This is a genomic window from Desulfosarcina cetonica JCM 12296 (assembly GCF_001311845.1).
Classification (GTDB): domain Bacteria; phylum Desulfobacterota; class Desulfobacteria; order Desulfobacterales; family Desulfosarcinaceae; genus Desulfosarcina; species Desulfosarcina cetonica.
Genome location: NZ_BBCC01000025.1, coordinates 1 through 52,367 on the forward strand (window position 1 = coordinate 1; position 52,367 = coordinate 52,367).

The 52,367-nt window shown below is 51.2% G+C and carries 61 protein-coding genes, 3 tRNA genes and 3 pseudogenes; 39 read left to right on the forward strand and 28 right to left on the reverse strand.

Going from position 1 to position 52,367, the window contains the following annotated elements:
* The 22 genes and pseudogenes from JCM12296_RS08010 to JCM12296_RS08100 form a co-directional block, all read right to left on the reverse strand.
* Positions 1-1,595 (reverse strand): lipase family alpha/beta hydrolase (locus JCM12296_RS08010; protein ID WP_054691427.1); only part of this gene is annotated, 1,595 nt, incomplete at its 3' end.
* Between the two features lie 183 nt (positions 1,596-1,778).
* Positions 1,779-2,099, reverse strand: coding sequence for a methyltransferase (locus tag JCM12296_RS08015; RefSeq protein WP_054691428.1), 321 nt, complete (start codon positions 2,097-2,099; stop codon positions 1,779-1,781).
* Between the two features lie 241 nt (positions 2,100-2,340).
* Positions 2,341-3,024, reverse strand: coding sequence for a methyltransferase family protein (locus tag JCM12296_RS08020; protein ID WP_054691429.1), 684 nt, complete (start codon positions 3,022-3,024; stop codon positions 2,341-2,343).
* A 239-nt stretch (positions 3,025-3,263) separates the two neighbouring features.
* Complete coding sequence (locus JCM12296_RS43805; RefSeq protein WP_246804066.1) at positions 3,264-3,479, reverse strand: hypothetical protein; 216 nt, start codon at positions 3,477-3,479, stop codon at positions 3,264-3,266.
* Positions 3,460-3,756, reverse strand: coding sequence for a toxin-antitoxin system TumE family protein (locus JCM12296_RS36110; protein WP_083455954.1), 297 nt, complete (start codon positions 3,754-3,756; stop codon positions 3,460-3,462). The genes JCM12296_RS43805 and JCM12296_RS36110 overlap by 20 nt, the downstream gene beginning before the upstream one ends.
* Before the next feature lie 632 nt (positions 3,757-4,388).
* A complete protein-coding gene (locus tag JCM12296_RS08030) occupies positions 4,389-4,793 on the reverse strand; it encodes a hypothetical protein (RefSeq protein WP_157067459.1) in 405 nt (134 codons plus the stop codon).
* Complete coding sequence (locus JCM12296_RS39710) at positions 4,765-5,028, reverse strand: hypothetical protein (RefSeq protein ID WP_054691432.1); 264 nt, start codon at positions 5,026-5,028, stop codon at positions 4,765-4,767. The genes JCM12296_RS08030 and JCM12296_RS39710 overlap by 29 nt, the downstream gene beginning before the upstream one ends.
* 17 nt (positions 5,029-5,045) lie before the next feature.
* Positions 5,046-5,531, reverse strand: coding sequence for a hypothetical protein (locus tag JCM12296_RS37975; protein WP_157067460.1), 486 nt, complete (start codon positions 5,529-5,531; stop codon positions 5,046-5,048).
* An 85-nt stretch (positions 5,532-5,616) separates the two neighbouring features.
* Positions 5,617-6,264 carry a hypothetical protein gene (locus tag JCM12296_RS37980; protein WP_157067461.1) on the reverse strand — a complete coding sequence of 216 codons (648 nt, stop codon included), beginning with the start codon at positions 6,262-6,264 and terminating at the stop codon, positions 5,617-5,619.
* Between the two features lie 661 nt (positions 6,265-6,925).
* A complete protein-coding gene (locus JCM12296_RS08040; protein WP_172683813.1) occupies positions 6,926-7,174 on the reverse strand; it encodes a Txe/YoeB family addiction module toxin in 249 nt (82 codons plus the stop codon).
* Complete coding sequence (locus JCM12296_RS08045; RefSeq protein WP_054691434.1) at positions 7,164-7,367, reverse strand: prevent-host-death protein; 204 nt, start codon at positions 7,365-7,367, stop codon at positions 7,164-7,166. The genes JCM12296_RS08040 and JCM12296_RS08045 overlap by 11 nt, the downstream gene beginning before the upstream one ends.
* Before the next feature lie 300 nt (positions 7,368-7,667).
* Positions 7,668-7,745 (reverse strand) — tRNA-Glu (locus tag JCM12296_RS08050).
* 19 nt (positions 7,746-7,764) lie between these two features.
* Positions 7,765-7,840 (reverse strand) — tRNA-Lys (locus tag JCM12296_RS08055).
* A gap of 119 nt (positions 7,841-7,959) precedes the next feature.
* Positions 7,960-9,371 (reverse strand): annotated as a pseudogene (locus JCM12296_RS48945) (TrkH family potassium uptake protein).
* A gap of 1 nt (position 9,372) precedes the next feature.
* Positions 9,373-10,737, reverse strand: a complete 1,365-nt coding sequence (trkA, locus tag JCM12296_RS08065; protein ID WP_054691435.1) for a Trk system potassium transporter TrkA — start codon at positions 10,735-10,737, stop codon at positions 9,373-9,375.
* 234 nt (positions 10,738-10,971) lie between these two features.
* The gene (locus JCM12296_RS08070; RefSeq protein ID WP_054691436.1) at positions 10,972-11,712 is read right to left on the reverse strand and encodes an energy-coupling factor transporter transmembrane component T family protein; all 741 of its coding nucleotides are present in this window, start codon (positions 11,710-11,712) and stop codon (positions 10,972-10,974) included.
* The gene (locus JCM12296_RS08075; protein WP_054691437.1) at positions 11,700-12,452 is read right to left on the reverse strand and encodes an energy-coupling factor ABC transporter ATP-binding protein; all 753 of its coding nucleotides are present in this window, start codon (positions 12,450-12,452) and stop codon (positions 11,700-11,702) included. Before JCM12296_RS08075 ends, JCM12296_RS08070 begins: the two co-directional genes overlap by 13 nt.
* Before the next feature lies 1 nt (position 12,453).
* Complete coding sequence (locus JCM12296_RS08080) at positions 12,454-13,014, reverse strand: biotin transporter BioY (RefSeq protein ID WP_054691438.1); 561 nt, start codon at positions 13,012-13,014, stop codon at positions 12,454-12,456.
* A gap of 90 nt (positions 13,015-13,104) precedes the next feature.
* The gene (locus tag JCM12296_RS08085) at positions 13,105-14,031 is read right to left on the reverse strand and encodes a biotin--[acetyl-CoA-carboxylase] ligase (RefSeq protein WP_054691439.1); all 927 of its coding nucleotides are present in this window, start codon (positions 14,029-14,031) and stop codon (positions 13,105-13,107) included.
* A gap of 249 nt (positions 14,032-14,280) precedes the next feature.
* Positions 14,281-15,294: an NAD(P)H-dependent flavin oxidoreductase gene (locus tag JCM12296_RS08090; protein WP_054691440.1), complete on the reverse strand. Its 1,014-nt coding sequence runs from the start codon at positions 15,292-15,294 to the stop codon at positions 14,281-14,283.
* 158 nt (positions 15,295-15,452) lie between these two features.
* Positions 15,453-16,877 carry a UDP-N-acetylmuramate:L-alanyl-gamma-D-glutamyl-meso-diaminopimelate ligase gene (gene mpl / locus JCM12296_RS08095; RefSeq protein ID WP_306303987.1) on the reverse strand — a complete coding sequence of 475 codons (1,425 nt, stop codon included), beginning with the start codon at positions 16,875-16,877 and terminating at the stop codon, positions 15,453-15,455.
* On the reverse strand, positions 16,864-17,049 hold the full coding sequence (locus tag JCM12296_RS08100; RefSeq protein ID WP_054691441.1) for a hypothetical protein: 186 nt from the start codon (positions 17,047-17,049) through the stop codon (positions 16,864-16,866). The genes mpl and JCM12296_RS08100 overlap by 14 nt, the downstream gene beginning before the upstream one ends.
* A 158-nt stretch (positions 17,050-17,207) precedes the next feature.
* Between JCM12296_RS08100 and JCM12296_RS08105 the strand changes: the two genes are divergently transcribed.
* The 3 genes from JCM12296_RS08105 to JCM12296_RS08115 all read left to right on the forward strand — a co-directional run bounded on the left by JCM12296_RS08105 (position 17,208) and on the right by JCM12296_RS08115 (position 19,140).
* Positions 17,208-18,380, forward strand: a complete 1,173-nt coding sequence (locus tag JCM12296_RS08105; protein ID WP_054691442.1) for a sigma 54-interacting transcriptional regulator — start codon at positions 17,208-17,210, stop codon at positions 18,378-18,380.
* The gene (locus JCM12296_RS08110; RefSeq protein WP_157067462.1) at positions 18,296-18,715 is read left to right on the forward strand and encodes an AAA-type ATPase lid domain-containing protein; all 420 of its coding nucleotides are present in this window, start codon (positions 18,296-18,298) and stop codon (positions 18,713-18,715) included. Before JCM12296_RS08105 ends, JCM12296_RS08110 begins: the two co-directional genes overlap by 85 nt.
* Before the next feature lie 86 nt (positions 18,716-18,801).
* Positions 18,802-19,140: a hypothetical protein gene (locus JCM12296_RS08115; protein ID WP_054691444.1), complete on the forward strand. Its 339-nt coding sequence runs from the start codon at positions 18,802-18,804 to the stop codon at positions 19,138-19,140.
* Between the two features lie 105 nt (positions 19,141-19,245).
* Here the strand turns inward: JCM12296_RS08115 and hemL are convergent.
* Positions 19,246-20,455 (reverse strand): annotated as a pseudogene (hemL, locus tag JCM12296_RS08120) (glutamate-1-semialdehyde 2,1-aminomutase).
* A gap of 327 nt (positions 20,456-20,782) precedes the next feature.
* Between hemL and JCM12296_RS08130 the strand changes: the two are divergent.
* From JCM12296_RS08130 to JCM12296_RS08140, 3 genes are all read left to right on the forward strand, one after another.
* Positions 20,783-21,532 (forward strand): RNA 2'-phosphotransferase, encoded by a 750-nt coding sequence (locus JCM12296_RS08130; protein ID WP_054691446.1) that lies wholly within the window; start codon positions 20,783-20,785, stop codon positions 21,530-21,532.
* A 103-nt stretch (positions 21,533-21,635) separates the two neighbouring features.
* A tRNA-Lys gene (locus tag JCM12296_RS08135) sits at positions 21,636-21,712 on the forward strand.
* Between the two features lie 729 nt (positions 21,713-22,441).
* A complete protein-coding gene (locus JCM12296_RS08140; RefSeq protein WP_157067463.1) occupies positions 22,442-23,473 on the forward strand; it encodes a hypothetical protein in 1,032 nt (343 codons plus the stop codon).
* Here the strand turns inward: JCM12296_RS08140 and JCM12296_RS37985 are convergent.
* On the reverse strand, positions 23,431-23,988 hold the full coding sequence (locus JCM12296_RS37985; protein ID WP_157067464.1) for a hypothetical protein: 558 nt from the start codon (positions 23,986-23,988) through the stop codon (positions 23,431-23,433). The two genes, JCM12296_RS08140 and JCM12296_RS37985, sit on opposite strands and share 43 nt — an antisense overlap.
* Before the next feature lie 23 nt (positions 23,989-24,011).
* On the opposite strand from JCM12296_RS37985, the gene traL reads away from it, so the two are divergent.
* From traL to JCM12296_RS08280, 27 genes and pseudogenes are all read left to right on the forward strand, one after another.
* Positions 24,012-24,284 (forward strand): type IV conjugative transfer system protein TraL, encoded by a 273-nt coding sequence (gene traL / locus JCM12296_RS08150; RefSeq protein WP_054691449.1) that lies wholly within the window; start codon positions 24,012-24,014, stop codon positions 24,282-24,284.
* Positions 24,281-24,841 carry a TraE/TraK family type IV conjugative transfer system protein gene (locus tag JCM12296_RS08155; protein ID WP_054691450.1) on the forward strand — a complete coding sequence of 187 codons (561 nt, stop codon included), beginning with the start codon at positions 24,281-24,283 and terminating at the stop codon, positions 24,839-24,841. Before traL ends, JCM12296_RS08155 begins: the two co-directional genes overlap by 4 nt.
* Before the next feature lie 345 nt (positions 24,842-25,186).
* Entirely contained in the window at positions 25,187-25,609 is a 423-nt protein-coding gene (locus tag JCM12296_RS08160; RefSeq protein WP_054691451.1) for a type-F conjugative transfer system secretin TraK, read from the forward strand.
* Positions 25,610-25,618: 9 nt separating this feature from the next.
* A complete protein-coding gene (locus JCM12296_RS08165) occupies positions 25,619-26,890 on the forward strand; it encodes a TraB/VirB10 family protein (protein WP_054691452.1) in 1,272 nt (423 codons plus the stop codon).
* 1 nt (position 26,891) lies between these two features.
* The gene (locus JCM12296_RS08170; RefSeq protein WP_054691453.1) at positions 26,892-27,350 is read left to right on the forward strand and encodes a TraV family lipoprotein; all 459 of its coding nucleotides are present in this window, start codon (positions 26,892-26,894) and stop codon (positions 27,348-27,350) included.
* Positions 27,351-27,464: 114 nt separating this feature from the next.
* Positions 27,465-28,508: pseudogene (locus tag JCM12296_RS51335) on the forward strand (TraC family protein); the annotation flags it as partial.
* A 168-nt stretch (positions 28,509-28,676) separates the two neighbouring features.
* Entirely contained in the window at positions 28,677-29,234 is a 558-nt protein-coding gene (locus tag JCM12296_RS47230; protein WP_281491959.1) for a TraG/VirB4 family ATPase, read from the forward strand.
* The gene (locus JCM12296_RS47235) at positions 29,231-29,848 is read left to right on the forward strand and encodes a TraG/VirB4 family ATPase (protein ID WP_054691455.1); all 618 of its coding nucleotides are present in this window, start codon (positions 29,231-29,233) and stop codon (positions 29,846-29,848) included. Before JCM12296_RS47230 ends, JCM12296_RS47235 begins: the two co-directional genes overlap by 4 nt.
* Positions 29,808-30,392, forward strand: a complete 585-nt coding sequence (locus tag JCM12296_RS08185; RefSeq protein ID WP_054691456.1) for a hypothetical protein — start codon at positions 29,808-29,810, stop codon at positions 30,390-30,392. Before JCM12296_RS47235 ends, JCM12296_RS08185 begins: the two co-directional genes overlap by 41 nt.
* Complete coding sequence (locus JCM12296_RS08190) at positions 30,364-31,296, forward strand: TraU family protein (RefSeq protein ID WP_054691457.1); 933 nt, start codon at positions 30,364-30,366, stop codon at positions 31,294-31,296. The genes JCM12296_RS08185 and JCM12296_RS08190 overlap by 29 nt, the downstream gene beginning before the upstream one ends.
* Positions 31,297-31,308: 12 nt before the next feature.
* Positions 31,309-31,980 carry a TrbC family F-type conjugative pilus assembly protein gene (locus JCM12296_RS08195; RefSeq protein ID WP_157067465.1) on the forward strand — a complete coding sequence of 224 codons (672 nt, stop codon included), beginning with the start codon at positions 31,309-31,311 and terminating at the stop codon, positions 31,978-31,980.
* A complete protein-coding gene (locus JCM12296_RS08200; RefSeq protein ID WP_054691459.1) occupies positions 31,973-32,437 on the forward strand; it encodes a S26 family signal peptidase in 465 nt (154 codons plus the stop codon). The genes JCM12296_RS08195 and JCM12296_RS08200 overlap by 8 nt, the downstream gene beginning before the upstream one ends.
* Positions 32,370-33,233, forward strand: coding sequence for a conjugal transfer protein TraF (locus JCM12296_RS08205; protein ID WP_083455958.1), 864 nt, complete (start codon positions 32,370-32,372; stop codon positions 33,231-33,233). Before JCM12296_RS08200 ends, JCM12296_RS08205 begins: the two co-directional genes overlap by 68 nt.
* Before the next feature lie 13 nt (positions 33,234-33,246).
* Complete coding sequence (locus JCM12296_RS08210) at positions 33,247-34,173, forward strand: conjugal transfer protein TraH (RefSeq protein WP_054691461.1); 927 nt, start codon at positions 33,247-33,249, stop codon at positions 34,171-34,173.
* Entirely contained in the window at positions 34,170-34,661 is a 492-nt protein-coding gene (locus JCM12296_RS08215; RefSeq protein ID WP_054691462.1) for a hypothetical protein, read from the forward strand. Before JCM12296_RS08210 ends, JCM12296_RS08215 begins: the two co-directional genes overlap by 4 nt.
* The gene (locus JCM12296_RS08220) at positions 34,658-37,816 is read left to right on the forward strand and encodes a conjugal transfer protein TraG N-terminal domain-containing protein (RefSeq protein WP_054691463.1); all 3,159 of its coding nucleotides are present in this window, start codon (positions 34,658-34,660) and stop codon (positions 37,814-37,816) included. Before JCM12296_RS08215 ends, JCM12296_RS08220 begins: the two co-directional genes overlap by 4 nt.
* A gap of 65 nt (positions 37,817-37,881) precedes the next feature.
* On the forward strand, positions 37,882-38,124 hold the full coding sequence (locus tag JCM12296_RS08225) for a hypothetical protein (protein ID WP_054691464.1): 243 nt from the start codon (positions 37,882-37,884) through the stop codon (positions 38,122-38,124).
* A gap of 256 nt (positions 38,125-38,380) precedes the next feature.
* A complete protein-coding gene (locus JCM12296_RS39720) occupies positions 38,381-39,094 on the forward strand; it encodes a hypothetical protein (RefSeq protein ID WP_054691465.1) in 714 nt (237 codons plus the stop codon).
* A gap of 16 nt (positions 39,095-39,110) precedes the next feature.
* Positions 39,111-39,476 (forward strand): hypothetical protein, encoded by a 366-nt coding sequence (locus tag JCM12296_RS39725; protein ID WP_054691466.1) that lies wholly within the window; start codon positions 39,111-39,113, stop codon positions 39,474-39,476.
* 14 nt (positions 39,477-39,490) lie between these two features.
* The gene (locus JCM12296_RS08240; RefSeq protein WP_054691467.1) at positions 39,491-39,778 is read left to right on the forward strand and encodes a hypothetical protein; all 288 of its coding nucleotides are present in this window, start codon (positions 39,491-39,493) and stop codon (positions 39,776-39,778) included.
* Between the two features lie 8 nt (positions 39,779-39,786).
* Positions 39,787-40,110: a hypothetical protein gene (locus JCM12296_RS08245; RefSeq protein ID WP_157067467.1), complete on the forward strand. Its 324-nt coding sequence runs from the start codon at positions 39,787-39,789 to the stop codon at positions 40,108-40,110.
* A gap of 71 nt (positions 40,111-40,181) precedes the next feature.
* Positions 40,182-40,364: a hypothetical protein gene (locus JCM12296_RS08250; RefSeq protein ID WP_157067468.1), complete on the forward strand. Its 183-nt coding sequence runs from the start codon at positions 40,182-40,184 to the stop codon at positions 40,362-40,364.
* 36 nt (positions 40,365-40,400) lie between these two features.
* The gene (locus JCM12296_RS08255) at positions 40,401-40,883 is read left to right on the forward strand and encodes a hypothetical protein (protein ID WP_054691470.1); all 483 of its coding nucleotides are present in this window, start codon (positions 40,401-40,403) and stop codon (positions 40,881-40,883) included.
* Positions 40,884-41,171: 288 nt separating this feature from the next.
* Entirely contained in the window at positions 41,172-42,461 is a 1,290-nt protein-coding gene (locus tag JCM12296_RS08265) for a type IV secretory system conjugative DNA transfer family protein (protein ID WP_054691472.1), read from the forward strand.
* Positions 42,462-42,489: 28 nt separating this feature from the next.
* The gene (locus JCM12296_RS08270; RefSeq protein WP_054691473.1) at positions 42,490-43,248 is read left to right on the forward strand and encodes a ParA family protein; all 759 of its coding nucleotides are present in this window, start codon (positions 42,490-42,492) and stop codon (positions 43,246-43,248) included.
* Positions 43,241-44,173, forward strand: coding sequence for a ParB/RepB/Spo0J family partition protein (locus tag JCM12296_RS08275; RefSeq protein WP_054691474.1), 933 nt, complete (start codon positions 43,241-43,243; stop codon positions 44,171-44,173). The genes JCM12296_RS08270 and JCM12296_RS08275 overlap by 8 nt, the downstream gene beginning before the upstream one ends.
* A gap of 120 nt (positions 44,174-44,293) precedes the next feature.
* Positions 44,294-44,578: an integration host factor subunit alpha gene (locus JCM12296_RS08280; protein WP_054691475.1), complete on the forward strand. Its 285-nt coding sequence runs from the start codon at positions 44,294-44,296 to the stop codon at positions 44,576-44,578.
* A gap of 78 nt (positions 44,579-44,656) precedes the next feature.
* Here JCM12296_RS08280 and JCM12296_RS08285 read toward each other — a convergent pair whose 3' ends face one another.
* Genes JCM12296_RS08285 through JCM12296_RS41535 form a run of 3 tightly spaced genes read right to left on the reverse strand, consistent with a single transcriptional unit; the run spans position 44,657 to position 45,981 of the window.
* Complete coding sequence (locus JCM12296_RS08285) at positions 44,657-45,583, reverse strand: nucleotidyl transferase AbiEii/AbiGii toxin family protein (RefSeq protein WP_054691476.1); 927 nt, start codon at positions 45,581-45,583, stop codon at positions 44,657-44,659.
* The gene (locus tag JCM12296_RS41530) at positions 45,576-45,836 is read right to left on the reverse strand and encodes a hypothetical protein (protein WP_218188011.1); all 261 of its coding nucleotides are present in this window, start codon (positions 45,834-45,836) and stop codon (positions 45,576-45,578) included. Before JCM12296_RS41530 ends, JCM12296_RS08285 begins: the two co-directional genes overlap by 8 nt.
* Positions 45,837-45,840: 4 nt before the next feature.
* The gene (locus JCM12296_RS41535) at positions 45,841-45,981 is read right to left on the reverse strand and encodes a hypothetical protein (RefSeq protein WP_218188012.1); all 141 of its coding nucleotides are present in this window, start codon (positions 45,979-45,981) and stop codon (positions 45,841-45,843) included.
* A gap of 686 nt (positions 45,982-46,667) precedes the next feature.
* On the opposite strand from JCM12296_RS41535, the gene JCM12296_RS08295 reads away from it, so the two are divergent.
* The 6 genes from JCM12296_RS08295 to JCM12296_RS08320 all read left to right on the forward strand — a co-directional run bounded on the left by JCM12296_RS08295 (position 46,668) and on the right by JCM12296_RS08320 (position 51,576).
* The gene (locus JCM12296_RS08295; RefSeq protein WP_054691477.1) at positions 46,668-47,372 is read left to right on the forward strand and encodes a single-stranded DNA-binding protein; all 705 of its coding nucleotides are present in this window, start codon (positions 46,668-46,670) and stop codon (positions 47,370-47,372) included.
* 69 nt (positions 47,373-47,441) lie between these two features.
* Positions 47,442-48,221, forward strand: a complete 780-nt coding sequence (locus tag JCM12296_RS08300) for a DNA-primase RepB domain-containing protein (protein ID WP_054691478.1) — start codon at positions 47,442-47,444, stop codon at positions 48,219-48,221.
* 119 nt (positions 48,222-48,340) lie between these two features.
* On the forward strand, positions 48,341-49,141 hold the full coding sequence (locus tag JCM12296_RS08305; protein ID WP_054691479.1) for a DUF932 domain-containing protein: 801 nt from the start codon (positions 48,341-48,343) through the stop codon (positions 49,139-49,141).
* Positions 49,142-49,291: 150 nt separating this feature from the next.
* Positions 49,292-49,840 (forward strand): JAB domain-containing protein, encoded by a 549-nt coding sequence (locus tag JCM12296_RS08310; protein ID WP_172683815.1) that lies wholly within the window; start codon positions 49,292-49,294, stop codon positions 49,838-49,840.
* A complete protein-coding gene (locus JCM12296_RS08315; RefSeq protein ID WP_054691481.1) occupies positions 49,837-50,190 on the forward strand; it encodes a hypothetical protein in 354 nt (117 codons plus the stop codon). Before JCM12296_RS08310 ends, JCM12296_RS08315 begins: the two co-directional genes overlap by 4 nt.
* 465 nt (positions 50,191-50,655) lie before the next feature.
* Entirely contained in the window at positions 50,656-51,576 is a 921-nt protein-coding gene (locus JCM12296_RS08320) for an integrase domain-containing protein (RefSeq protein ID WP_157067469.1), read from the forward strand.
* A gap of 128 nt (positions 51,577-51,704) precedes the next feature.
* On the opposite strand, the gene JCM12296_RS08325 is transcribed toward JCM12296_RS08320, so the two are convergent.
* A complete protein-coding gene (locus JCM12296_RS08325) occupies positions 51,705-52,265 on the reverse strand; it encodes a DUF6399 domain-containing protein (protein ID WP_246804068.1) in 561 nt (186 codons plus the stop codon).
* Positions 52,266-52,367: the final 102 nt, after the last annotated feature.

A 52,367-nucleotide genomic window follows, 5' to 3' on the forward strand; every position in this document is an offset into this window, starting at 1 on the left:
ATCTTTGCGGCCATTGTGACCATGCTTGCCACATATTCTCCCACAGGAATAGGTCCAATTATTTTACCATCGTCTCCATGGTTAAAGAAAGTAACGACTTCCTCATCCTTTTTACCAATACGATAAAGCAGGAGTGCTGGTTTGGGTCTCACCCTCTTGCAATCATAGTCGTATGCAAAATGAATCTTAAGGTATCCCCCGGCTTGTTGACGGGATATACTATCTTGCTCATAAGATGTATTAAGAATTGCATTAAATTGATCTGCCACTTTCTCGCTGAAAAGCAAGCTTGCATGGTCCTCATTAAAAGCATAGCTCATGCCAGCTTCGGCTTGTGGCCTGTCGTCCAGAAGACTGGATAGGGTAATCGTACCGTCATTGTTCGATCGTAAAGGATTGCGACTTCCTTTGTAACCGTAAAACAAATAAAACTTCACGGATTCGGGTAATTTTTTCCTGTATAATGATTTGATAAAATCACCATCCGGTTGCATATCGTACCAGCTGGGAATGACTACCGGAGATTGCTTGACGCCGTATTCGGCCATCCGATCGCCGCCCCATGGTGTTGCCATTGAAAAAAAAAGTGTTACGTAAGGAAATTGTGGAAAATAATTTACGATAAAAGATCTTGCGACCAAACCGCCCATGCTGTGGGCAGCAAAAATAATTTCATTAAATTGGTATTTCGCCTGGAGGTTGGATAGTTTCCAGAGCAGCAGGTATGCCATGCTGTCTATGCGCAGTCCGGTTGGATAGTAAAAGAACCAAGGCTGAAAACGGGACCTATCGATGTGATTAACAAGATACTGCCATCCTTTGGGCGTTCCGGTGGCGCCGTGTATAAAAAGAATCGGAATTTTATCAGGATCATATTCCTCGAGAAAATAGATAGTTCCGCCAAATTGAGAGAAAAACGAGCCCGGCTCCCAAAAGCCTTTTTTCCCATTCTCCTCAGCAAAGCGCTCATCATCTAAATCCGTTATAATTCCCGCTTGCCGGCTATAGAGATGTGGAGGCTTTACCGATGAGATTATTTTCCCATGGGGTATCTCTATATTTTGATACTTTTCTGGAATGATGATATCAATATCGAAAACAACGCCAACGGCAGGAGCTCGGACTAAAGTTGGGTCGCCATATTGACCGGCAGGTTCACCATCATCATAAATAAGGTTGCTGTTTTTATCCCGATACGCAAAGATGTAATAATTACCTTGATGAACGCCGAGCTCATACTCTCCGGAATCGTGCAAAACCGTATAGTTTACGGCTTTCATTCCATCTTCCACTGAGCAAGCAGCGACAATAATCGGCCCGTTTCCCAAGCATTTTGCATCAATATGCCCGACGATAGCTGTGTATTCCTGAAATTTATTCGTGTCTTTTTTCAATTTAATAAGCGAGCAGCCCGTTGCGGTAAAACATATTATAAAAAGACTCATGCTCACTATTTGAAAAGTAGCCAGTATACCCGCCTTCAAGTTATTTATCGTAAATTTTAATGTTTCACGGCAAGACTCAAATTTTTCCATAACGACACGGCCTTGGTTGTCTGCTGCAATGCATGGTAAAAAAGTTCTAAGACTTTCCATTTGTTGACTCATGTACAGATACATTACGAAATATGGGGATAAGAAACGGCACCGCTTTCTTATATTCTAAATACGGGCGACCAAATCTTAATTCCAGCTCCCGTTCTTCAAAGAATTTTAAATAAAAGATATGGGCTGGAATAACTTCAAGTGCCAGCCATAGAGTAAAAAATGTCGAACCTGCTAAGAGGCCAAGTGCCAAACATCCCGCATAAAAGCAAAAGACATTGGATTTCTTGACAACTTATATACATATCCATCAACTACATTCTTTGTCAGAAAAAAAGCGGCTTGACCGTGACCTTTCTCCATTAAGGCCAAATTTGAAACCGCCACAAAAAATATCCCAATAGGGATAAATATCACGCCAAGTGCTATTCCTATTGCCCTATATGGCAGGGATTGAATCCCTAAAAGCTCATCATATTTAGTAAGGCCCGGGTAGAATATCCCAATCAATACTGGAAGAAATAAAGCAACAACAACAATAAAGTGGAGAGTCATCGTTGTTGTTTCACATACTTTTTCCGTTGGATATTTCCTTAGAAAGATGCCAAGAACAACTGTACTTAGAAAAAATAGCGCGCATCCGATTATTTGTATGTATATCATTCGCATTTTAACAGTAAAATAAGTATTTGCATCTAAATCGGGATATTGACTATCTTTTGATATTCGGATTGTAATTGGTACCGACAGGCTCTTTATCCTCCCAAGGAAGCCGTGGTTCGATTATTTGATGAATTTACCAAATACCAGGGATAAGCCGATATTTTATTTTTCGAGAATACTCCGAATATCCGTCCAACTCGTTCTGTAGCATCCTGTCCTCAAGAAATGTACGAATAATCGTAATGATAACAGCAAGAATTGCTGGGATCAATGAATACAACGATCCGATGATAAATGAATCCGCTAAACACGCAAAAATCATGGCCACATAACCGGGATGGCGAACAAGACCATAGGGACCGTTCATTACGACCCTGTGAGCACGATCATTTTGAATTCTTGAGCTCCCCTCAAAATGCTCATTTGTCAACATGGCCCAATAAAAAAGGAGAAAGAACCCCAAATAGAGAACAATACCCACAATCGCATAGTTGATGTTCAATTGAGACCACTGATATCTACCGACATCAAGCCCTGCCAATATTGGGATGGCCAACAAAACCAATAAAAAGTAGATTGCCAAAATTAGCTTGTCCCATCTTTTAGTACCCTGCCGGATAAATGCTCTCTGGTTTGCCAACCCGGGTGCGAACTTCCACATCAATATAGCACCGACGATCGCCCCCAGAAAATGAATTCCAAAAGCAAGCCATGCTCTCAAGATATTCAGTTGGCCAGCCGCGAGAAAAAAGGCAACCGCCATCAGTATCGTCCAGCGTAAAGGTGCAAGCAGATACCTGACACCTTCTTTGTTCAATCGCGGCTCCATTGGCTTCCTCCCGTCACCTTCTAAATAGAATCTGTGTTCAGACCAAAGCTGATGAACCCGTAAAAAGTCGCATTTCCGACGGATTCGTAAAAAGAAGGCCGACGACTATCACCCATTCGGGGTGGAACTATTAAACAGAAGAGATTGGCAGATGGAAGAGGATTCCACATTCTTATGACAGAACCAAATGCAGGAGGCAAGCAATTTATTATAATTTTTTCAATGAGTTAAAACATTGACGAATAAGGGGATTCATTGGTATTATTTTTAAAAGAAGGGATTAGTTTGGTCCGACCAGGGCAATCAGTTAATACGCGCCAAAGCAATTCCGGCGTCGCAAAGCTGATGCGTGCGGAACCTTCGGGTTTTCCTGTCTCCCAAGCCCTTGTAAAATCCGCCATCGCATCGCCAGGCGTCCGTACATCAAGGGTTACGATTTTCATGGTTCCACCTCTCGATATCATGCTGGAAATCAGCGACCAACTGTTCCGGTATCGTGAACTCATCGGCGCGTTCCTTTCCACCCAAATGGCGATGATCGCCCTTACCGGTCTCACTATCGTAGCGCAAAACACATTCGCCACGCACAACATACGCGAGCCTGTATTTAAACCCGTGTAAAGACCCCATCAGCGGCTTTGGGAAACACCACAAAACCAGTTCTGCAAATGCCGATTGGGAATATATAATACGTGTGTGAATGAGTTTTACGGCTTTCATGTTGGAAACACCTAAATTGAGCGATTGTCCGAGCTTGCCGCATATACAAGGAAGATGGCTTTCCGCTATAGTCTCCTATGCGGGGAGTCATCTGACGCCGTAGATGGGGTGAGATCGGCAATCCCGGAGGGTTTCCCATTTTGGCGTTTTAAAGTGGCGTAAGGCACTCACACTACTTTGGATTACAACATGTCCAAAATGGGAAACGCTCAATTTAGGGAACAATACCAACACCGTTGACTGTTATCAATCAGTCCAACACTTCGACCGGAATTCAGTCTTGTTGTGTCGATTCCTTTCTGCACGGGCAATGTTTGACGGGCCTTGCCCGTCTATTGTTTCTATTCATACGTTTATATGGTGATATAGTGACATTTTATTTAGATATTTAAGGACGTCCCGGAGTTCCCGGAGTTCCCCCCAAAAAGCAGGATATAGGCAAGAGACACCTGCCAAAAGTCAACCTTATAATGTTCTTTTTGTCCTCAAAAAACTCAATATAGCTAAATTTTCAGGGGGTATTTTAAAGTCAATTAAAACAATTCTAAATAGTTGGTTTTGCCCGATGCCACGCCGAATACGGCAACGCATAGAATGAATCTCGTTACCACATTCGACTATTATATAAATAATTATTTTTTTCCAATATTCTTAGCAATATCAATTATTATATCCACATTTGATCTTGCAATTGATTTTAGATCAATCCAGTAGTTTATCATTGTAACATCTTCCTTTTTGACTTTTTCTCTGCGTATCTGCGATTCTAAGTATTCAATTGCTTCAATTGAATCCTCATAATTCTTATTTTTAAATCCTATTATAGCTGCAAAATCATTAGCATTGGGAGGTTGATTAGGATTCTGCGTTAAGTAAACCAAATAGGGTCCACTGCTATAATCTAAATTATAGCCATACCACCTGTATAATCTATCTGCATAAGTTTTTCCCATTTCAACATTTAGTCCATCGGTTTTAGGATTTTTTACCCAAACAACCAGATTGTTATTACCAATACTTTTCCCAAAACGCTTCAAACTTTTTTTTAAAGTTATTACTATCTTTTAGAGTCAAATTTTCCGTATAATAATATGAAGTTGCAAAAAACAGTGTATATGAATCATAGTTGTCTGGGATTTGATAATTACCTATATCTTCTTCAATATAAAGAGGGGCTACTTGTTGTTTCTTCATTGTGCAGTTTATAAGGGTAAGAAATATGATCGTCAAGATGATAATATTAACTTTTGAGGACTCTTTTTTGTTTTTCAAAACTGCAATCTCCTATGTTATTTGATGAATGAAAATATTGGAACTTGCAAATACTTATATGGCAGAACAACACCCGTAACTATTTTTGATGGATTCACATATCCATTTTGAGTTTTTATATGAGTTTTTAGACTATTTTTATTATCCAACCTAATATTATTTCCATTACTATAGATTACAAATTTTGCATTAAATGGAACTATTCCAAATCTTGGGAGTGCACATCCCCAGTATCCTAAGAAGATTTTGAGATCTGGATAGCGATTTATACTATACAAATTGTAATTATATTCTTGACCGTGAATTGAATAATTTGAAAATTGGACAGCTAAGAATTCTTGCGATTCAATTTCTGACATTCTCTTTATATTTCTTAAGCATTTGACTCTGTGAATTAATGAATCGTTATAGTAAATATTATGATTAACATCGTTGATGTTTTTTAACTGATACTCATTCAATCCTTCTAATAATTGGCAAAATTCTTCAATATCTATATTCATATAATCTAATAGAATTGCGGCACCGAAATCAGCAAGAAATTCGATAAATGTCCCAAGATTAACAAGTTCATTTAAGTTGCAAGTACTATAAATTGTGTAGATATATGATATCTGGAAGATATTGAGTGAGTTTAGTCAAATCATATAAATATTTATCCTTTATGAATTGATTATATGCATCTGCCACTTTCCATTGGTAACATATATGGCCATGTAAAATATGTATTAATTCATGTGAGATTAAAGCAATTCTTTGCTTATCATTTTTTGCAGAATATGGTCTATCACTATCCCACAAGGCTCTTGAAAAATGAATTTCACCATTTGGATAAGAGGCAGCTAAAGGCATCTGAGTTGAAAAAATTTTTATTTTTAGGTTTGGTATATAGTATAGTCCATAGTCCCTATACGATGAAAACACACTTGAAGATCTAATAAGTTTAAAGTAAGCGCTACTAACTTTTCTGAGTAATCTGTCTGCTTTTACTTGTATTTCATTATCAGGCAAAATCTCGGTATCACCTATTTTCGCGATAACTTTATTGCAATAAACGTCTGCAGTTTCTTTGTTTGTAAAACATGGAAATGAAATATAAGCATTTGATATTGGATCGTATCCCGAAGATTCCCAGAACTGGATAATAGAACAACCTTCAATGTTGCAAAGAAAGAGAAGGATGACAAAAAAATGTTTTGTTTTCATATTTAATTTTACATTTTCGGGACAAGCCAAGCAAGTGGCTCACAGGAAGTAACTTATAAAAAGGGATCAAGTCTGCCCTTGACACAGCCGCATGTTTTCTACGAATTTTTATCTATGGTAAGCCCACCTCACACATCGTTTTCAAGCACTTGACACCATCAAATGAATATCATTTACAGCGCGGAGAAACCAGTGTCTCAAACAAAGGCTATCGTAGCCGAGTAAACCAACTTTCTTATTCACACTTGGAAATAAAAAGCCGGATCACAAACACATCGGAATACAGCCCGATGCTGTATCCAACGCGCCTACGTCCGGCGATTAAGAAACGATTTTGTTTTCAGTTCTGAAGCATCTTTCACAACGTGGCTCAGTCCAGTTGTATTTTCAACAAAGCAAACTGTTTCTACGATGTGCTTGAATAGGAACGCTTTTGGTGGAACTGAAGGTCCACCCTCCTTTGCTCTTAAGCAAATCTACTTTTTTTATTGGCAAAGTGGCAATTTGGCTATGCAAATATCATACAATAAGCGATATATATAGATATCTGTTTAAATTTAAGAGGTTATGTTTTTTGCAGAGTCGCTGGTGTAACGATTCGTGTCGAATATTCTAATTAAGGAAGCGTATAGCTGTGAAGATAGGTTACACCCATGGAGAGAATTAGGGGCATTTTTCGGGTTTTTGGTCTTTAATAGTGGTAACGGCAGGCTAAAATACGGATGTTGTTTTCATTGACCTGGTAAACCAAACGGTGTTCCTGGTCGATGCGGCGGGACCAGCAACCGGAAAGCTCATGCTTTAGCGGTTCTGGTTTGCCGGTACCGGTGAACGGATCGCGCTGTACCTCCTTGATCAGCTTGATAATGCGTAGGGCCTTTTTGCGATCCTTTTCCACCCACCAAGCCAGATCCTCGAACCCGGACGGATCAAACTCCAAGCTTTTTGCAGGCTTCGTCAAAGGGGATGCCTTTCTTGCGGTTTTTTGCCTCCAGCAATCGTTTCTTCATCGCCTCGTTTTTAAGAAGATAGGCCGTCTCTTTTTCTGACTCAATTTCCCGCCAAAGGTCGATGGGCACAATGACCCCAACCACCCGGTTGTTTTCATCGGAGATGTATTGAATTTGGCCCATGATGGTACCTCCTTTACTGCAAGGGCGCCCCGTGGGGCTGTTTCTATCGTTCGGCATCGCACTTGATCAGCACACCCGCGATCAAATGCAGACTTCACCGGCAGGGCCTACTGTGGGCATATCCGAGTTTCTCTAATGGCCGCCAATTGCTTTGAGAATAGCATAAGCTTCACCTTTTACAAGCCTATCGTTTTTTAGCTTGCATTCACCCCCCAGAACCATAAAAACAAAAAAGCCGTAACTGCAGAGGGTGTCTGCGATTACGGCCAGTACATAGGGGTGTTACATGTATTAAAAAAGTGGCGTCCCCAAGGGGATTCGAACCCCTGTCGCCGGCGTGAAAGGCCGGTGTCCTGGGCCAGGCTAGACGATAGGGACGCAAACTTTAGCTCTTTTTTGGTGGGCCGTGTTGGACTCGAACCAACGACTCTCTGCTTAAAAGGCAGATACTCTACCGACTGAGTTAACGGCCCGAAAGAGAAAAACCGTTTCTACACGCGGCAAGCCCTTTTGTCAACCTTAAAATCGGCGGTCTGGTAAAAAGATGGCAAGGCCCTCTATTTCCTCCAGAATTCCGGTACCACCAGAATGATCAGGGTATAGATTTCGAGCCGCCCCAGCAGCATGCACCAGGCAAGCAGCCATTTCCCCAGGGCCGGAATGCCGGCGAAATTTTCCACCGGTCCCACCAGACCGAAGCCCGGCCCGATGTTTCCGATGGTAGCGGCCACGCGCCCAGGGCGGTGACGAAATCCACCCCGATGCCGGCCAGGAGCACCGTGCTCAAGGCAAACAAGGCCATGTACAGGGCCAGGAAGCCCAGCACGCTGCGCACCACATCCTCGGGTACGCCCTTGCCGCCGATCTTGATATGCGATACCGCCCTTGGATGGATCATGCGGAACAGTTCCTTGTAGCAGAACTTGAAACAAAGCATGATGCGCAGGCACTTCATGCCACCGCCGGTGGATCCCGCCGAGGCCCCCACGAACATGCACAAAAAGATGAGTAGCTGGGACATGGCCGGCCACAGCTCGTAATCCGCCGTGGCATAACCGGTGGTGGTGACGATCGAAACCACCTGAAAAGCGGCATAGCGCAGGGACTGGCCGGCATCGGCATACACGCTTTTGTAGATGTTGGCGCCGACGACAAGGGTCAGGATCAGGCACATGGCCAGGTAGAAGCGGCATTCCGAATCCTTCCAAAAGGCCAAGGGACGCCCCTTGAGCACCTGGTAGTGCAGGGAGAAGTTGATGCCGGCCAACAGCATGAACAGGGTGATGACCCCATCGATGTAAACGCTGTCAAAATAGGCCACGGAGGCATTCTTGGTGGAAAAGCCGCCCGTGGGCATGGTGGTGAAGGCGTGGTTCAAGGCATCGAAGAGCGTCATGCCGCCAACCATCAACAGCGCCGCCTCGGCAACGGTGAGCAGCGCGTACACCTGCCAGAGAATCACGGCCGTGTCGCGGATGCGCGGTTTGAGCTTGTCCGGCACCGGGCTGGGCACCTCGGCCTTGTAGAGCTGCATGCCGCCGACGCCAGAAAGGGCAGAATGGCGATGGAGAGCACGATGATGCCCATGCCCCCCAGCCATTGAATGAAGCTGCGCCAGAGCAACAGCCCCGGGCTCTGCCCCTCGATGTCGGTCAGGATCGAGGATCCGGTGGTGGTGAACCCGGAGACCGACTCGAAAAAGGCGTCCACGAAGGTAAAGCCCGGGTCGGAAAAGTAGAACGGCAGGGCGCCGAAGAAGCCGATCGCCGTCCAGCCCACGGCCACGATGGCCATGCCTTCGCGCTGGCTGATGGATTCGGTCTTTTCATGCCGGAAGACCAGGGTCAGCACGCTGCCGCCCACCAGCGTCAGCCCCATGGCCTTGACCAGCGGCATCAGGCTGCCGTCCATGGCGAAAAGGGCGTAAACCAGCGGAACCAGCATGGTGGCGCCGAAAAAAAGGTTCAGCACACCGACGGTATTGAGAATATAGCGCCAGCGCATGCTAGAAGTACTCCAGCTTGACGGCCAGGATCTTCTCCACGCCGGGGATGGCTTTCCGGGTGGCGAAGATGATGATCCGGTCCTCGGGTTCGATGATGCTGTCGCCGGTGGGGATGATGATCTTTTCCCGGCGGATGATGCCGGCCACCATGGACCCCTTGGGGAAGGCGATCTTCTTGAGGGGCTTGGCGACGATACCGGAGGTGGGCAGGGCCACCGCCTCCATCACCTCGCCCTCTTCTCCCTTGATCGAAATGGCCGAAAGCACCTTACCGCGCCGGATGTGCTGCAGGATCGTGTTGATGGCCGACAGGCGCGGGCTGACCACCTGTTCGATCCCAATGGTCGACATCAGCGGGAAATAACTGAACTTGTTGATCTGGGTGATGGTTTTCTTGGCCCCCAGGCGCCTGGCCAGAAGCGCGGCGAGGATATTGGTCTCCTCGTCACCGGTAAGGGTCACCACCAAATCGGCGTCGTGAATGTTCTCCTCTATCAGAAGGCCCTGGTCCGAACCGTCGCCATGCAAAACCACGGTTCGGTTCAACCGTTCGGCCAGGTGTTCGCAACGCGCCGCCCGTCTTTCCACGACCTTGACCGAAAGCGACTGGGCTTCCAACTGGCGGGCCAGCCGGTAGCCGATCCGACCGCCGCCGACGATCAGCACCCGTTTGACCGGTGTCGCGTGCTTGTCGAAGATGGACAGATGGCGGAAGAGTTTCTTTTCCTCACTGATAAAGTAGACCAGATCGCCGCCGCGCAGATGGTTGTTGCCCTTGGGGATGATCAGGCGATCATCGCGCACGATGGCGGCAATCAAGGGGCGGTCCTCCGGAATAACGGCGGGCAGATCGGAAAGTTTGACATCGGCCAGCCGCGATCCGGGATCCAGGTAAAGCCCCACGAACTTGATTCGCCCATCGGCGAATTCGCCGACGTCCACCGCGCCGGGAACGCTCATCAGGCGCTGAATCGTGCGCACGACTTCGATTTCGGGGTTGATCACCGTATCGATGTGAGGTGTGTTGCTCTTGAAGGCATTATGGTAGCGATCGAAATCGGCGCCGCGCAGGCGGGCCAATTTCTTGGTGGTCGGCGCGAGAATATCGGCGACCAGGCAGGCCACCAGGTTGACCTCATCGGAATCGGTCACCGCCAGCATGATTTCGGCCTCGTGAATACCGGCCTCTTCGAGGATGGAAGGACTGCTTCCCGACCCGTTGATGGTCTGCACGTCGATGCTCTCCGAAAGGCGCTTCAAGGCCTCGGGATTGGCATCGATCACGACCACATCCTTGTTTTCAAGAGCCAGCCGACTGGCAATATGGAACCCGACTTCTCCGGCCCCCACGATGACGATTTTCAAAGGCGCACTCCTTTGGGACAGGGATTGATGGAGGTGATGATGGGTCCTTTATCAGAAAGCGGCCGGTGTGGCGACCTTTATTGATGAACGCGTAAAAAGTCGCATTTCCGACGGATTCGTAACAAGCCCGAGATCAAGGCTTGCGAATCCTTAAGGAATGAGGCGTACTTGGCGTACGCCGCAGTGACGAAGGATACGCGTAACGCCGATATCGGGCTTGTTACGAATCCGTCTTTATTGAATGAATACGGTTGCAGCGAGCAGCAACGCGACACCCAAGGCCACCGCATCGATGCGGCCAAAGGCAAGCGCGGGAAGGGTGCGATCGTTGGAATAGCAGCGCGCCTGCATGGCGGCGGCCAGTTCATCGGCCCCCAGAAAGACGCGCCGAAACAGCGGGATGGTGAAATGCCGAAGCCGCACCAGGGGATTCTTGCGCCGGTCGATGCAACGGGCGCGCTGGGCATCGGACATCTCCCTGGCCTGGAAGAGAATCAGGGGCAAAAAACGCACCACCAGCCCCACCATGGTGGCCGCCATGCGCGGATTTATCCCGGGAATGGGCCTCAGGAACCAGACCAGGGCGGCGCGGATGTGGGCGATACGCGTGCTGGCCATCAGCAGAATGCCCATCAGCACCACGCTGAGCAACCGCCAGCAGACCATGCCGGCCTCGACCAGGGCAGGAAGAGAAACCGACGGGATCCAGCCGCCACTGAACGACACGGCGCGCACCGCGAATACAAAAACAAGAAAGTAAAGGAAGTAGCGTGTTTCCGCGATCGTGCGGCCCAGGGAGAGGCCCGCGGAACGGCCCAGGATTCCCAATGCAAGGGTCACCACCCCCAGGAAAGTCACGCCGGCGTTGAGACTGAGTCCCCCCAGAAGAAAAAGCAGCATCTGCTTGGTGCGGGGATCCAGGCGATGGAGTAGCGACCGGCCGGGGATGAACCCGATGGCGGTCAGCTCACCCACGGTTGAATGCCCTTGCCCAGTTGCACGGAGCAGGGTGGCCGGATCCCGTATTGGGCGATGCCGGCAACCACCGCTTCGGGAATGCCGTCGCTGACCACCCGGCCCTTGGCCATGACCACCAGGCGCCGGGCATGGGCGATCACCTTCTCCAAATCGTGGGTGGTAATGATGATGGTGTGTCCTTGCCGGTGCAGATCGAGGATCCGCTCCAACACGCGGCAGGTGGCCGGAAAATCCAGGTTGGAGAAGGGCTCGTCCATGAGCAGAACCCGCGGCTGCATGGCCAGTACGCCGGCGATGGCCAGACGCCGCTTCTGCCCGCCGGAAAGGTGGTGGGGGCGCTTGTTCTCCAGCCCGACAAGATCCACGGCCGATAGGGCCTGGTTCACCCGGCGATCGATCGCCTCGCGGTCCAGTCCCAGGTTTTCGGGGCCGAAGGCGGTATCGTCGTACACCGTCTCGCCGACGATCTGGCTGTCAGCATCCTGAAACACCATGCCCACCGCCTGGCGGGCGGCCAGGGGATCGTCGCGCACCGATCGGCCACACACCCGGACGTCGCCGCTCTGGGCCATCAGCAAGCCATTGAGATGCCGCAGCAAGGTCGTCTTGCCCGAGCCGTTGGCACCGGCGATGACCGTCAGCTCGCCGGCATTGAAATCCAGACTGACCGCGTCCAGGGCCAGGGTCCCATCGGCAAAGCGGTGGGTCAGATGGTGGGTCTGAATGATCGGCGCCATCCTATCCGGCAACCCTCACCGGACCGGTCAGGCCGTCGAGCATGGGCCGCAAGGCCCGGACAATGGGAATGGCCACGGCGATCTTCAATCCATCGCCAATCAGAAAGGGCAGCATGCCTACGGCGGCGGCCTTGGACCAGGTCATTCCGGTGATCAGTTTGAGCCAGGGCACACCAAAGGCATAGATCGTCAGCGTACCGGCCAGCATGGCCATCAGGTCCACCGCCACGCGGCCGCGCCCCTTCTCGGCGATCATTCCCACCAGGTAGACGGCAGGCACATACCCGAACAGGTAACCGCCGGTGGGGCCGACAAACTTGCCGATCCCGCCGGTGCCGCCGGCAAAGACCGGCAGTCCGGCGGCACCGGCCAAAAGATAGACCGCGATGCTGATCACGCCCCAGCGCCCGCCCAGAAGCAGGCCGGCCAACAGGGCAAAGAGGTTTTGCAGGACAATCGGCACCGGACCGATGGGAATGGCGATATAGGCGCCCACTGCCGTCAGGGCCGCCATCAGGGAAGCGTAGATCATGCGTTTCAATTGCAGGGTGGATGAATCCATGGAAGTACTCTCTGAGTTAGTTTTGGGTGTCAAAATCAATGCCTGTCGGCCATGCGCTGCAAGGCTGACAGGCCAATCCGGCGCCAGTGGTTATTGGTGAAAGCAGTCGCCGTAAATCACCGTCCGCAGGGTCCCGTCGTCCTGTTTCAGGATCAGGCCCCCCTGGGCGTCCACATCCATGGCCAGGCCCTCGACCGTCTCTTGCAAAATAAATACACGCACGCGCTGGCCCACGGTAACGTTGAAGGCTTTCCACTGCTCAATCACGACCGCGGGATCGAAAGTGCGGATACGTTGTTCGAATCGATCGAGGAAGGCTAGCAGGATTTCCCGGCGCGGCACCGGCCGGCCAAGCAAATGCTTCAACGAGACGGCAACGGGCGTTTCGGTTTCCGGGGCATTGTTGACGTTCAGGCCGACACCGATGCCCATGTAGGCCACCTGGTCCCCTTCGGCTTCCATCTGGGAAAGGATGCCGCAAATCTTGCGTTGGCCCACCAGGATGTCGTTGGGCCACTTCAGACAGGCATCGACTTCGTAATGCTCCCGCAGCACCTCGGCCATGTCGACGGCCGCCGCCAGGTTGACCAGGCCGACCAGCTGGAGGGGAATCGCCGGACGAACCACAAGGGTGAAATAGAGGCCGCCATCGCCCGACGCCCAGGTACGTTGCATGCGTCCCCGGCCCTCGGTCTGGCGCTCGGCCACCACCACACTGAAATCGGGGCATCCCTCACGCGCCAATTCGATGGCTTCGTTCATGGTCGAGGTGGTTTCGGGAAAATAGTGGATCTGCGCCTGCCGCTCGCCGAAAGCCCACGGCGTCAGGCTGTCCGGGTCCTGGAGGAGCCGGTAGCCCTTGGGGGTGGTCTCGATGGCCGCGCCCTGCTGGACGAGTCCCTGAATGTGCTTCCAGATCGATACGCGGCTGATCCCCAGCCGTTCACTGAGAACTTCGCCGGAGACCACATCGTCGACGCTTTTCAACAAGGAAATGATTTTGTCTTTGGGTGTCATTTGGTTAACTCCTTTGTGTATAAAAGGTTAACCAGATTTACCCATGGATGTCAACCGTGGAAACAACGCGGCCCAGGGCAATCGCATTTGGAGCCTATTCACCCAAAAAATGGTCGCAGGCAAGGCCAGCTCCTACAACAAACGACGATATACATTGACATAACAAGAATTTGTAGGAGCGGGCCATGCCCGCGAAAATAGAAATCGATCCAAATGCGATTGCCCTACAACGCGGCCGTGCGGTCCCTGCTATTCGCCCAATTGTTGGGCAAGGCGCTGCAGCTCGTTTTCGGCGTCGCCGAGCAGTTCATCGAAGATACCCTGAAGCGGCAGGATCCGGTCGGCCAGCCCCACGCTCTGGCCGGCCATCAGCGAGCCTTTTTTCGTGTCGCCATCCATAACCGCGTGCCGCAGGGCCCCCATCCAGAAGCGTTCGACCTCGAATTGCGCCTCCATGCGATCCATGGCCTGGGTTTCGAGTTTGTGAATCAGATCCAATTGCAGCTTGCCGAACGCGTCCGTCCCTTCGTTTTTCAGTGCCCGCACGGGAATGACCGGCAGACGACTGTCAAACTGCGGCGTGGCCACCGCATCGCGGGCCTTGGCCCGCCGAAAGGTTTCCTTGAATTCCGGGTGTACGGCACACTCCTCGCTCATCACAAAACGGGTGCCCATCTGAATGCCGGCCGCGCCCATCATCAACAAATGCGCCATCATGCGGCCCGTGGCAATTCCGCCGGCCACGAAAATCGGCACGGAATCGACCTTGAACAGGATCTGCTGGATCAAAACGGTCAGGGAGACCGGACCGATGTGGCCGCCCGCTTCGGAGCCTTCGAGGATCAACGCGTCGGTGCCCATCTTGATCAGCTTCAGGGCCAACTGCTCGGTGGGGGCGAAACAGATGACCCGCGCCCCGCTCTCCTTGGCCCGATGGATGTCGTTTTCCCTGGGGATGGATCCGGCAAAGACCACCACCGCGCATTTCATCCGGCAGACCATGTCCAACTGTTCCGCGTAGGCCGGTGCGATGGTGATCAGATTGACGCCGAAGGGGTCTGCCGACAGGGACCGGGTTTCCTCGATCTGCTGCTGCAATACCGCCACCGGGGCGTTGCCGCCGGCGAGCAGACCAAACCCGCCGCAACGCCCCAAATGGCTCACCAACTGCGGGTTGCTGACCCAGGTCATGGCCCCGCACAGGATCGGATAGCGGCATCCTAAAAATTGGCGACCCTTTTCAAAGAAGCGATCGAGCAGCATGATGTTATCCCCCAGGACAATCGCATTTGGATCGATTTCTATTTTTCGCGGTCATGGACCACTCCTACAACATACTGTGATTCCACCATTTTCCAGATTTTGCAGGAGCTGTCCATACCTGCGCCAAGGGACTTCCCTCTTGGATGCCAACCGGCACCTCAGAGGAGATCGAGCAGCCTTTCGTGGATATTGTCGAAGCCGCCATTGGACATGACCAGAATAATGTCACCGGGTTTGGCGGTGCGTTGGAGGTCCGCCAGGATGGCCTCCGTATCGTCGAAATGAAGGGCATCCCGCCCCCTGGACTTGAGGTCGGCGACCAGCTGCAGGCTGGAAAAACGCTCCCCTTCGGGGACTTTTTGCAGCATCGAGGGTTTACGGATCAAGATCCGGTCGGCGGCATCGAAAACCGTGGCATAGTCCTGCTGGAAGACCTTGCGCATGCTCGAGTTGGTGCGCGGCTCGAAAACGGCCACAAGACGATTGTTCGGGAAATGCGTTTTTACCGCCTGGACCGTTTCGCGGACGGCCGTGGGATGGTGGGCGAAATCGTCCACCACGGTGATGCCGTTTTTTTCGCCCCGGATCTCCTGGCGCCGTTTGACGCCGGCAAACCGTTCCAATGCACCGGCGATCTGGTCCGGGGTCACGCCCAGGTCATGGGCCACGGCCACGGCGGCAAGGGTGTTTTTTAGATTGTGCATGCCGATCATGGGGCTCTTGAAACAGCCATATTCCCGGCCGCCATGCAGAATACGAAAATGGGTCAGCGGTGCCTGGATGCGGATATCCGCCAGCTGCCAGTCCGACGCCGCTTGCAGCCCGTAGGACTCACGCCGGCAGGCCGCCCTGCCGGCCAAGCGGATGACGTCGGCATTGTCGTCGGCGCTCACCAGCAAGGCCTCGGGCCTGAAAAGGGTAACAAACCGCCCGAAGGCCTCGCGCACATGATCCAAGTCGCGGTAGATATCGGCATGGTCGAATTCAATACTGGTCAGCACGGCGGCGTCCGGCGTGTAGTGGAGAAATTTGGGTCCCTTGTCAAAAAAGGCGGTGTCGTATTCGTCCGCCTCGATCACGATGCAGTCCCCGCTCCCGCTGCGATAGTTGCTGTTGAAATTCGGCAGGATGCCGCCGATGATAAATGAAGGATCCCGGCCCGCCCAATGCAGGATCCAGGCAATCAGGGCCGACGTCGTCGTTTTACCATGGGTTCCCGCGACCAGCAGTTGGTGTTTGCCGGCGGCGGCAAAACGGTTCACCGCCTGGGGCATGGAGCAGTAGTACAGGCCCATCTGACCTGCGGCGACCACTTCCGCGTTGTCCCGCGAGACGGCATTGCCCACCACCACGAGATCCGGCTTGGAAGACAAATGCGACGGATCGAATCCGTTCATGATCAAAACGCCCTGCTCTTCCAGAAAGCGGCTCATGGGCGGATAGATGTTGTTGTCCGAACCGGTGACCCGGTAGCCCATCTTTTTGAGCATGCAGGCCAGCGCCCCCATGGCCGTGCCGCAGACGGCAATCAGGTGGATGGTGTCCACCCGTTCGGGAATGCGATTGTTTTCAGGCAGCATCATTGGTGAATGATCCTTTGATCAAGAGGCCGGTGTCGTCTTTGGTTGAACGCCACAATACCCTGTTTGGGGTAACATCACAAGGTTTTGCAATAAAGGCCTTTTGATCGGCCTTTATGCTGCCGATAACCCCTATACCGGCTTGGCCAAGCAAGCCGGCCGGAATGGTTTTCATCGGAACGCCGGTAGTAAACCGGCACGAAGGATGCGTGTCAAGGATGGGTCGTCACGCATGATCAACACGCTTACCACGTCAACCCGTAGTGCTGGATTAAGCGATACTATTTCCCACCGGCATTCACATTTGCCGGCAACCAACGCGATACGCCAACAATGATACATACGGATACCGTGGACGCCACCGCCCCCATTGAGCAACTGAAGGCCATTTCGTCCTGGGTCTCTTCCGTTCAGGACCTGGACAAACTGCTTCAGTTGATAATCGAGTCGGCCACCAATGTCGTTCGCGCCGAAGCCGCCTCCCTGCTGCTGGTCGACGCCAAGACAGGCAGCCTCTATTTCAAGGTGGCCACCGGCACCAAGGGCGCCGAAGTCAAGGAATTCAGGGTCAAAATCGGAGAGGGCATCGCCGGTCATGTCGCCCGCACCGGCCAGCCCCTGTTGATCGCCGATGCCAAGCAGGACAGCCGCTGGATGCGCACGATCAGTGACCGGGTGGATTTCGAGACGCGTTCCATGGCTTGCGTGCCCCTGAAGATCAACGATCGCACCATCGGCGTCGTGCAGGTCCTCAACAAGCGCGATGCCAGCCGCTTTACCCAGGCAGACATGGACGTGCTCGAAGAGTTTTCGAACCTTGCCGCCCTGGCCATCGGCAGCGCGCGAAGCCTTGAGCAGGTTCGCCAGGAGAACCAGGATCTGAAAAAGGCGTTGGGCGAAAAGCATCAGATCATCGGCAAAAGCCTGACCCTCGCCAAGGTGCTGGAGGATGCCCAGAAGCTCTCGCGCACCAAAACCACGGCGTTGATCCAGGGCGAAAGCGGAACCGGCAAGGAACTTTTGGCCCGCCTGATCCATCGTGAGAGTCCGCGCAAGGAGAACCCATTGGTGGTGCTCAACTGTGCCGCCCTTCCCGAAACCCTCTTGGAATCCGAGCTGTTCGGCTATGAAAAAGGGGCCTTTACCGGTGCGACCAGCCGGAAAACCGGCAAGTTCGAAGCCGCCCATGAAGGCACCCTCTTTCTCGACGAAATCGGCGAGATGGCCCCGGGTATCCAGGCCAAATTATTGCGGGTGCTGCAGGAAGGCGTTTTCTATCGGGTTGGCGGCAATACCCCCATCACCGTCGACGTGCGGGTCCTCTCGGCCACCAACAAGGATCTGAAGAAAGAGGTTGAAGCGGGCAACTTCCGTGAAGATCTGTACTATCGATTAAACGTCGTCCAGCTTACCATCCCCCCTTGCGCGAACGTCTCGAGGACGTCCCGCCCCTGGTCGAGCACTTCCTGGATCTCTTTAAAAAAGAGACCGGTCTGTCCCACCTGACCATCTCCGATGCGGCCATGGACAAGATGGCGAGTTACGATTGGCCCGGCAATATCCGCGAACTGCGCAACGCCATCGAGCGGGCGGTGGTCATGGGGAATGGAAAAAGCATCGTTCCGGAGGATCTGCCCATTACGGCGTCGCTGCCGAAGATCAGCGGGATGCGCGTGGGGCTGACCCTCGAGGAAGCCCTCAATGAATTCAAGAAGGCATTTATCCTGCTCAACCTGAAACATACGGGAGGGAACAGAAGCAAAGCCGCTCGGATCATGGACATCCAGCGGACCTACCTCTCAAGGTTGATTACCCGCTTCAACATTCGGGACTTGGCCTGATTTGTCCATCGGCCGGTTGCCAATTGAGGAAAATCAAGATATAAGAATGACATCCCCAGCCCATTAGAAACTCTGGAGATTGCCCAATGGCATTGTCTGCCTCCAAAATCGATCGGCGAGAACCCATCGTTCCGGCCTTATTGGCGTCGGCCGTCATATTTTTCATAACCGTTTTCAGCGGTGGCTGGCAACCCGTGTATGGCGCCGCGACATCGCCGGATCCAGTGGTCCAAACAAGCAAGCCGACCACTCTGGACCAGGACGACGAGCCCGGCGTCAGCATAGCGCTTTCCAATCACTCGACGCTGGACATCAATGTCCAATGCATCTTCGATTACGTCCAAGGTGAGGAAAACACATTTACCGATTTGCAAGAATGGCAGCGGGCACTGATCCCGTGGGTCCGTCTGCATTTTTCCTTCTGACGCCGTGGCACCGATGCCTTGCCCATGGGTAAGGTGAACAGTAAACACACCCCCCTTGTCGGCACCTGGGTTCGACAAGGGGGGTGGTCTTTTGAAGAATCGTTTTTAAAGGATGGCAAATACCGCTTCGGCCGCAGCCAACGTCTGAGCGATGACCTGGTCATCATGGGCGGCGGAAAGGAAAAGCGCTTCGAACTGGGAGGGGGCCAGATAGACGCCTTTTTCCAGCATGGCCTGGTAATAGGCGGAAAATCGCTTCAGATCGGACGTTTTGGCATCGGCATAGTTGTGCACCGGCTGGTCGGTGAAAAAGAGCCCCAACATGCTGCCGACCCGCGCACAGGCGACCGGAATGCCCGATTTTTCAGCGGCAGCCGAAAGGCCGTCCAACAGGCGTTGGGCATGCTGGTCCAATTCCGCATAAAACCCCGGCCGGTTGATCTCTTTGAGGGTGGCAATCCCGGCCGCCATGGCCAACGGGTTGCCGGACAGGGTGCCGGCCTGATACACCGGGCCCACGGGCGCGACGTGTTCCATGATCTCCCGTCGGCCACCATAAGCCCCCACGGGCAAGCCCCCACCGATGATTTTGCCAAAACAGGAGAGGTCCGGCGTGATCCCGTAATATTGCTGAGCCCCGCCCAGGGCGACCCGGAATCCGGTCATCACCTCGTCAAAAATCAGCACGCTCCCATGGGCCTCGGTGGTCTGCCGTAGGGTCTCGAGAAAGCCGTCCAGGGGAGGCACCAGCCCATGTTTCCGGCGACCGGCTCGACGATGATACAGGCAATCCGATCCCCCTGCTGGTCCATGACCTTTCGAAGGGCCTCGCTGTCGTTGTAAGGCAGGGACAAGGTATGGCCGACAAATTCAGCCGGCACACCGGGACTGCCGGGAATCTGTAGGGTGGCAACACCGGAGCCGGCCTCCACCAGCAGGGCATCGGCATGGCCATGATAGCAGCCGTCGAATTTAATGATCTTGTCACGGCCGGTATATCCCCTGGCCAGGCGGATCGCGCTCATGGTGCTTCGGTTCCCGAATTGACCATGCGGACCATATCCACCGAGGGGACGGCCGCAACGATCAGCTCGGCGAGCTCGATTTCCAGGGCGGTGGGCGCCCCGTAACTCGTGCCCTGCTCCAGAACCGCGGCCAATGCGGCAATCACGGCTGGATGGCGGTGCCCCAGAATCATCGGTCCCCACGAACCGATATAATCGATGAACGTATTGCCATCGGCATCATACAGCCGGCATCCGTCAGCGCGCTGGATGAACAGCGGATCGGTCCCCACGGACCGGCAGGCCCGCACCGGACTGTTGACGCCGCCGGGGATCAGTTTCTGAGCCCGTTGAAAAAGTTGCCTGGAACGATCGGTTTGCATGGAGCGGATCCTTTCTGTTGAATTCACGAAACCGGTTGACTTTATCCGTGATGGCAGGCGAAACTATCAAACCCGCCCCGGGAGGTCAAGCAGGCAAACCGGGATGAAACCGGGGCCGGGCGACACTCGGGACGAATGGGTTTTGCCGAGCCGAGGGCGTGCATCCGGCTTGCCGCCGACCGCCGCCTCTTTTGCCCACCATGCCGGCGCCCGCGCCCCATGCATTGATGAGAACCGGTGGGTACAGGATCGCCGTTGAGCAAGCATCGCCACCAAATCGAAAAACTGGCTAAATTCCTCACCTACATCCTCGGCCGCCGGCCGGATGAATTCGGTCTGGTTCCCGATGAGCGGGGTTTCGTAAAAATCAAGGACCTGTTGAAGGCACTGGACGAAGAGGCCGGCTGGCGTCACGTGCGGCAGAATCATATCCGTGAAGTGGTCTACACATTGGCACCGCCACCGTTGGAAATAGATCGGAATCTGATCCGGGCCATTGATCGGTCCCAGCTGGTAAAAGCGGAAATGGCCGGCGATATTCCCAAGCTATTGTACCATGCGCTTCGCCGCAGGGCGTATCCCGTGGCGTTGGAGAAAGGGGCGTGGCCGAGGGACACCATGTCGTATGTCGTACTGGCCCGAGACCGCCAAATGGCCCAACGCCTCGGCCGAAGAATGGACAGCGATCCGATCATCCTGACGGTGAATACGGCGCAGTTGAGACAAAAAGGAAGCCAACTGCTTTGTTTCGGCGACCACTTGATGTTGGCCGACGCACTTCCGGTAGGAAGTTTCAGCGGCCCGCCCCTGCCGGAGCCACGGGAAGCGCCCCGAACGACCGAGGCCGCCCCGATCCCGACGTTGCCCAAGACACCGGGCAGCTACTTTCCCGATCTCGCCTCGGCCGCAACCCCGGCCAAAAGAAACATCAAGCGTTTGGAAAAACAAAAGAACGCCTGGAAGCGGGATCGCAAGCGCCAAAGCAGATCCAATGGAAAGCGTTGACCAAGATCGTGAGCGCCCCTCTTTTTGGATTAAGTATAAAAAACACATTGACAACTTGCCTTCAGACTGTTAGGTAGCGCTTTTGTTTCACGGGCTTGAATGAGGGCCGTTAGCTCAACTAGGCAGAGCACCTGACTCTTAATCAGTAGGTTATTGGTTCGATTCCAATACGGCCCACCAAAATACACTAAGCGAAATCGGTTAGTTATACCGGTTTCGCTTTTTTGTTTTTAGGGGGTTTCTATATAGAAAATGACAAGGAAATGACAAGCTGGGCGACCTTGTGATCGAACAGATAGATATTCTATCTACCATTTCAAGGTTCTTTGATGGAATTAAAGCCGAATGTCCGGGCCAATACGATGACATGCCAGCCATTGCAAATGGTTTTCCTAAAAATGGTTGGCCCGAACCAAAAAGTTTCAGTGAGTAGGTGCGAGATGCGCCTTCCATCGGCAAAATACACGCAGATAAAACCATCATTGATTTTGCTCAGGCGTTAATGTCCGTGAGGAGGGCATGTCTATGAACGAAAATCACGCCCAAATCAATCCTGTTTGTCATCAGATGTTGAACTGCCGGTTGACCGGGAACATCACGCCAATCAGCTGGTTCCGCAACATATTGACTGGATCGGGTAAGCCCGATGTGGTCGCTATCATCCTTTTATCCGATATCGTCTATTGGTACACACCGGTAATGACCCGGGACGAACACACCGGCGATGTGATCGGGATCCAGCAAAAATTCCAGGCCGACAAGCTCCAGAAAACCTACCAGGAATATGCCGACATTTTCGGTTTCTCCAAAAACCAGATTAAAAACGCCATCGACAATCTGGTCAGCCAGAATCTGATCACCCGCGAGTTTCGCCATATCAAAACGGGAAGCGGCCTTGCCATCACGAACGTGATGTATATCGAGCCGAACATCGAAAATATCGTCAAAATTTCCTATAAATCCAGATCCCCCCAAAAAGCAGGGGGATATCCCCCTAAAAAGTTGGGGGATATCCCACCAAAAAGTTTGGGGATATCCCCCAAAAAATGGGGGACCTCCCCCCAAAAAGTTGGGGGTCATCCCCCAAAAAATGGGGGGACGTATACAGAAACCACTACAGAGATTACTACAGAAACCACAACAACAACCACCGAAGCGGCGGCTGTCGATCTTAAAAATCGTTTTCCAAAATCCATCCGCTCCCGCATCCCCAGGATTTACCAGGATCACAAGGACGTGTTGGATAGCATCGACACGTATCTAAAAACTCACGGCAAGCCATATGTCACTGCTGAGCTCGATTATGCCATCCACAATTCGACCAAGGATGGCGGATTTCCCGCATTCCTGAAGCGATCGCTGGAAAGTGGGTGGGGCACCGAGGATCTGAAGGTTCGGCAGGCAGCCCAAAACGAGCAGCGTATTTTGGAGCGCCGGCAGAAAGAAAGCGATCTTGAAGCGCTACGCGCCGAACAAGAGCTCCTGGCTGACATCGAAAAGTGGGATCGGCAGATCGATCAGAAAGTTCAAGAAACCCTCGAGTGTATCTCCCCAACGGAGCTGAACCGCATCAAAACAGAGGCCTGGGAACAGGCCGAAAAGAAAACACCCTGCCTCAAAAGCCAGAAAAGCCAAATGTTGGCAGCGGCAAAGGAAAAGCTGTCCACCCTTTCTGATCCCGAACGAAAGACCCTCTTTGAGGTCGCCAAAGCAGCCGTGCGTGCCTCGATCGGCAACCTGTTGGGAGATAATCATCCCGGATTCCACAGGGCGGTGGATAACCAGGTGCTCAAGGAAATCCAGGAAAGGTATCCCCTTCATACGCCGCTGGCAGACCTCTGGAACAAGCGGGTCAAGACCGAAGCCGATCGGATTTTGAAAGTCATGGTCATTCGAAATTACGGGCTTTTGAAAAGCCAAAGCACCGGGGAGTCACCATGAAACACATCCTTTACGCAATCATTGCTATTGCCGTGTTGGTCGGTTGCGCCAAACAGCCGGTCACCACCTACAGGGACGCCACAATAAATGTCGCCGAGCCGAGGATTTTTCATGGCAGCGATATCATCGATTGCAAAATCATCCATCAACAACACCACCAAAGGGAGGACTAAAGCCATGCAAGCCGTCCGAAAATTAACTATCGCATTGATTGTTTTAACCGTCGGCTTTTGTCCGGCGGTGGCATCCGCCTTCCAGGCGCGGCCTCCGGAAGTTTTGCGTACAGCGTCTATGACCTTTTCATGAACGAGATCCTGACGGGCGCCATTGGTTTCGTCATTGCCGCCGGCCTGGTGCTCTACGCCATATTCTGGGCGGTCCGCAGCAACGTCTTCGGCACCATCGTCTGTGCCATCTGTGCCGGGTTGATCATCTTCATCGAGGATGTCGTGATCTCGCTTGGAATAACCATCGCGGAGGTTGGAAACATCGTCTCGAAATCTCTGTTTTAACAACCTTGGTTCGTGGAGGTGGCCCCATGCGATACCAGATACCCCGCTACTTGAACGAGCAGGTCCGGTTTGTCGGGCTGCAAAGCGATGAGTTCATCATGTGCCTTCTGTCCGTCTACTTTTGCACGATCTTTCGATTTCAGTGGATGGTTCTGATGCTCAACCTGGCAATGATTTTTTTCATCATCTGGCTCAATCGCAATTTCCCCAGGGGTTTTATTCGGCATCTTGCCTATTTCAGTGGATTTTACAGGTTCGTCAATTATCCGGCTTTTTTTGCCAACAGGTTTATCGAATGAAGTTATCCATTTACGGCAATAAATTGGCCAATGCCATGGCCGAAAACAGGCTCCTCAAGTTCTGCCTGGTGCTGACCATGGGTGTCACCATTGTCAATTCACTCGTGGCCTACCACGCGATGAACAACCAGAAAGTGGTGATCCTGCCACCAATGGTGGATCATAAAATCGAGATCAGGGGCAATGATGCAGATGACGACTATCTCAAATTGATGAGTCGATATTCGATCAAGCTGCTGCTTGACTATACGCCGAGCAACGCAGAGCAGAACTTTTCCGATTTTCTTAAACTGGCGTCCCCCCGCGTATTCAGATCCATGCGAAGTGACCTCGATAAAATCATCGAAGAGGTAATTCGTCTGAAAATCAGCTCCTCGTTTCAAATTAATACGATTAAAAAATTGGGAACCACAGACCGGATCGAACTGATCGGCCTGCGAAGTAAGTTTGCCGATGACGTGCGCATCGAGGAAGCCATCGAAAACCACATCATCGAATATGAAATCGATGATGGTACCTTCAGGATTACGGGAGTATCCCAAAAAAATGGTGCATAACCAATTATCCAAATTTTTGGCCATCGTTTTAGCCGCCTCACTGTTTCCGGTGCTTTCCCAAGCCTCCGAGCAGATCACAACACCGACAACCAGTTACGGGAGATCGGAACCGCTGCCCCCGATCAAGCTGGCGCCGGGGGCCATCAACCGTATCCATTGCAGCGAGCCGATCCAATACATCAACGCCCTCCATAGGCTACAAATGGAAGTGGAGTACCAGGGTAACGATGCCTTCGTTACCTGGGTAAAAACGCAAAACAGGGGGTCATTTACGTCGGTACGAAAAGCGGGGATGTATTCTCACTGGAAATCATCCCCAAAAATGGTGTCAAGGCCAGGGTCATCATGCTGGAGTCGCAAAGCCGCAAAGCCAGGGAGAACCAGCTCAAGTTCGCCGGGCTGGACAAGGAAACGGCCGCTGTGGACCTGATTCGAAACGCCTTTGCCGACACGTTTCCCGAAAACGTCAATGTGATTTCAAAGGATCAGGAAATCGATGGGATCGAGCATTTACGGATCCGACTGAGGCGTATCGTGACTATCGATGGCGTTCCCCTTCGGCTGAACGAATACCTGGTGAGCTTCGCACCTTCGGCGGACATGAAAGAGATGACGGTAGACGAAACCAGTTTTCTGGTTCCGGAACTGACCCGCAATCCAACGGCCATCTGCCTGGGAAGGGATCTGGCGCATTTTACAGACGGCAAAGCGCCCTTGCGCGCCGGCAAATACATGCGCCTGTTTATCGTTGAACATTCATCCGATTGATTGAATCCAATGAAAAAACTCATCGAGCTGTTTCGCGACTTAAAAAGCAAGGACAAAAGCCGGCTGGTAAAAATCGCCATCGGTTTGGTGCTGGTTGTCGTTGTGTTCAGCGCCTATCAATTCACCAAGGACAAAGACAAGCAGATCCCGACCCGCGCGGATGTCAAGAAAAACACGCTACAATTCGATAAGCGGACCTTCGAGAAAACCATCTATAACAAGACCCGTGCGGACGTCGAAGAACTGCGAAACGAGCTATTGGCTTTCAAAAAGGAGGTGCGGGACATGCTCGCCGAGAACTTCCAGGCGGCCCTAAAAAAACAGCGGTACGGAGAGAAAAAGGGAACGCCGGACTTCCTTTCGAATCCCCCTGCCAGCGACAAGTCCATCGGCAAGGTTCCACCCAAGAACCTGTCGTTTACCACACCGCTGCCCGTTGTCGAAAAAATGCAAAAACAGAAGGCTGCCGCCCCTGAAAGTAACTATTTCCAGGAACATCGGATCCAGGGGAAATCCTCCTACAACAATAAAAATGAGCCTCCCGTTAAACAGATTGCGGTTTTTGCGAATCCTCATTCAACCGCAGGTGGTTCGCAGGAAACCGATGACATCGAGGTTCACCTGCCGCCATCCTTCATGGAAGCCAACCTGCTCAATGGCGTCACCGCACCGGCCACGGATGTGGGCAGGAACAATCCGATCCCCATGCTGATCCGGGTCAACAACCTGGCGGTGCTGCCCAACAACGTGAAAAGCAATACCAAGGGCTGCTTCGTTGTGGCGGAGGGGTACGGTAGTCTGGCCGACGAACGGGTTCACGCCCGGTTGTTGTCCTTGTCCTGCATCAATCAGAAAGGGGGCACCGTGATCGATCAGGCCATCAAGGGATTTGTGGTCGATACCGACGGCAAGGAAGGAATGAAAGGCCATGTTTACGCTAAATTCGGGCAGCAGATCGCCCGGGTGGCGGTCGCCGGCTTTCTGGAAGGGTTGGGAGACGCCATGAGCCTGGGGCAGCAGGAATTCACTTACGGCGTCAATACCGGCGTTCGAACCGGCCAGTTCAAGGATACCGATCCAGGAACCCTTTCCAAGGCCGGCATCGGCCAGGGCATTGTCAATGTGGCCCAGGATCTTCAAAAATTCTATCTGGATCTGGCCGAACAAAGCCTGCCGGTCATCGAGGTTCACCCCACCAAGAATATCACCATCGTGATCAGCGAAGGGGTGAATATCGCCATCAAGAAACAAGAAACCTCAAAGGTGGAGCTGGAAGGATAAAATGAAAACGATATGGCTATTGCTCATCCTAACGGTCTTCCTGTCGCTGACCGGCTGCCAGACACTGAACCCTTATGATGAGGTAAGTGACTGCCCGGATCCGTTTAACGGCGATTGTGTCCCCATGGATACCGCCTACCGACGATCCAAGGCCGATCCAAAAAACACGGCAGTCATCGACATCGATCCACAGCATGATTCACCGTTAATAAAAGATCGACCCGAAACAAACGAAACCGGGGAAGCACCCCGACATCTCCAGGAGCAGGTTTACAAAAACGAACTGTATCAGGAGATCGCCGGTCTGGTGAGGCGTCCCATCACACCCGTCCGGATTCCCGCCAAATTGATGCGGGTTTTAATTTTAGGATACGACCGCGAGGATCGCTTTTACAGCCATCGTTATATCTTTTTCGAAAGCGACAGATCCCGCTGGATCCTGGATATCATCGACGAGTAGGATGATGCTGCTACTGGATAAAATATTGGGTGTGGGCGACGCATTCAACGCAAAGCGGTTTGTCAACCTGGCCAATCGTGACAAGCTGTCGGACTACCTTCCTATCAGGCCTGGGACAGGAAAGCCGGCGTCTACCATAGCGCCGATGACACCTTTGGCTATGTGTGGGAATGCACCCCCCTGGTGTATGCCTCCGCAAAGGTGTTCGAGAACCTGAAAGGGTGCCTCCACAGCGGGATTCCCTTTGGCAGCGTTCTCCAGTTCATGATGTACGCCGACCCGGACTGCACCGGCCTTTTCGACCATTACCGGTCGCTGAAAAGCCGCCAAAATCCATTTTTGGATACCCTCACCGACAACATGATTCATCATCTCTCCGAAGCCGAGTTTGGACTGAGGAGCACCAACAGCATTCCCGTGAGAAATTTTCGATTGCTGGTGAGCCTCAAGTTCCCGCCGGGAGAGCAGCTGAGCGATCAGTTCGAATTCGCCGCCCTTTCGGTGGCCGAGGCACTCAAGGGGGCCGGCCTGGATCCCATGCCCCTGGATCCCAGCGGCCTGATCGGTCTTTTGTCAAAGATTCTCAACAACGGGGCCAATCCACAGTTTTCCCCTTATGACCCGGATCTGGAAATCCGCAAACAAATTATCCGCGCCGGTATGATCGATGCCAAATTCACCCATGTGGAAATACGCGGCGGGTGTGACGCAAAATTTTTAAAGGCCCAGACCGTAAAAGGATGGCCCATAGGAGAAATCGAGCCCCTCACCATGAATCGCATCATGGGCGGCATCATGGGCGCCAATGATGACAACAATCAGATTACCTGCCCGTTCTGGGTTACCGTTAACATTGTTTTCGAAGGGCTGTCCAAACGCATTCGCTCCAAAACCGAATTGATGATCCGCCAGGAAAAAAGAGGCGTTCGCGGTCAGAAAGAAAACGAAAGGGAAGCCGAGTATCGTTGGGCGGCCAAGGAATTGATCAGCGGCAACACCTTCGTGCGCGTCATCCCCATCATCTGGAATATCGGCCGTTCAACCGAGGAGATCGATACCAACTGCGCCCAGATCAGTCGGATCTGGCATTCCCAGGGAGGCGGGTTCGTGCTCCAGGAGGATATGGGGATCCTGACGCCGCTTTTAATCGCATCGTTGCCACTGGGTCTTTACAACATCGGCACCAATGTCGATTTCATGGAGCGCGACAAGATCATGCCGGCGGAAACCGCCCTGCGCCTTCTGCCCGTACAAGGGGATTTTACCGGGTCCGGACAGCCCACGGCCCTGTTTTTGGGGCGTAAAGGCCAGGTGGTCTCCTACGGCATGTTCAACGAGGGTTCCACCAACAACAATGCGGTGGTCACCGCAACGACCGGTGCGGGCAAATCCTACCTGATGAACTATCTTCTCAAGGAGATCTATTCCAATGGCGGATTGATCCGGATTTTCGATCTGGGCAGAAGCTACGAAAAACTGACCAAGATATTGGGCGGCACCTTTATCGAGTTTAATGAAAACTCCACTGTATCGCTCAACCCGTTCACCCATATCCGGAATATCGACGAATCCATCGATTCCATTTCGGCGATCCTGTACCAGATGTGCTACTCGGCAACAGGCCAGATGCCCACGGAAACCCAAATGACCATCTTGAAAAACACGGCGCGCATGGCCTGGGAAATGGAGGGGAACGATGCCGGTATCGATGCGATCTACCAGTTCCTGAACCGTTTCACGGAAGTGTCCAAGCGCATGGAATCCGATATCGATCTGTCCAAAATCAAGGACATCGATTCCATTGCCGCCGAGCTGGGATTCAATCTGAAAGATTTCACCACCAAGGTCCTTATGGCAAGTGGTTTGCCGGACCCGCCACCTTGAACATCGGCAGCGATGAGTTCGTGGTCCTCGAGGTCGACTCGCTGAAAGACATGGATTCACTGTTTCGGGTGGTTTGCATGCAGATCATCCACTACATCACCCAGAATCTCTATCTTTCCGATCGTATGCGCCCGCGTGTGATCGTCTTCGAGGAGACGGCCCAGTGGGTCAGCAAGGACAGCTTCATCGCCATGGTCATCGAGTCCGGGTACCGACTGGCGCGCAAATATTTCGGATCCTTCATCACCGTGTTGCAATCGCCCTTGGACATCGTCAATTTCGGCAAGGTCGGCCGGGTGATCAATTCCAACTCGGCCTACAAATTCTACTTGCAATCCAGAGACTATCCCCAGGCAATCGAAGAGAAAATCATCGAATATGGCGAATTCATGGGCGCCATTCTAAACTCGGTGCGTCTGGTGAAGCCCAAATACTCCGAGTTCTTGATGGAAACACCCAACGGAACCGGTGTGGCACGGTTGTCCCTCGATCCGGTGGCCTACTATGCCTTTACTTCCGATCCCCAGGACAATGCCCGCATCAACGCCCTTTTAGGGGAAGGATATCCATATCATGAAGCGATTCAAAAGCTCGCCGGTCAAAGGCGTTATTGAAATCGGCGTCCTGATACTTTGCCTTTTCATGAACGAAGGCGATCTCCAGGCCAAAAACCTGGGCCGTGTGGGACCGGTATACCCGATCATTGAAAAAAGTGTCGCGTTTTCAAGAAATAGTCAGGCGCAACGAGACAAGTCCCCCACCCCCATGACACTGCGGACCGCGTCGGTTGAAGTGGAACAATTTCTGGATCTAACCTACACGGTTCCCTGGGATATCACCGATGCCGAAGGAACTATCGTCTACCCGAAAGGGTATCGCTACAACCCTCTAACGAATCGCCGGTTTCGCACCATGATCGTCATCGATGGAAGTGAACCGGATCAGCTTGACTGGGTCGATCATGTAGAGAGCGCCGCCGATCCCATGACGCGGATCGTGATTACCCAAGGCGACCTTGCCGCCGTATCCCGACGATTCAATCGGCGTGTTTATCGATTACATCCCCAGGTGGCCCAACGATTCGGGATCGAAACCGTACCCACCATCATCCAACAGAAAGGAGCAGTCCTTGCGGTTACATCCACACCTGTCCATTAGTTTGATTTTGATTCTCAGCCTGCCCTTGCTGGCAGGTGGGGCGTGTATCGAGCAGGAATGGAACCCGGGCGGATTCGACTACGAATTCGAGGTGATCGGCGCCTGTGAATGCTGTTACGGTGAGTGGTGTCGACAAGGCATGTTGATCGCATTCTGGGAGCCTCACAGGGTGATCGAAACGGTGAAGGACCCGTATTGTTCGCCAACCGCCTCCCAATCCCTGCTACTCAGCCAATCATCCGATGTAGGTTTCATGGATGAAGTGTTTCTCGGCGGGACCCACGCCGATCATTCCAACACGGAAGGGGCCACTGTTTTCGCGCAAGTTCACTATCTCACGCATCCCATGCTCGATGCCATGATCGATGAATTCGACGACATGTGTTGGGAGTCTTCCGACAACGGTATGGAATACATATCGGAAACCGACAGTGAATGGCAGGGTATCTACGGCTCTATGTGGTGGCCGGAAGCTTCGCTGTTCGCCACCTATCCCATGGTCGAAACCTGCATGGCCGATGCGGCAGCGGCTCAGTTCGGTATACCCATCGATGCGCTTTACTGGTGTTTGGGCGCATGGGGAACCCTGTTTAACATGAACGGCCATTTTAACCAAGACGAATACACCACGGGTAATGTCGGTCTCGCCGCTCGAACCATCGCCCATATGGGTCGCCGTGGTTTGTTGATGGATGCGGCATCCGTATACTGCTACGCCATTTCGATGCCCATCTGGATAAAAAGCTATTTCAAGCTGCAACCCATACGTCCCAATGAATACCCCTTTAAAATCCCCATCGGCATGGATCCACTGTTTTGGTCCGAGGGCCTGAATCGTGTCGGTCTGGGCGGGGATAATTTCGCATGGCTTCTATGGCGGCTGCGTATTTGCTGTGCCAGCTGATCGCAGGTGAATATGAAATCAATCGCCTTGGCAATATCATTGATCGCCATTTCAAGCCTTCTTTCAAGTGGGCAGAATATTGAAGGAATGGTCAATGGGATTGAAAAAAGCCCCTATTTCCAGCGGGCTGAACAGGCCGTTAAACGAAATGAAAAAACGCTGCATCACAAGGTGCAACAAAAAATTGAAGAAAAGAATGTTTCCATCAACGCCATCAATGAGCAAATAAGAAACGGACTCATCCAAGCGGCGGCGCCTGAAAATGCAGATCCCCATGTCGATACAAAATCCCGAATTTATATTTTCGTGTCCCGGTCGATCCCCCTTGCCGTTCTCAGGTCCTTTGCCGCCGACATCGATACCCTTGGAAGCGACACGCTACGCCTTGTGTTCAGGGCGTTCCCGAAGAATTTCCTGTATACGTTTTTACAAAAAGACCAGTCCAGTAACAACGGAGATGGTGTGGTCAGGGCAAAGATCATCGTCGGCGAGAAAATTTTCGATCGCTATCACGTGGACCGGGTACCGGCCGTGGTTTTTGATCCCGATCCCATGACCTCACACGATGACTGGTTGCTCGTTTATGGGGCGGACTCCCTGCATCAGGCATTGACATTGTTTTATCGGGAGTCCGGCCGGGACGAATTGAAAATGGCGGCAAATCGGGTGGCCAAAATTGAATAAACCGAAGCTGAACGCCAAATTTTCATGCTGCCTGGCGCTGCTCTGTTTATCGCTTGCCATCGGCATGGCCATACCGGACCGCCTGACCATGACCAAGACTGACAGCGTCAAATACCATCTGTTTTGGGAGATCGATCGGAAGGCCCTCCAGATAGGCGATTACGTCCGTCTTCCCTTGTTCGAGCCGAGTGTGGGCTGCAACCCGTGCAGCATTGTCAAGCGCGTCGGTTGCCTGCCGGGAGATCTATTGGTAGGCGAGGATATGAACTACTACTGCAATGGCAAGTATTTGGGTCAATGCAAAACCGGCAAAAATATCGCGCCATTTCGATTCACCGGCAAGGTGCCGCCTGGCATGGTTTTTCTGATTGGTGACAGGGATAACAGCTATGACTCACGATACTTCGGGCTTAAATCGATCAGCGACATCGAGACGGTGCTTTCTCCTCTTTTTTAGCCTGCTTCTCATCGCAGCACCCGCATGGGCTGCAGACACGTTCTGGGAGGATCGCCAAAGAGGTTACTTTTGGTATGAAGACCCTGACCTGCCAGTTTACGAGCAACAAGACGTTCCGGTTGAGGATAAACCGATGATTGGCAATACCGGACAAGATGCCAGGCCCGATCAATACACCTATGACGAACTGTTCGAGTTGCACCCGGACCGATTTCAAGTGGTGATCGACGCGAGGCTCAAACATGCGGTTCATCGTCCAACCGAAGAGAATGTGCTGCGGTTTCTGGAAGCCACGGACGTGGCCAAAAAGAAAAGCCGCCTGATGGCCAATGTGGCCGGCTATGTGGCCATGCAGAACCCGTGGTTGACCGGGGAGTCCCGATATCCCTATTCACAGCCCGGCCGCGGCGTATACGTCCAGCAGCGCAATAAAGACATCCAAACAACGCTTGCAGAATTCAAGGAACGATATGCCATCATCGCCTTTCATCAAGCCGGATGCGGATATTGCACGGCACAAGAGGAAATTCTGGATCACTTCGAACATCTGAACAGCTGGACCGTAAGGCGGATCGATATCACCGAAAACCCGGGTTTGGCGGCCAAATTCCATGTCGAAATAACCCCGACATTGCTTTTGGTTTCTCGCAGCACCCAACAATCGAGAATCCTCTCTTCGGGCGTGATCTCGTTGGATCAACTCACCACACGTGTTTACCAGCTGATCCGCCTCATGGAGCGCCGCGCCGATCCAACGGCGTTTTATCCCATGGCCTTTCACGAAGCCGTAAAATAACCGGGAGATAGCCATGCATAAACACTTCCTGATCAGCATCGTCTTTATTCTGACGGCAACCGGCGCCTGCTTTGCCGATGATTGGATCGACAATTGGATCCAACAGGCCACCGCCAACGGACCCAATATGTTCGAGAGCCAGAAGCGGGGCTACGCCTCGGCCGGGAGCCTGTCCCTTCGCTTTAAAAACGAAAAGGACTACCTGGTCAGTTTCGCGCCGCCTCGCTTTCGGGCCGGCTGCGGCGGCATCGACATGTTCCTGGGTAGTTTTTCCTACCTGGATGCGGAATATCTGATGGAGAAGCTGGAGCGCATTGCGGAAGGTGGTGTGGCGACCTTTGTTTACGATATCGCCATGTCGGTGCTTTCCGAGCCCATTCAAAAATCCATGAAATCGTTGGAGGCGCTGGTGGATCGGCTCAATCAATTGCAGATCGATGACTGCCAGGCCGCCAAGGGCGTGTCAGCCTATCTGAAGAGCACCTCGTCGGGAGAGGATCAATCCGAGGCACTTCAAAAATTCCTGATCGAAAGCGGTATCAACGATTTTTATCAGGGCGCTCAGGACGATTACAACAGCTCAAACACCGAACAGGTCATGCAGGATGCCGGGGTGACGGTAAGCGACATGACCTCAGGCTGCCCCGAAGAAATGCGGCGCGTATTTTTCAAAGACGGTTCACTGCTCGCCAACGTTGCCGTGGAAAACAATATCCCCGAATCCCAGACCCGGATCATGTCGGCTTTTGTGGGGGATGTGCTGATCGACAGTGGCCGCTATTTCATGATCGGTCCATGCTACAACGATCCCGGGGATGTGGATGCGCTGGTCTACGGGGACCTGATCACCCGGGATGCCGGCGGCGCGTGCAGTCAGCTGGATCACGTTCATATCGACGGCGTGAACTATGACTCTTTATACGATTGGGCGTATGCATGATACGCGAGGTCATCACGTCCATCGGCACGAAAACGGATCTATCGCCGGCGGCACAAGCCTTCATCGAAAGCATGCCGTCGCCGGTGTATATGCTTGTATTAAATGACATCAAGGCGGTCGGGGATTTGAATGACGTGGAAGAGATCTCCGGCCGTCTCGCCTACGTGGGTGCCCTCTCCTACGCCTACCAGATGAGCAAATCGCTTTTGTTCAACACCTATAAACTCTATCACGATGCCATGCGCATCGCCCACAATCAACTGGGTCCGGATGCCGGCGGCAGATGCGTGCAGCAGCTTGTGGAACAACCGGCCGGTTATATCGAAACCATACTGGGCCGTTTGGACAGCATGTATGGTTATCTCGAACAAGCCTATTCAGCCTCGCTGCAGCGGATCACCAACGATCTGCAGCAGGAACGGTTGATCCAGGCCCGAAGTGATCGGTTGAATCGTACTTCTTTCGACCAAACGGGAATCCGCAAATGAAACGATTCTGGATAATTCTCACCCTGTTGATTTTGCTCGCTCCAGGTTATGCCATTGCAGACATTCCGGATACATTCAGGGAGTATGTCACCTATGGGGGGTTCCACAGTATTCACAACGCCTTGAACCGGATCGCCTTGAGTTTCTCGGACAATTCCTATGAGGGGCTTTTCGTTGCCTTCATGGTGGTGGCCCTCACCTTCTGGTTGGGCTGGGGCGCCATCGGTTATTTTCGAAATGGCAGCGCCCTGGGTTTCATCTACATGGCGTTTACCATTTTAACCGGAGCCATCGTCTATATCGCCTTGATCCGCCCCACAACATCCATGGTGGTGTATGACGAGCTTTTGAATGTTCATCAGGAAGTGGCCGATGTTCCCGAGGGCGTGGTGCTTTTAGCCGGCATGCAAAACAGCTTTACCCGCACCATGACCGACATCATATGGACATCCGCCGATCCGGAAGTCTACGACTACCGGGAAAACGCCAACGGGGATGTCTACAATATCGTTCGCCAGGTCTATAATCGAGAGATCGATATCTCTACCCAAAATGGAAACGGACGCTACATCAATGCGTCCTTGCGGCGTTATTGCGAGGATTGCGTCGCTTTTGAAATCCTGCGGCCGCAAAGCGATCTGAATGTCAATATGTTCGCCACCAGTTCGGATCTGACCGAGCTTTTGGAGGCAGCCCGCAGCCCTTCGGTATTCACGGTGTATTTCAATAGTGATAGTCCCACCGGTACGACCATGAGTTGTGCCGACGCCTATGATCAAATTGTCGGTGACTTGAACGCCATTACCGACGTCTCGGATGAGAACATGAATTTCTGGCAAACCAAATGCGCGGAGGCCGGCTATCATAACAGCACGGGAATGATCGGTGAGGATCAGATCGAGCGCTGCATGCAGCGCACCACACAATTTCTATCCTACATCACCCAGGGCAACGTGGCCCCATCGGAAGTTACCCGCAACCTGCTGATCGCCCGTGAACTCTGGAACGCGGCCCTGAATGCCGATATCGCCGCTCTCGGGGATTATAAAATCGGCACGGCCCTTACAGGTGAAGCCATTTCCACGGATCGATGGCTGCCGCTGATCAAGGAGGTGATGACCGCCATCTATCTGGGCCTGGTGCCCTTTCTGGTCATTTTATTGCCGACACCGCTTATCGGCCGGGTCGGCGGTCTCATCATCGGTTTTTTCTGTTTTCTGACAGCCTGGGAAGTCTGTGATGCCTTGGTCCACAGCTATGCCATGGATCATACCATCAACTTCTTCGATGAAATTCGTCGCAACGGGCTGAGCTTTAAATCCATTGCCATGATGGAGAGCCATAGCCACCAGTCCATGCTGATGTTCGGCAAGACACGTGCCGCCACGATGATCCTGGCCGGTGTAATTTCTGGGGTGATCGCCAAGTTCGGCGGCGCTGCCCTGGCCCACTTTGCCAATACGATGAACTTCGGTCATTTGGGCCGCGAGGCGGCAACCCAGATAAACGATCCGAGCGGGCAGGCAAGTGCCCTGGAGTCCTATGCCAAATCGCCGGTTCCGGTTGAGACACACCGCAACCAGGGCTATCATGAGATGGTCCGCCTCTCCAATCTCGCTTACGCCGGTAACATATCGGGAAGCGAAATTTTGATCGACGACAGTGACGGATCGTTTACGGCCGCGGCCGCACATAAGGGCCGGGAAACCACCAACCGCACACTCGATGGGTCCGCCAGATATTCCGCCGTCGACAAACAGTCCGGGATCAGGGACATGAACGCCCAGGATGCCCGCGAACTGATGCAGGAGAGCCAGGTGGCAAGCGGCTTGGCGTCGGCGGTGACGGCCGAGCGTCTTGGCATGGAAGAGCACTACGACCGGACCAGTACGGAAATGATCAGAAGCGATTCTGCCTTGAAAGCCTTGGGAAAAGATGGTGATCTAAGTGAAAGGCAGGCCCAAGTGGGAACCATTCAGGGAACGCAACAGCGCGGGACCCTGGACGCCAACCGCGCTGTCGGCACTCAGGGTGTATATCAGGCAGCCTACACTGACACGGCCCGCCACAGCGCCCATTCCATCATGGCAAACATTGCGGCAACGGATATTCTCCAGAATGGGGCCGTCAGTCCGGGAAACCGTGATCTTCTCAATCGATTGAATGAAGACCCGAATGTAAAAGGCTATCTTCAGACGGCTACCCATATGGACGTTTCTCCAAACGCGGATGAAGCCGCCGCCCTGGCAACCTATTTTGGTTCTCATGGTCATCATTTTACGCCAGGCATGCTCCAAGGCTCCCAGGTGAGTTTTAAAATGGCCTATGATCCGAAAAGCGGCGGCATTGTTCCATCCAATATCAACGTATCGACCGGCGCTGGCTTCCATAATTTCGGTCGATACTTCGAGCGGCCCATTACGCCGGCCAGTCCTTATGCCCTGACCAATCCATCATCAGGGGATACCGTGACGATTACATCGGGACGGGTTTACGGACAATCCGGCGTTTATCAGCAAGCCGAAGGTTTTACGGCTGACGGGACACCCGTCAGCTTGGGGTCTTCCGATGGTCACGTATTGGATCGGATGTCATTGGGTGAGCGATTCAACGGGTTCGGGACCCCTTATGTGCTGTCTCGTCTGAGCCAGGGTCTCGACTCGATGATCAGGGGGATCGATCTTACGGAAGCGTCACAACGGGCCGAAGTGATTCCTCAAATTGCTAAGGCTGTTTCTTCCAATTTTGTATCTGCAAATCAAAGCTATGTTGATCAGGTGGCTTCTGCAATGGGAGGTTCTATTGGTGGTGGCTTAAGTAAATTTATAGGCGCTTCAGGAAACGTAGGTGCCTCGTTCACCAAACGGGATGTGAACGAATTTGCCCGTAACGTTATCACCCAACGACTTATGGATGTGACTGCCAATGCTACTAATAATGAAACGGCAAGAGAAGCTCTACAAAATGAAATCAGTTCCATGACAGCCGATGACTACAGATATATGAAATCAGCCATTAATGAATATAGCCGCAATCACATCAAGGATATGGCTAACGAGACTGTGGATAAGATGAAGAATGGTCTTAAGGATTTCGATAAAAACATTAATAACATGGACGAACATCTCAAGGACTGGGATGATATGGGCATGTAATCTGCCCAACCACATAAAATCCAAGGGGAATCAAAATCCATAATAAATAGTTACGGAGGTCGAGAATGGACGATGAAACATATTTTCTACTATTATTGTTCTTTGGGATGCTTTTTATCCTGGTTTGCCTGTATCGGTTATTATCCAACCGATATAAGCCACGAGGAGAAAAGAAAAATGAAAAAATCGTCCATTCCACGGCCCTGGATATGGACAAGGAGTTTGATGATGATGTGGTTACAAATCCTGCATTTTCATCTCTAAAAGCAAACATCTTCCATAAAGACAGATATGACGATGATAAATAGGAACTATTCAATTTACTGATGATCCCTTGTCTCCTTGGCCTGCTCGGTTGCGGAGGGTCGTCGGATTCTTCTGTATCAAATAACTTCTCATCGTCCGAGGACAGTGGTCCATTGGCAGGCGTGTGGATCGGATCAGCAAATGGCGTCACGCACACGATTACGACCCACGGTCAGGAGAATACCTGTTTGATGGGATGGAATACAAGCGATGAATACTTTACCAGGACATTTATAAAAATACGGGATCGTCGAGTCCATGGAGCAATCATCAATAAACCTGAATGAAATCACGGAAGGCGCTGCCTACCAGGCCATCGAAACGGCCATCATCCAGTATTTTCAGGTACGGGATTGTATTGTCAATTTCGACACCCAAAGCGCTTGCATTCTCTTCGATCCTGTTGTTCATCGAAGATGGATTGCACGGTTCAATGGGCATATTGATTCCTGCGATTCAAAGGACATCCCGATTTCGGTACCGCTGAGGCGTCTGCCACCCCAAATCAAACAGATGACCCGGCCCATATTAGAAAATCTTATGGGGGGACAGGAGTCGCTGGAGTCATATCTTAAATGGAAACCCCTCGAACGTAAAATCGTACCCGGAACCATCACCGAAGTACACCATACTCACTACAAAATCAGTTTGAAGGGGGAAACAGGTAGATTGGATACCAGGGATGCAATCAAACGCGAAAACTACTCGCTTGGGAAAACCCATTTATTTCATGTAAAGCGGGTTCGGATGGATGGTGAAAATGTCCGGATTCATCTATCGCGCAGGTCCAAAAGTCTTCCAGAGTTCGTTCTATCAAGCAAATTTCCCAAGTACCGGTTCAAATGCTATCGGCGCCTGCCGGGCATCAAATCCTGGATTCGAACAACTGCACCTCGATTCAGGTGGAGCTTGTTTTTTTCCAAGGAGATTCGCCAATCCCTGGCAGGAGAATACCTTCAATTTTATTCTTGAGGAAAAGGAGTGGACAATGACGGAGACACAAAAAAGCCCCAGCAACGGACCGACGAAAGGTAGAGATTTTTTCATCGAAATGGCAAAACACCCGCGATCCCGGGTCATCATGGCCAATACATCGGACACTTACATGATGGCCGATATCACCCGCCAGGGGGACATCATCATCAGCAGATTGAGGGATGAATTGATGCGATCGATTACCATCGAGGATTTCACCCGTTACATGGATGAATACTATAAAATCATTTTCGGTCTCGAGGACCATCTGCAACTCATCGGATCTATGGTGGGCATCGACTATCGTCCCTCACGCACCTACAAATCCATGAAAAAGAAGAATAATCAGGATTCGATGAACACTCCAACAGAGACTTAAAATACCACAACGATATGTTTGAATTTTTCTCAAAGAAAAAGAGATCCCGTTCTTCGAACGTCCGCACCGTATCCATTGTGGACCTGGCACCCCTCTGGCGTGATCCCAATGAAGGTATCACAGGTAATGGTCAAACTGAGGATGACAATTCCGATGACTCACAAAAGGGGGTGGTGGGCGGCGGATCCGACAGCAATACAAACATGGAAGACCGGACAATTAATTCCGATTCGAAACCAAAGGAAGGAATCTTAGAGGATGAGAATGAGGCATGGTTTGATGAAAACGTTTTTCGGAGTTGAAGGTTAAATTGGACGTAAATCAGGCCTCAGCCTTCCGGTACAACGGAAATGCATACTATAGCCTCGACACCGTTGCCCGGGCGTTGAACCGTCAACGGCAAGATAAATATCTCGAACCCATGCAGCCCCAAGCCGTCATCGATTTTATTCAATCCAGACGCATATTGAAAAGCGGCAAATACATAATGCGGTTCGATGCGGGCTTGCCCGCTAAAATCTACCTCTACTCGCACCACTGCCAAGAAAGTGAGAAATCGAAAAGCAAGCTCCTCGTCACTGAAAACGGCCGCCGTCTGCAAAGCATAAAACCCATTAAAAAGAGCGAACCATGATTTTTCCCAGGGTAAAAGCCGTGATCGGTATCATAACACTGTTGGTTCTGATTGCCGGATTCCACTATCGGATGGAAATCCAGCAGCGATACCCGGAATTCGATCCAACCCTGATGGCGACAGGCATTTTTTTTCTTGCGGGGATAATCTATGCGGTCATCGACCGGAATATCATCATTGCCTTCATCACAATGGCCGTTGCCGTCGCTATCCCTTATTTAAGGCAGTGGATAGTGGTCTACTGGCCCTATTGAATCCCCAACCCTGTTCGTGTGCTTTAAGGTTGCGACATGCCCAAAGACGAAAATATTAACGCGATTCCCATTGGCAGTAACGCTAGTGCCGGCACGCGCACCTATTTCAAAAATATCATCGATGCCATTTCGCAGATTCAACAATTTGCCGTCATGGAAAAATCGGATTACGATATTCCCGAAGATTTTCTCACCCTTCGCGGATCGCTTAACTTTTTCAGCATCGGATTTGGCAACGGCTTTATCGAAGGCATGGTGTTTGCGCTTCTGTTGGCCATCATCATGCCGCTCACGCACAGCGAGTATCTGATGGAGCTGGTTTCCCTCAGCTTCCCGCTGGCTCGATCGCGTGCCTTCCTGTGGATGTTGAACCTGTTGCCCGTCATCATCGCGGTAACGCTTTGCTCCTATCTGAGCCGATATCGGATAGGCAAAATTGCCAAGCGTGCCGTCGATGCACTTTTGGTGGGTCGCATGTTCAGTTTGATCATCAAGCCATCATCATTTTCGTTTTGTTGATTGCCTTTTACAACTACAACGATGTCGTTGCCTATGGTTTGGGTCGTGCATTGGCAAAAATTAATGTCGGCTTCGGACACGGTGTTTTTTTGACCATCAGCAGAATGAAAGAACACCTTTTGATCACCGCCTTTCGAATTCTGGCCATTTTCACTGGAGCGATACTGGCCCCATTTTTCACGATCTGGCTGGTTTCCCTTTACCGGGCGTATCAGCGAAAAAAAGCCGAACGATTTTGGATGGAATAATGCTCTGGTCACGAAAGCGTAGCACCCTGATCGGCACGGTGTGCCTATACACGATTTAAAAGGTGCCATCCGCAGGATCGACCTACCGGACAGAGACCGGATTGGCCACATCGGATGCTTCGGCACTACCCGCATCGGCAAATCCAAGTTGATAGAGAACATGGTCGCACAGGACATCGCCAAGGGCTATAGTGTTGTTATAGTGGATCCCAAAGGGGATCTGGAGCTTTTTTCCAAAATCGTACAGATTGCGCATGATAACGATAGAGCAAGAGAACTGTGCCTGATCAACCCCATCTACCCCGAATTTTCGGCCACGATCAACCCCCTGGCCTATTATTTCAGTCCGGAAGAAATCGTCAATCATGTGGTCGCAGGCGTCCAGGCCAAGGATGCCTATTTTCATAATGTAGCCTATGAAACGACACTCATGATCGTTTTAAGCCTGTTGGCATTAAAGGCGAAGGTAGATCCAGAGTTGCCCATCAATTTCGCGGAAATCAGCAGACGATGCGGGGCTGAAGAGATAGAGGCCCTGATGAGCGCCCTGACCAAAATCGAAGATCCCAGTACACGGGAGATCGTTCATATTGCCAACAAAATTCTTCAGGCCAAGGAAGAGTTTTTCGGAAAGGTTACCTCCTCTCTTCGCACGGTGCTGACGGCTTTATCCATTGGAAATATGGGCAGGATTATCGGCAAAGCCCGTTCAAATCGCTTCGTGAAAAGCCTGGAAAATGGAAAACGGGTCATCCTGGTGGTTCAGACCGGCAGCATGCTTTCCGGCAAGGTCAGCGACATGATGGCTCGGATTCTGATCTCCATGATCCAAAGTTTTATCGGCCGGCGTTTTGCGTCGGGTCAAAAGATTGATCCTCCCCTATCCATCTATATCGATGAATTTTCCAACGCCTGCTACATGGGCATCGAGGATCTATTCAACAAGGCCGGCGGCGCCGGCGCCATGGTGAGCGTGTTCACCCAATCGCTGGCTGATATTACCGCAGCTATCGGCGATCAGATGGCCCGCAAGATCCTGGACAACCTGAATACCAAGATATTCATGCGCGTCAACGACCCCTTGACAGCCAGGTATGTCAGCGAGTCCTCGGGTACTCGAAAGAAATACGATCCTTTTCTTCAGTTGGGGGGCGGTATCACCATGCGCTGTTCGGAGGAAGCGGCCGTGCGCCCGGAAGATGTACTCAATTTGAACAGACGTATCTTCTTTCTATTCGGCATCAATGGCCGGTACAAGGGAAAGACCGAACTGGTCAAACCGTCCAGGTTGAAGGTGGAGTACCCGGACATTATCTCCAAAGCGGTTTAAATATGGCTCGCTCAAAAAGGAATCCTCCATGAAAAAGATCGGTATCTGCAATAATAAGGGCGGTGTGGGCAAAACCACCATCACCCTATGTCTGGCCGGAGCCCTGGCCGAGATGAATCTGAATGTGCTCCTGGTGGACATGGACCAGCAAGGATCTTTAAGTTCCTCCTTTTTGCCCGATATTCACAACCTGCCGTTGGTGGTCACGGATGTGATCCGGGATGATGGCGTATCCATCGAAGCGGCAATTCATCGGACCCAATATGCCAACATCAAGATCCTCCCTTCCAATTTGAGTCTGGCCAAACTGGAGAGCGAACTTCAATCCGAGCGGGACGCTCATTATTATCTTGCCGACAGGCTTGATGAGATCAATGGTCAATACGATGTGGTCATTATTGATTCTCCTCCCAATTTAGGACTGGCCACCTGGTCGGTATTGACCGCTGTTCAAGATCTGATCATCCCTTTGGAGGCCCAGGATTACAGTGTCAAGGGCACGGGGTATGTCCACGGGTTGATCGACAAGGTAAAAAAGCGGGCCAATCCCCGGCTTGAGATTTTGGGTTACCTGATCAATAGATACGATGGCCGCCGACGTATCGAACAGGATTTCAAGGCCATGATCCAGAACCACCTGGGCAGCCGGGTGTTTGATCAAGTGCTGAAAGACGCCGTTGTGTATGTGGAAGCCGTCACCTTGGGCACACCTGTTACCATGCTTTATCCCAAAAGCGAGCATGCCGAGGAGTTTCGCAAGCTTGGCAGGAGGGTCATGTATGGCTAAGGATTTCTCTCAAGATGCCCGGGACCGATCTCTTTTCCTGGTCCCTTCGACATTGGATACAGCTGCAAATAGGGGCGATCGTTTAGATACCCGCCCGCTCCGGGAGGCAAGGTGGATTGAAATCCAGCGTATCCAGCCGGACCCGAACCAACCCAGAAAAACCTTTGTTCAGGAAACCCTTGAGTCCCTTGCCCGATCCATCCGCGAGATCGGCGGCATCATCGATCCGATAACGGTCCAATTTTCTGAAAATGAAGATGGTTTCCTGATCATCAGTGGAGAGCGGCGTTATCTGGCCGCCAAGATCGCCGGTCTCGACACGCTTCCCTGTATCATTAAACAACCCGATGACAAAACCCGCTTTCTCATGCAGTTTATTGCCAACATCCAGCGGGAAGATATCCCGCCCCTGGAAGAGGCCGCAGCCATTCGGCGATTGGTTCAGACCTACGGGTTCACACAACATGAAATCGCAAAACTGATAAATAAATCAAAAAGCTATGTCAGTCAGGTCCTGGGCCTGGAGCGACTCTCCGATGAAGCCAAAAAGAAGGTTCAGACGTCTGAACTTTCCAAAGAGGTTCAGATCCAGGCATCCCGGGAGACGGAGCCTGGAAAGCAGATTGAAATTCTGAAGATGGCATCCGATGACAAAAAAACCGTTCGGGATATCCGCAATCAAAGCAGACAGGTCGGAACCCAAAATTCGGATCACAATGAGACTTTCAGCCAGTGGAGTTGGCGATCAAAGAAGGGACGGTTCACGGTATCGGTACGGTTTATGGAGAAGCATCCATTCGAAAACAAGGCTAACATGGTTCAGGCGGCTCTAAATGAAGCGATCGGCCAGATTTATAGTGAGCGCATAGAAACCGGCGGCGAGTTGAAGGAGCATGAGGCCCGCACCAATGAGAATGAAAAATGAGTCGGTGAGCTGGTCGATGGATAGGCCCAGTTTCTCCAGAGTTGACACCAAATGAAATCTTTGCCAACTTGGACATATCCTGCCAATCATTTTCACCATCAATAAAACGGAGTTCCTCCTGTGGCACTAACGAAAAACGATATCGTTGAGCGTATCTATAATGACCCCGGGTTGCCGAAAAATAAGGCCATTCAAGCTGTTGAATCTTTGATCGAACTGATAAAGTCCGCTTTGGAATCAGGTGATGATGTGTTGGTTTCAGGTTTTGGTAAATTCTGTGTCAATAAAAAACATCCACGGAAAGGCAGAAACCCGGCTACAGGTGAAGATTTAATTTTACCGGCGCGGAGTGTAGTGACGTTCAAGTGCTCAGGAAAATTGCGCGAGAAGGTGAATGGTGGATAATGATACTCACTTCTACCAAACTCCCTGATGGCTTAACAATTACTCAATAATCTAAATGTGTTTGCTCGAGTGTGTGGTTCAAACCCCTATTAAATCATTCGGCAAAAACCGACTCCACCAGCCTTTCTGTGGCTGCCAAGCGTCCACGAACGTAATAATCTCGTCAGGACCGGCAAACGACACATGCAACACAAAGGTTTCATATTCGTTCGCCCACTCCCTGTCATGGTGCAAATTTTCAAGCATGGCGGTAAGGCGCTCGGCCGGGTCCTGAGGCGCCTCCCCTCCTCCCCGGCTGGCGTCATTTTCCGCGATTTGCCGAACCAGCCTTACGAATTCCGGCGCGTTTCCGATATGGCTTTCAAGAGCCGCCAGGTCGTACAGGTGACGGATGACGGCTGGATCGTCATTTTCCGCCCCTCGTTTGCGGGTACATACGCGCCAAGCCAAGGCGCTTAATTTGTCAGCGGCTGTTTCTATTGGGTCAACGCAGGGGAAACTCAGAATTTCGGGAGGCATTTTTTCAAACTGTGCGATCATGGACCGAATAGGTCGTCTTATGGGTTGCAACGCCGGCGCAAAGAAAGACATTTCTATACGTATATAAGGCCTCAGGCCCGGACCTGTTTGGAAATGACTGTGATAGGCCAAGTCGGCCGAGAAAAAGCGGCTTTCATTACCTTTTTTAACAGCGATCAAATTAAAATCGGCAGCAGCCAGGGCTGATAAAACCTGCTCGCGGTAACCGCTACGCTGTTTTCGCTGTATAGCGTTACTCGCGTCGGCGGGCATGGAGACCTTGAAGTCGATATCTTCTGAAAAGCGCTTGATATGCCCCCAGCCCTTCGATAACGACGTACCGCCTGAAAAAACGGGTATCGCCGCAGCATCATCGAGGGACGAAATCACACGTATGGCTTGAACGACATGCCAATCCTTCTCGACCAGGCGTTCGTCGCTCAAAAACGCGCCAGCAACCCGCTCAATAAGTTTCCGCTCAAGCACGTTCGAAACTCATAAAAACACCTTTATAACCGATTTTGCGGCGTACCCTCTTCCGGGTGGCGATCACACGGCCTGCCGGGACTTGGGTTGTTTTCCCGGCATTATAGGCTTTTTCAAAGCGCGTTGGGGCGCTTTTGACTCCCAACCGGCTAAGCGCCTCGGCCGTCAATGAATAGAGCCCCTTGACCGGCGTCGGTGTACCGTCGAAGGGCGATGGCACGGCGCGCGTGTAAAGCCCTTGGCCTATTTTCATAAGCTTACCCTTCTTCACAAGTTCCCGAAGCACGACCCACCTGGTCATAGCCGCCCAGGTCTTTAAAATCGGCACGCAGAAAGACGTCGCCGCGCTTGCGGTCGATACGTTTCATCAAGCGTGTTTCCAAACTTTCGGTTCCCATCTTGCACCTCGCGCTCAATGTCAATTTACGACACTTATGCGATGTTTTCAATAGCTAATCAATTGGTTAAGAGAAAAAACACGATTTTCCCCTTAATATTCGCCCAAGGATAAAGCTCATCCCATCTTGCGACGATCTGCAACATGCTTTTTATCCCTTTTCGGCTCTTTCGTGTGTCAAAGGAAAGATGCTTCTGAAGTACTGCTTAAAAATGCAAATAGCATCTTCCGCGCACAGTTGAAATATTGAATAAATCTATTATGGTTAAATATGCCGCAAAGAAGTAATTTTTACTTGACGATCCGTGTTTCTTTCTTTAAAATTTACATAATTATTCGCTCAATGAAATCTCATTTCATTGTTCCTCCGCCGCTGAGCGGGCCTCGGGATGACAGGATTCTTCCTGAATAATCCTTATTTCAGATCCATTCTTTCCTTTAATGGATCGGTGTCAATCAATCGACCGTAATTCCCAAAACGGCATAAGCCAAACCTTGGGTAGATGATTTTCTGCAACGGCCAAGCCAAACAGCAGAATTGCCATTCGGCGGTCGTGTCATATCCACACTCCACACATTACTATCAAAAGCCTCCAATAAACATCCATTAACGAGGGACCAAAGCACTTGTGCGCTTTTTGGGCGCTACAGGTGTTTTTGGTGCCCGTCAAACGAAAGGAGCGTCTTATGAACAAGGCAATCATCATTGGAAGGTTGGGAAAAGAGGCCACGTTTTTTAACGGTGGCGATCAAACCGCCTGTCGATTTCAATTGGCGGTAAAAGAGACATGGAAAAGCAAAAACAACGAACCGCAGGAACGAACCGAGTGGGTAAATGTGGCTGCCCTTGGTTCCGTTGCCGAACAGATGAAACGTGTTGCCAAAGGCACGCTCGTGTTTGTTCAGGGATCGGCCAACACAGGCAGCTACACGAAGAATGATGAAACCCGCTACTATTTTGAAATCCGGGCCAGGCTGCTTCGAATTTTGCCTGAAACAGGAAGACAATCACTTAAGGATCTGGACCAGAATGAGATCGCCTTGGTCGGTCGTCTTGGACAGGATCCGGTTACTCCCAAGGAGGGAATTACCCACTTCTCTTTGGCATGCAACGAATATTTCAAAGGTAATGACACTACCCAGTGGATCAGCGTTGCCACATTCAACGGTTTGTCGGACAACGCGGCCAGAATATTAAGCAAAGGCCGGTTGGTCTTCGTGGAAGGGAAAGTACGAACGAGAAAATACGATAAGGATGGGCAAACCCGCCATGCCACAGGTGTTGTCGCACACCGGTGGCGCGCGCTGGACGCCAGGCCCAAAAGGCAAGAATCAGATGAGTATCACGAATCCGCACCCTATGATCATGTGGATGACGATATCCCGTTTTAATCCGTGCCCCTGGATCTCGAATGGAACAGCCCCTTGGATCCAGGGGCCTTATAACCTGTGAGGCTATCGATGGAGCGTATTTTAAAAAAACTCGAGCGATATTTTGGCACATGGAAAATCGGCATCCTAAATCCGGACAGGGGGCTATGGTCGCTTTCGCCCTCGGTGAATAAGCTGGGATATCTGAAAGCAATGAATGCCAGCGGCTATCACATCTTCATGAAACCCGTGGATGAAAGCCGCTTCCTGCTTTTGGATGATATTCCGGAAAACAAGCTGCCATACCAAAAGGAATTGAAACGATTTAAGCCCGGACGTCTGGTGGTGGAAACCAGCCCCGGCAATTTTCAGGTATGGATCAAATCCGCTCGGAACATAGACAACCCGGAAAAAAGATACTGGATCAGGTTTTTCCGCGCAGATTCTGCCTGCGATCCGAATTTGCGTTGGGGCCGCTGTCCGGGATTCCGCAATTGTAAACCCAAATATGGTAAAAATGGACAATTTCCCCTTTCCCGGCTTGTTTGGGTAGACTGGGAAAATGTGGCCCAAGTACCAAAGGTAGCCCTACCGAAAAAAACAGTTGACCGACAGCCAATCAAGGTAAGAGGAATAACGCAGCGTCTATCGGGCAATCCCATTTTGCGTACTGATTATGATCGCGGGGATGAATCCGCCACTGATTTTGCCTATGCGCTCGCATTGCTTCGTCGAGGAACGGATCCGGAAGTCGTTGCCGATAGGCTGTTGCAAGAAAGAAAAGATTGGACCCACCACAAAGGCCAACGGCGCCAGGCCGCTTACCTTCAGCGCACGATCAACCGCGCCGTCAAGATCATCAATCAATAAAGAAGATGTCTAATTCTTAAATCCAACCCCAAATCCGGGGTACCGCAATGGTCCCCCGATACGGTGGTGTTCTCCCTATGGTGGGAACCATTGCGGTTTTACCCAAAGGGAGACAGACAATGAAATCACAAAGTATTCCCCTGACCAATGACCAAATCGTCGAGTTAGCTCCGGCTGCGGGAGCGATAAACCCGCACGAAACGGTTTCCGACCGATATAGCTTTGTGCCAACCATCGAGGCTGTTGATTTGTTGAGGTCGGTCGGTTGGCAACCCGTGCATGTGAAGCAATCCGGAACAAGGAAAAATGATCGCAGCGGCTATCAAAAACACATCATCCGATTCATGCAGGGAGCCCTTTCAATCGATCAAGAACGCGTCGATCTGGTGATGACCAACTCTCATGATCGTGGGTGTGCGTTTCAGCTTTGTGCCTCGATCTGGCGCAAAATATGCGGAAATGGATTGATGGTATCCTCGAAACTGTTCAATTTTTCACACAGACATGTCAATTTTGACACAACGAGTTTCTTGAATTCTGCCTACCAGATTGCCGAAGGTGCCGGAGACATCGCTGTACAAGCCAATGATTTAAAGGCGATAGACCTCTCTCCGAATGAAAAAGACGTGTTCGCCATGGCTGCGCACAAACTGGTCTATGACGATATCGAAAAGGCACCGATTTTGCCATCACAGTTACTTGAAGAGCGGCGTTACGACGACCAAGGCAATGATCTATGGACGACATTCAATGTGGTCCAGGAGAACATCATGAAGGGGGGCATATATGGAAGTAAGCAAAATGCGAATGGCCATATTCGTCGAGTCAAAACCCACCCTGTGAAATCTATTGATCGGGATGTAAAGCTCAACAAGGCACTGTGGGTGTTGACCGAAGAGATGGCCAGACTAAAAAGCTGAATAAGTAGACAGACAACGCTGTACGGTTCTTCAAAATATTCTTTAAATCAAAGATGAAATCCCCCGAATCGGGGAACCGTAAAGGTTTCCCGGTGGGGATGCCCTCCCTATTCATGGGAGCCTTTGCGGCTAACAATAGGGAGGATGAAAGTGAACAAAAAAGAATATCGTTTTTATGCCTACAAGCTGCATATGGTCAAAGAACAAGAAATCCGCTTCTTGAGTGACCAGGCAATCCACAATAGCTACTCCGGCTCCAAATTAATCAAAAAAGTGATCCGCCAAATCGGTCAGACTGATCGGGAAAACTTCGTTGTAGTGATGCTTAATACGAAGCTAATACCCATCGGCACAAACCTGGTATCCACTGGAAGCCTTACCCGATGTATCGTGCAGCCCAGGGAGATCATTAAAGCGGCATTGAACATGCCTTGCAAGGCCTTGATCCTCGGACACAATCATCCATCAGGAGATCCTTCGCCTTCCATGGAAGACAAGCTGATCACCCTCATGATAATGGCGTCTGCGCATCTGTTCGATGTTGATATTCTGGATCACATTATCGTGGACATGGATTCTGATGCCTACCTGTCTTTCGCGGACGAGAAAATCATTGAAGATACGAAACGAAAAGTGTGTTCCGTATTAGATCAAATTTCAAGGATGCAAACAAAAATAGGAAGTAAGGAGACATCATGATCAACAATACAGGCAAAGATTTTGAAAATCCTTACGCACATGTGGTGGAATGGATTAATCGGCATGAAGGTACGGGTTCGGCAAATGGGCTGGCGAAACTGATTCTCTCACTATGGTCTGAAGATGCGGCGTTTAGCTTCCGTGAATGTATATCATCATTCGACGATACGCGTCTTGCATGGGCTGAAGAAATGACCACACACTTCATTCGTTTTCGCTTCGACCGATTTTTGGAAGATGCCGCAAAACAAGTTGCTTTGATATGCCCTCATCTCATTGAAAAAGGACTTGCCGGATGCCATGCCAAATGCGATTGGGAACGCTCTAAGACCACAGTCAAGAAACATTGACCGATCAAACTACCCGACCGTCTGTTTTTGAGGCTTGCCGAAAAAAACAGACGGTCGGCAAACCTGATTAATCCATGAATATGCCAACAAGTCTTACTACATGAAATAATAAGATTATCTTTACACCTTCGATCGATGTTTTCCCATCTACTCACGCCCTGAAAAAACAAATTAACGACTGACGACCATTTTTTTCGGCACACGACAAGGGCAAAAGGGAAAAGATCACAAATACCAAATTCCCATTCTTTGTAACCGCTGATCAATACATCAGCGAATATATAAAGCGATTATCCTTACCCTGTACCCATTTCCGGGGCGTCGCCTACGGCGATGCGGGGTAAAATCGCATTAACCAAAACTTTTATTAATTCGGTGAGCCCACCGTTTTAATAGATCGCTAAAAGATTACAAAAAAGGGAGGTGATCAAGCTGAGCAACTCAACGAGGACAGACACCCTGGTAATGCAAGCGATACGAGGTATAAAACAAACCAAATCGGGATCCGCCAAAACCAGACACAATCATATAAAAGAGGCACGCAGATTTGTAATGACCATTCGAGAGTTGGGTTACGGTGTCAAAAGATGGAAAAATGTAACCAATATTCATATTCAAAAAGCGGTCGACAAATGGAAGGAAGAGGGTTTGCAGGCAGCAACGGTTAAAGAGTATTTATCCGGTGTTCGAACCGTTTGCAGGATTTATGATAACGATCAAATCAAACCGGACAATACACAATTCGGCATCCCCAATCGAGTGTTTGTGGATAATCGTGACAAGTCGATACCAGAGGAAGTGTTCCAAAAAGCGGTGACAGAATTGAAGCAAAGCAGCAACAGTGATGACAAAAGAGTGGCCGCCCAACTGCAATTAGAACGCTATCTGGGATTAAGAGTGGAAGAAGCATGTAAATTTAATGCCCACCAAGCAGTCCTGTCAGATGGAAGGGTGTTCATTCAGCATGGAACCAAGGGCGGAAGGGAGCGGATAATAAACGAACTAACCGAAAATGGAAAAGCAGCGATTGAATATGCAAAAGCGATATCAGGTATCAACAACTTAATTCCGAATGATCACAGCGAAAAACAGTGGATTCAAAAGTATTATCGAATAACAAGAGCGAAAAGTATTTCAAAGAAAGAATGCGGAGCATCAAGTCATGGATGTCGACATTCTTATACGCAGGATCGCTATGAAACAATCACCGGATTTAAGGCACCATGTAAGTTTGAATCAAAAAAAGAATTCAGAAAAAACGCGATAACAATAGCCGGCAAAAAATGGGTAAAGCTAAACCAGGACGCAAGGCAAATAATAAAATCTGAGTTAGGTCACGGCCCGGACCGTGATGATGTGGTAAGTCAATATTTGGGCGCAACATAAAAATGAAAAAGCTTTGACGCAGTTTAAAAGCCTTCGCCTTAAAAGCGAGGGCTTTTTCTTTTTCAAGAAAATAGATAAGGCGATGATTATCCCAAAATTGGGCCTTGATCATCGTTTCGGCCACTTGCCTAAGCGCAAACAATGAGAGGTATTTTCTCTTTCGGCGCATGGCGCTTCTTTGCTGGCCTTCCCGGAAGATCCACCGTTTCCAAAAGAAACGAAAACAATTCTCTTGGCTTTGTGCCAAAGAAGCGTTGCGCTGCAGTTGTTCCATCCCGGCGTTTGATGAAAAAATTATGAACCGCGGTAAGCGCGGACAGCTTCCTGTCACTCAGACGATGCAACCCGTGATGCCGAAGAGACAGCTGGCCGTTGCGGCCCTCCACACACGAACTGGAACGTTGAAACAGTCCCGCGCATTCTTGCGCAACGCGTTCGATGACCACTCGTTCATCTTCGCCAAGCCCTGCAAACGGGGTGTCGCCGCCATTTAGCCGATTGAGCAGTTCATCAGATTGGGTTCGCAAACGATGGCGAACATCGGCGCTCTTGGCCTTGTCGGCCGCTCGGCGAATATAAAGCGCCGGAATCAGCATCTCCAATACGGCCGCCTCCACTGAGGGGATCAAGCCAAGGGCTTCGATTTTCGCTTGAATCGTGAGAAGGAAAAACGCCATGGTGGCGATCATGTCCACAACGACCCTCCAGCCTTGGTGATCCTTTTGAAACTGACATGTGATAACTGGGCTTGGCAAGCCACGGTTTCGATTTCATAAAAACATTGATTGATG

Excerpts from the sequence above, each read along its gene's own strand:
- JCM12296_RS08015 (WP_054691428.1), bottom strand. The coding sequence starts at position 2,099 with ATGACTCTCCACTTTATTGTTGTTGTTGCTTTATTTCTTCCAGTATTG.
- JCM12296_RS43805 (WP_246804066.1), bottom strand. The coding sequence starts at position 3,479 with ATGAAAATCGTAACCCTTGATGTACGGACGCCTGGCGATGCGATGGCG.
- JCM12296_RS36110 (WP_083455954.1), bottom strand. The coding sequence starts at position 3,756 with ATGAAAGCCGTAAAACTCATTCACACACGTATTATATATTCCCAATCG.
- JCM12296_RS37975 (WP_157067460.1), bottom strand. The coding sequence starts at position 5,531 with ATGAATATAGATATTGAAGAATTTTGCCAATTATTAGAAGGATTGAAT.
- JCM12296_RS08045 (WP_054691434.1), bottom strand. The coding sequence starts at position 7,367 with ATGGGCCAAATTCAATACATCTCCGATGAAAACAACCGGGTGGTTGGG.
- JCM12296_RS08075 (WP_054691437.1), bottom strand. The coding sequence starts at position 12,452 with ATGGCGCCGATCATTCAGACCCACCATCTGACCCACCGCTTTGCCGAT.
- JCM12296_RS08080 (WP_054691438.1), bottom strand. The coding sequence starts at position 13,014 with ATGGATTCATCCACCCTGCAATTGAAACGCATGATCTACGCTTCCCTG.
- JCM12296_RS08085 (WP_054691439.1), bottom strand. The coding sequence starts at position 14,031 with ATGACACCCAAAGACAAAATCATTTCCTTGTTGAAAAGCGTCGACGAT.
- JCM12296_RS08090 (WP_054691440.1), bottom strand. The coding sequence starts at position 15,294 with ATGCTGCTCGATCGCTTCTTTGAAAAGGGTCGCCAATTTTTAGGATGC.
- mpl (WP_306303987.1), bottom strand. The coding sequence starts at position 16,877 with ATGATGCTGCCTGAAAACAATCGCATTCCCGAACGGGTGGACACCATC.
- JCM12296_RS08100 (WP_054691441.1), bottom strand. The coding sequence starts at position 17,049 with ATGAAAACCATTCCGGCCGGCTTGCTTGGCCAAGCCGGTATAGGGGTT.
- JCM12296_RS08105 (WP_054691442.1), top strand. The coding sequence starts at position 17,208 with ATGATACATACGGATACCGTGGACGCCACCGCCCCCATTGAGCAACTG.
- JCM12296_RS08115 (WP_054691444.1), top strand. The coding sequence starts at position 18,802 with ATGGCATTGTCTGCCTCCAAAATCGATCGGCGAGAACCCATCGTTCCG.
- traL (WP_054691449.1), top strand. The coding sequence starts at position 24,012 with ATGCGATACCAGATACCCCGCTACTTGAACGAGCAGGTCCGGTTTGTC.
- JCM12296_RS08155 (WP_054691450.1), top strand. The coding sequence starts at position 24,281 with ATGAAGTTATCCATTTACGGCAATAAATTGGCCAATGCCATGGCCGAA.
- JCM12296_RS08160 (WP_054691451.1), top strand. The coding sequence starts at position 25,187 with ATGCTGGAGTCGCAAAGCCGCAAAGCCAGGGAGAACCAGCTCAAGTTC.
- JCM12296_RS08165 (WP_054691452.1), top strand. The coding sequence starts at position 25,619 with ATGAAAAAACTCATCGAGCTGTTTCGCGACTTAAAAAGCAAGGACAAA.
- JCM12296_RS08170 (WP_054691453.1), top strand. The coding sequence starts at position 26,892 with ATGAAAACGATATGGCTATTGCTCATCCTAACGGTCTTCCTGTCGCTG.
- JCM12296_RS47230 (WP_281491959.1), top strand. The coding sequence starts at position 28,677 with ATGTTCAACGAGGGTTCCACCAACAACAATGCGGTGGTCACCGCAACG.
- JCM12296_RS08185 (WP_054691456.1), top strand. The coding sequence starts at position 29,808 with ATGAAGCGATTCAAAAGCTCGCCGGTCAAAGGCGTTATTGAAATCGGC.
- JCM12296_RS08195 (WP_157067465.1), top strand. The coding sequence starts at position 31,309 with ATGAAATCAATCGCCTTGGCAATATCATTGATCGCCATTTCAAGCCTT.
- JCM12296_RS08205 (WP_083455958.1), top strand. The coding sequence starts at position 32,370 with ATGACTCACGATACTTCGGGCTTAAATCGATCAGCGACATCGAGACGG.
- JCM12296_RS08210 (WP_054691461.1), top strand. The coding sequence starts at position 33,247 with ATGCATAAACACTTCCTGATCAGCATCGTCTTTATTCTGACGGCAACC.
- JCM12296_RS08215 (WP_054691462.1), top strand. The coding sequence starts at position 34,170 with ATGATACGCGAGGTCATCACGTCCATCGGCACGAAAACGGATCTATCG.
- JCM12296_RS08220 (WP_054691463.1), top strand. The coding sequence starts at position 34,658 with ATGAAACGATTCTGGATAATTCTCACCCTGTTGATTTTGCTCGCTCCA.
- JCM12296_RS08225 (WP_054691464.1), top strand. The coding sequence starts at position 37,882 with ATGGACGATGAAACATATTTTCTACTATTATTGTTCTTTGGGATGCTT.
- JCM12296_RS39720 (WP_054691465.1), top strand. The coding sequence starts at position 38,381 with ATGGAGCAATCATCAATAAACCTGAATGAAATCACGGAAGGCGCTGCC.
- JCM12296_RS39725 (WP_054691466.1), top strand. The coding sequence starts at position 39,111 with ATGACGGAGACACAAAAAAGCCCCAGCAACGGACCGACGAAAGGTAGA.
- JCM12296_RS08240 (WP_054691467.1), top strand. The coding sequence starts at position 39,491 with ATGTTTGAATTTTTCTCAAAGAAAAAGAGATCCCGTTCTTCGAACGTC.
- JCM12296_RS08250 (WP_157067468.1), top strand. The coding sequence starts at position 40,182 with ATGGAAATCCAGCAGCGATACCCGGAATTCGATCCAACCCTGATGGCG.
- JCM12296_RS08255 (WP_054691470.1), top strand. The coding sequence starts at position 40,401 with ATGCCCAAAGACGAAAATATTAACGCGATTCCCATTGGCAGTAACGCT.
- JCM12296_RS08270 (WP_054691473.1), top strand. The coding sequence starts at position 42,490 with ATGAAAAAGATCGGTATCTGCAATAATAAGGGCGGTGTGGGCAAAACC.
- JCM12296_RS08275 (WP_054691474.1), top strand. The coding sequence starts at position 43,241 with ATGGCTAAGGATTTCTCTCAAGATGCCCGGGACCGATCTCTTTTCCTG.
- JCM12296_RS41530 (WP_218188011.1), bottom strand. The coding sequence starts at position 45,836 with ATGAAAATAGGCCAAGGGCTTTACACGCGCGCCGTGCCATCGCCCTTC.
- JCM12296_RS41535 (WP_218188012.1), bottom strand. The coding sequence starts at position 45,981 with ATGGGAACCGAAAGTTTGGAAACACGCTTGATGAAACGTATCGACCGC.
- JCM12296_RS08295 (WP_054691477.1), top strand. The coding sequence starts at position 46,668 with ATGAACAAGGCAATCATCATTGGAAGGTTGGGAAAAGAGGCCACGTTT.
- JCM12296_RS08300 (WP_054691478.1), top strand. The coding sequence starts at position 47,442 with ATGGAGCGTATTTTAAAAAAACTCGAGCGATATTTTGGCACATGGAAA.
- JCM12296_RS08305 (WP_054691479.1), top strand. The coding sequence starts at position 48,341 with ATGAAATCACAAAGTATTCCCCTGACCAATGACCAAATCGTCGAGTTA.
- JCM12296_RS08315 (WP_054691481.1), top strand. The coding sequence starts at position 49,837 with ATGATCAACAATACAGGCAAAGATTTTGAAAATCCTTACGCACATGTG.
- JCM12296_RS08320 (WP_157067469.1), top strand. The coding sequence starts at position 50,656 with ATGCAAGCGATACGAGGTATAAAACAAACCAAATCGGGATCCGCCAAA.
- JCM12296_RS08325 (WP_246804068.1), bottom strand. The coding sequence starts at position 52,265 with ATGATCGCCACCATGGCGTTTTTCCTTCTCACGATTCAAGCGAAAATC.